Raw genomic sequence first — 56,115 nt, forward strand, 5'->3', positions numbered from 1 at the left:
GCCACCGCCGAAGGTGGCGAGGGAGAGCATCGATGGAAACGATCCGGGGCCGCATCACCGGCTCGACGAGCCTTGATGGAGCGGCACCCAGCGCCAACGGCGAAATGCTGTTGCTCTGGTCGCTGCCGGTAATCGGACTGATCTGGCTGCTGGCCTTCCTGACCTTTCCCGGCTTCGTCCAACCGATGTCCCCGGCATGGTCGGCGGAGAAAGTCGCCGCGTTCTATCGCGATCCGGCCAACCTTCCGCGGATTCGCTACAGCATGATCGTCTTCAACTGGTTCGGCGTGGCGCTGATCCCGTTCCTGGCGTTGATTGCCGTTCAGGTGCGCCGCATGGCCCATCGCACGCCGATCCTGAGCTATTGCTTCATCGGATGCATCGCCGGCGGACCGACGCTGTTCTGCATTGCCGACTTGTTCTGGCTGATCGCGGCCTTCCGCCCGGAACGCGATCCCGCGCTGATCCAGCTTTTCAACGATATGGCCTGGGTGACGTTCACCAGTCAGGTCGGCTTCCTGATCGCGCAAAGCGTGTTCCTGGCATTGGCCATCCATCTCGATCGACAGGAGCAACCGGTCTTTCCGCGTTGGGTCGGTCCCTTCAATCTGGCCGTCGCCGCAGCCATGGTGCCAGCGGCCTTTGCTCCGCTGGCCTTGCACGGCCCGATGGCCTGGGACGGACTGCTCTCGTTCTGGGTGAAGAACGGCGCCATCGCCGCGTGGATCGTGGTGATGGGCATGGTCGTTGCCCAAACGATCATCCGTCAGCGCGCGGAGGCTTCGGCATGAGCACGCTGACGGCGGAGGCGGTGTGCAAACCGGACTCGCTCCCCAAGAAAGTCGCACGAAACTGGCGCCATCACCCGAAGCTGGAGCTATGGCTGGCGTGGTACACCATCGTCGTCTTCTACAACGTCTTCGGCATCGTCTTCTTCGTGGTGACGCGCACCCAGCCGCCGCCGAAGGCATGGTGGAGCCTGCCGCAGATCGCCCAATGGTTCGCAGACAAGCACGATGGGCTGCTGGCGGGCTTTTGCGTGATCTTCATGATGGGCGCATTCGCCACCGCCTCCACGGCACTGATCACCTATTCGATCCGGCGGATGTCGGTGAGCCCGGCTTTCGCCTATGCCTATCTGCTGCTCTATTCGCTGGCGGCCGTTCCGGGAATGCTGCTGACCTGCATCGCGCTGGTCGTCGGCGCCATGCGGCCGGATCGTGATCCGCGATTGCTGGGCCTGCTCTACGACATGGGCTTCTTGTCATTCAGCGGGACGATGGGGATATTCCTTGTCGGTTCGGTTGTCTGGGCCGTCGCCATCCTGCTCGACCGCAATGGCGTGCTGCCCAAATGGTTCGGCTACTTCAACATCTGCAACGCGTTGACCGAGTTCGTGGTCGCCACCTGCTGCATCGTGAAGAGCGGCCCGTTCGCGTGGGACGGCACGATCGCCTTCTACATCAACATGGTGGTCTTCGGCATCTACACCGGCGTGTTCATCACATACCTGAAGAAGCTGATCGAGCAGGAAGACCCAGCCCGCGACTACCTGCCGAACCGTCCCTGATCCTTGCGAGACGTAACATGACGCAGCCTGCCCTTGCCGTCCGACCATCAGCATCCACCACACCCGCATCAACAACTCCGGGCCAGCCGGACATGTGGGTGCTGGTGATGATCGAAGCACTCACTTTTTCCGCCTATTTCGTGGTCTACACTTTCTTCTATCGCCGCAATGCGGAGGCGTTCCTGCAATCGCAGAGCCATCTCAACCTTTCGCTGGGCGTGCTGAACACCGTGGTGCTGCTCACCAGTTCGTGGTCGATCGCGCGCTGTGTGGAGCGATCGCGCGCCGGCGACTACCGCGCGGCCCTGCGCAATGCCTGGCTGACCGTTGCCGGCGGCATCGCGTTCACGGTGCTGAAGCTCTACGAATGGAGCGTGGAGATCGGCAAGGGCCTTACCTTCAGCACCGATGCCTTCTTCTCGTTCTACTATTTCCTGACCGCGATGCACCTGCTGCACGTCATGGTGGGCTTCATCGCGCTGGGGGTTGTGGTCCACCAGATCGCCAACCCGGCCCGCCGATCGCAGGAGATCATCGAGACCGGCGCCACCTTCTGGCACATGGTCGACTTCCTGTGGGTCATCATCTTCGCGCTGATCTATGTGATGAGGTGATCGCATGAACCTGTCCCCACCTGACAAACTCTCCGGACCGCTCCGATTGCTGCTGAGCTGGTTTGCGCTGACCGCGATCACGCTGCTGGCGTGGTGGATCGGCGCGCATCACGGCAACGGCCCGTTACGCCCAGATGCCGCAGTGGCCTTCGGTGTCATGGCGATCGCGCTGATCAAGGTGCGGGTGATCCTGCGCGAGTTCATGGACGTCCGCCACGCTGGCCCGCGTCTGCGTCGGATCACCGATACATGGCTGATCGGCTTTGCAGCAGCCATGGCGGCCGCATACCTGCTCTAAATCAGTCAGACTGCGCGATCAGCTGCGCGACGAAAAGGCGGTCCATGATCTCTCCCACCTGCTCCGCCGAAAGCTGTCGTGCGCTGGACAGCCACCAGGTCAGCACTTCCACGGTCAGGCCGATCACCAGCACGGTACCCACGCCTTCGGGAAGCCAGGTCCGCGCCGATGGCCAGTCCCGCGCGCGTTCCAGCGTATGGGCGGTCAGCGCCTCGCGCACGATCCCCGCCGCGCCGCTGGTCAGCAGCGCCGACCAGACGCGCCGCTTTTCCTCGACATGGCGACACAGGGCGACGCACGAGGCGCGGCTGTCTTCGGAAGCCAGCAGCGGGAAGCTGTAATCGATCAGTTCCGCCGCTTCGGTATCGGCCAGATCGGCCAAGGCGGCCTCCTTGGAGGCGAAATGGCGGAAGAACGTAGTGTAGCCGATGTCGGCTTCGGCGGCGATGTCCTTGATGGTGATCTGCTCGATCCCGCCGTTCTGCAGCAAAGTCTGCAGCGCATCGCGGATCGCGCGGCGCGTCTTGCGCATGCGCCGGTCCATCGTCGCTTCATTGGCTGGTGCGGCCATCGCTGCCATCCCTTCGATACAGAAAGCAGTGATTTAGCACATAAGGATCATTTCATCCATAAGTGATCCGGTGTATCATAACTGGACCGCTCACCCCTCCGCCGCCGTCCGCCGCACTTGATCGATCAGGTAGCGCAGACCGCTGTCGGTCGACCGTGTGCGGTGATACTGGGCCACTTCCCACATGCTCGGGAACTCGAACGGCACGGCAGTATAGGCGATGGGCAGCGCATGGCTGAGAACTTCGGCCAGCCGCTCATGCATCAGCGCCAGCCGCATCGTACCGCGCAGCATCCACGGCACCAGGGTGAAGGAAGATACCACCGCCTCGATCCGCCGCTCCCGCTCCAGCGATCGCATGTACTTGTCGGCAAAAGTGGTTTCGCGGTGGCTGCCGATGGCGACCGCCACATGGCCGGCGGCGAAGAAATCATCCTCGGTCATCCCGCGCGCGAAAATCGGGTTCTGGTCCCAGCCGGCGACGACGATGCGTTCCTCGTAGAGGTCCTCGGTGGGGTGCGTGCTCAGGAGGTAATCGCGAGGGCTGATCATCAGGTCGACCGTGCCGTGCTTCAGCCGTTCGAGCGAGCCTTCGTCGGGCGAGATGAATTCGAAGCGCAGCAGCGGCGCCTCCCGCGCCAGCCGTTCCGCCACGCGGACGAGCACGGCGGCCACCACATAGTCCGACGCGATCACGCGGAAGGTGCGCGGCGTTTCGGCGGGATCGAACGGCCGGGTTGAGGCCAGCAGCGAGTCCGTCGCGCTCAGATAGATGCGCAGCGGCTCCGTCATCTGCTCGGCAAACGGCGTTGCGTGCATGCGCCGGCCGTCGAGCACCAGCAGCTCGTCGCCGAAATACTGCCGCAGCCGCGCCAATGCCGCGCTGACCGCCGACTGGCTGAGACCCAGCCGATCGGCGGCGCGGCTGACATTGCGCAGTTCCAGCAGCACGTCCAGCGCATGCAGCAGGTTGAGATCGAGACCCTTGTAACGCACCCGTAAGCCTTCCGTCCGCGCGAAGGGGCGCCCCCTTCGCCGGGCGACGTTAGGCGGGCGTCATCTGTTTGGAAACGACCTGTTGGTCGATCGCCCCGAACGGCGCGCTGCCATCGGCCATGCGGCCTTCCATGCGGATGCGGTCTCCGAAGGCCATGAACGGCGTGCTCGGCTTGCCGTCGCGGATGATCTCGATCGCGCGGACTTCCGAGATGCAGCTGGAGCCGACTTCGGCATAGTTCGGGTTGGACACGGTGCCCGATCCGATCACGGTTCCGGCCACCAGATCGCGGGTGAGCGCGGCGTGGGCGATCAATTCGTGGAAGCCGAAGTCCATCGATGCCGCGCTCGCCGCGCCGAACCGCGCGCCGTTCCATTCGACGGCAAGGTCCATGCAAACGCGGCCATCGCGCCAGGCATCGCCCAGAGCATCGGGGGTGACGCCAAACGGCGCCATCGAACAGGGTGGCTTGGCCTGCACCCAGCCGAACCCGGTTTTCATCTCCACCGGCGCGATGGCGCGCAGCGACCAGTCGTTGATCTGGACCACCAGCTTGATGTGCTGCAGGGCCTCTTCCGCCCGCGTGCCCATCGGCACATGATCGACGATCACGCCGAACTCGCCCTCGAAATCGATGCCATGGGCGGGATCGGCGAAAGGCACCGGATCGTTGGGGCCGTAGAAGCGGTCCGACATCCCCTGATACATCAGCGGGCGATCGGTATCGACCGGAGGCAGATTGAAGGCGATCTGCATGAGTTCGCCGTGCGTGCCGAAAGCGGACCCGTCCAGCCACTGCCACGAACGCGGCAAGGGCGCGCGCAATCGGGCTGGGTCGAGATGACCGCCCCCGCCCGCCGCAAGCACTGCGGCCAGACGGCGCAAGTCCGCTTCCGCCGCCTCCCAGCGCTCCATCGCGGCCAGCAGGTTGAGCCCCGGCGCGGCGAGATAGCGCGCGCCGTCGCCCGACACGACGACCAGTTCGCCATCCGGGCGGCCGTTCTCCAGCGTTGCAAGGCGCATGGTCAGTCCTGAAAAATCGCGACCGCGCGGGTCCAGCCGGCTGAGGCGCCCTTGATCTTGTGCGGGAAGCACGAGACCGTGAAGCCGTGGCCGGGCAGCACTTCCAGATTGTGCAGCTTTTCAAGGTGACAGTAGCCGATGTCGCGGCCCGCCTTGTGCCCTTCCCAGATCAGCGAGGTATCGCCGGTTTCCTTCACCTTTTCGGCGGTGTAGCTGAACGGCGCATCCCAAGACCAGGCATCGGTGCCGGTAACGCGCACGCCGCGTTCGGTTAGGTACATCGTAGCTTCGTAGCCCATGCCGCAGCCGCGGTTGACGTAGTTGGGCTCGCCCAGCGCCTTGCCGGCGGCGGTGTTGACCAGCACGATGTCGAGCGGCTTCAGGTCATGCCCGATGCGGGCGAGTTCATCCTCCACATCCTTGGCGGTGACCACGTAGCCATCGGGGAAGTGCCGGAAATCCAGCTTCACGCCGGGCTGGAAGCACCATTCGAGCGGCACTTCATCGATCGTGATCGAGCGCTCCGGCTCCCCGTCTTTGCCGTTCATAGTCGGGTGAAAGTGATAGGGCGCATCAAGATGCGTGCCGCTGTGCGTGGTCAACTTCACCCATTCCGAGGCCGCGAAGCCGGCGCCGTCCGGCGTATCCTCGGCCGTCACGCCGGGGAAGAACATGTCCAGCTCGCCCGCCGTATCCATATGCGTCTGGTAGGTGATCTCGGGCTTCAGGAACGGCGGATCGCTGACCACATCGTTGCAGAGCGTAATCGAAAGATCGACAAGGCGTGTCATGCGGTTTCTCCTCCGAGGGTCTCGGCGAACCAGTCGGAAATCAGGTCGCGGCCATAGGCCATGTTGTCGGCGCCGACATGCTCCACGCCGCCTTCGCGGTCGGTGAAGATCACCTTCTCGCGGCGGGGCGAGTTGACCAGCTGGTCGTAGAGATCCTCGGCATAGTCCACGCTGATCTGGCGGTCGTTGGCGCCATGGGTGACGAGGAACGGCACGCGGATGGAATCCATGTGGCCGTTGAGGTTCATCGCCTCCGATTTGGCGAGGAAATCGTCCTGACCCTGCGCGCCAAAGGCCCAGTGAACGTGCGCCCAATAGTGCGGCACCGGGTTCTCGCCCTCACGCGCCATGCGCTTGTCCTGCACTTCGCGCCAGTTGTGGTTGGCACCCCAGACCGCGCCCGAGGCAAAGCGCGGCTCATAGGCGACCGCACGCGGTGCGAAGTGCCCGCCGAGCGAAATGCCGGTCATGCCGATGCGCGCGGGATCGACGTCGCCCTGCTGCTCCAGCCAGTCCACCGCCTTGCTCGCCCAGCTTTCGGAATGGGGATCGACCGGCAGGTCCTGCAGGCGCAGCGCCTCGCCCGATCCGGGCTGATCGACGCAGAGCGTGGAAATGCCCCGGCGCGCCAGTTCCTGCGGCAGACGGGTCCAGTAGAGCAGCTCCTTGCAGCTATCGAGGCCGTTGCAGAACACCACCACGGGCTTAGGGCCCTCCCCCGGCGCGCGCGTGAACAGCGCCGGCATCGTGCCGGTTTCCAGCGGGATTTCCACGCGCTCCCGGTTCAGGCGGCCCAGCACGGTCGAGCGGTCGAAGGCATCGCGCGCCTTTGCGTAAGTCTCCTTACGCCCGGGGTGGCCGTGCCCCTGCATCCGCTCCGCCGTGATCAGATAGAGCGAAGCGCGTTCCAGCTTGTTGGAAGCGGAGAACTGGCGCCCCTTCGCCTCGTCTTCGGCGGCGAGTTCCAGAAGCTTGTCGCCCATCGCCGCCCAGGCCTTCATGAACTGCGGCGTGCCCGCATCGGCGCCGTTCGCCGCCGCATCGCGAATCGGCTGGCACATGTCGATGATCTCACCGAGCTGCGCGCCCGATTCCATCGCGATCGATACCGAGAGGTTCCAGATGTAGTTCGGAAAGTATTCGAAGAGGGCCAAAGGGGGCTCCTGTAATCAGAAATAGGGGTGCGGATTGACGGTCTGCGTCTGAATCGGCTGGAGCACATCCCAGTGCTCGACGATCCGGCCGTCCTTCAGGCGATAGATGTCCGCGACCGCGCCGCCGGGATTGTCCGGCGAAGGGCGACCGTGGAGGTGGATCATCGCCATGTCGCCATCGACCAGGATGCGCTTCACGTCGAACGAGGCGCCAGGCACGGAGAACTTCGGCTCCAGCATGGCGATGGCCGCTTCCCGCCCGTCGAGGATGGCGGGATTGTGCTGGATGTAGTCCGCCGCAACGTAGCGTTCGAAGGCCGCGCGCACGTTACGCTCGGTGTAGAACAGGCGGGCAAAATCGGTCACGACCGCGCGGTTACGCTCGGTCAGACTGTCCGGCCCCCGCGCCGAAACCAGCGCAAGGGCACAGGCGGCAAGCGCCGCGATCCGAAGCCCGCGCCGCATCAGGCGTCAGCCGGCTGGAACAGCCGCGCGTCGGGCGCGGGATGCGGCATCGTCTGCGGGCCGCCGACGCCGATGCCCCACTGGTCCATGACCTGCGGCCCGGGAATGTGGACCTTGTGCTGGTGCGTCTCGAAATCGACCTCTTCCAGTTCCGACGTGTACTCGACCGCGAAACCGGCCGGCGTCGTGAAGTAGCTGAAGGTGTTGTTGCCCGCCGTGTGGCGCCCCGGCCCCCAGCGCAGATCGGTGCCGCGCTGCTTCAGGCGGTGGATGCCGCGCATCATGTCGTCCACCGAAAGCATGTCATAGGCCACGTGGTTGAGGCAGGGCGGCCCGGGCAGGATGGCGACGCGGTGATGCGCCTCGTTACAGCGGAGGAAGCACATGAAATCGCCCAGCCAATCGCTCACCTTGAACCCCAGCACATCGGTGAAGAAGCTGACCAGCGCCGGATGATCGGGCGAGTGCATGACGATATGGCTGATCTTCACCGGCACGCCTTCCCAGCGCGCCATGTCCCGCTTGCCGAGCCGCTCGACACCCGACGAGATCTCGAAAGGCAGCCCATCGGGACTGAAGAAGCGGAAGCCATAGCCGCCACCCGGGCCGTCCAGTTCGCGCGGAGCGAAGATAACCTTGCAGCCCGCCGCGACGACCTTGCCGTGCAGCGCCTCCACATCCTCGCGGCTGTCGGCGGCGAAGGCGATCACTTCGACATGATTGGCGGCGGACTTGTGAAGGCGGACGACGTGATGTTCGTCATGCCCCTGCGTCTTGAACCAGACGTAGTCGTCGGAAGCGGTGACTTCCTCCAATCCCCAATCCTGCGTGTAGAAGGCGCGTTCGGCGTCGAAATCCTCGACGCCATATCCGACGTAGCGGATTTCGGTCACTCGGCTCATGGCTGCAATTCCTTGAATCAAAATATCAAATGGGCTGGCTGACCACCGCGAACATCTCTGCGGTGGCCTTGTGATTATCGACCGGCGGGCCCTTGCCGATCTGGCCGTGGCAGATCGCCAGAGAAGCCTCGACGATGTAGCGGCAGCGTTCGTAGCGGCGGGCGCGATAGGCCTCGAAAGCCTCTTCCGGATCAGCATGAGCGGAAAGTTCCTCGGCCAGCACGATCGCATCCTCGATCGCCATGCCCGCACCTTGCCCCAGATGCGGCGTGGTGGCGTGGACGGCATCGCCCAGCAGCACGACGCGGCCCTTGTGCCAGGGTCCATGCACCATCATGCCTTCCAGCGGGCGATAGACCACGCCTTCGTCCTCGGTGATCGCCTGCGCCAGTTCGCGGATCGCAGGCGCGGTGCCGACCAGCTTCTCCCGCATCCGGTCAGCAAGGCCTTCCACCGCATAGCGCGGGTTTTCCGGCTCCGGCGTGGTGGCGTACATGTACATGGTGTCGGCCGACATCGGCACCAGACCCACCCCGGTCGGCCCGTTGTAGACATGCAGGGCGTCCAGCCCTTCGGCGCGGGGAAAGTTGTAGCGCCACACAGACTGGCCGGTGAATTCGGGGCTCTCGGCGTCGGGCAGGATCATCTGGCGGGTCTGCGAATAGACGCCGTCCGCACCGACGACCACGTCGTAATCGCCCTCGCCACCATCCGAAAAGCGAACGTGGACGCCGTTTTCTTCCTGATCGAGCGTCACCACGGTCAGGCCCAGCCGCACCTCGGCGCCCAGTTCGCGCGCGCTGTCACCCAGCACCTTTTGCAAGGCGCGGCGACCGATGCCGACGTTGGAAGGCTTGCCCTCCACCAGCGCGGGCGTGGGAATGCGGGCGACGCGGGTGCCATCCGGAATGTAGATCTCCACGGCATCGAACCCGCAAGCGGCGTCGAGAAACGCGTCGAGCACGCCAAGCTGGTCCATTGCCCGCACCACGTTGGACTGCTGGATGATGCCCACGCCGTAGACCGACCATGCCGGATCCTTTTCGATCACGGTCACCCTATGCCCGGCGCGAAGCAGCGCAATCGCGGCCGACAGACCACCGATCCCGCCGCCGATGACGAGGATGTTCAGGGATGCGGCTTCGGCCATTTTCGCACTCACTCCACGCACTTGCGGGCCCCTTGGCGGGGCTGCGGATCACACATGAGAAGTCGGGTATGGCAGTGCCCGCAGGCGCGCTTTCGCCGCGGGCCCGCGAAGTCCGTCATCGCCTTCAGCGCAATCCGGTGCCGGACTGCCATCGCCTCTCTCGTTTATGCGCCCCGGTCATGTTTGGGCCGCTAGCCTTGAAGTCGCACGGCCGGGCGCATTACGGAAGTGAATTGAAATGATAATTTTATATCAATTCCGTCGATAGGTCGGAAGCAGGTCCGCCAAGCTTTCTCGCGCCTCTCTCAGGCCTTTCCCGGTGCCTCTCTAGGGGCCTTCCCCATCAATCTTGTCTGGCTTGCCCATATGCGGGTATCGTCTCTGCCAGCGTTCACCTGCATGGGGGCGAATATGGCCGGTCGAGCAATCACCGCATCGGTCGGCATGATTGCCGCCATCCTGGTGCTGGTCGTTGCCCGGCAGGCAAGCAGCGTTCTGGCGCCGCTGGCATTCGCGCTTTTCATCATCGCCATCGTCTGGCCCTTGCAGCAATGGCTGCAGTCGCTGATGCCCAAACTGCTGGCGCTGGCCTTGACCATGATGGCCACGGTTTCGGTCGGCCTATGCTTTGCCGCCGCGATCGTCTGGGGGGTCGGCCACGTGTGGCGATCGCTGCTGACGGATGCGGCACACTATCAGGCGGCTTACGAGAATGCCCTCGGTTGGTTTGAGGGGCACGGAATTTCGGTGCAGGGCCTGTTGATCGAGCATTTCGACACGGCGCGGATGCTGCGGATCGCGCAGCAAGTGGGTGGGCATCTGCACACCACGCTGATCTTCTGGATCGTGACGCTGACTTACGTGATCCTGGGCCTGCTGGAGGTGGACGACATGCGCCGCCGTATCGGCGCGCTGGCCAACCGGGAAGCCGCGCGCATCCTGATCGACGCCAGCCGCAGCACGGCAATCCAGTTCCGCCGCTACATGCTCGTGCGCACGCTCATGAGCGTGCTGACAGGCCTGCTGGTATGGGCATTCGCCGGGATCGTCGGCCTGCCTTTCGCGGCCGAATGGGGCGTGATCGCTTTCGCGCTGAACTATATCCCCTTCATCGGCCCGTTCATCGCCACTCTGCTGCCCACGCTGCTGGCGATGTTGCAGTTCGACACCTGGCAGGCCGTGATCGTCGTGTTCCTCTGCCTCAATGTGATCCAGTTCATGGTCGGCAGCTATATCGAGCCGCAAGTCGCCGGCAACGTACTGTCGATGGCGCCGCCGCTGGTGCTTTTCGTGATCTTTCTATGGACGTTCCTCTGGGGCTTCCCGGGCACCTTCATTGGCGTGCCGATCACGATCGCGCTGCTGACCTTCTGCCGCGAACACCCGCGCAGCCGCTGGGTCAGCGATCTGTTGGGCAAAGGGGAAGGCCCCCTTTCGGGGAACCCGGGCGCCTGACCGGGGGAGTTTGGCCGCATGGAACGATCGCAATCGCATACCGTCGCTTTCGCTGGAGGAGGCCCCATTGCGCATTATCGGAAAAATGGCCCATCTATGGCTCGCCCTGACGGCCTTGACGGCCCTGACGGCGAGCTGCCGCGACGACCGGGCGCAAAAACCGCCCGAAAAGGCACCGTCCACCGAAGCCGTCCAGCGGGTCGATGCCACGGCAAGCTTTGCCGGACTGGTGGGCAAGACCGCGCCCGCCGTCGTCAATATCGCCGTGGCCCAACGATCCCCTTCCCAGGACAATCCCTTGTTCCGCGATCCCTTCTTTCGCCGCTACTTCGGCGAGCCGCCGCAACAGCAAACCCGCCTTTCCGCCGGATCCGGCGTGATCATAGACGGTCGGCAGGCGATCGTGCTGACCAACAATCACGTGGTGGAATCCGCGCAGGTCATCCAGGTCATGCTGACGGACAGACGGCGTTACATCGCCGAATTGGTGGGAACCGATCCGCCCACCGACCTTGCGGTGTTGAGACTGCGTGCCACCGGCCTTCCGCAGATCGCGCTGGGAGATTCGGACGCAGTGAAAGTCGGCGACCAGGTACTGGCGATCGGCAACCCGTTCGGGCTGGGGCAGACGGTGACTTCCGGTATCGTCAGCGCGCTTGGCAGGGGGCAGAGCAGAGACGGTTATGAAGGCTATATCCAGACCGACGCCGCGATCAATCCGGGCAACTCGGGCGGCGCCCTGATCGCGATGGACGGCACGATCATCGGCATCAACAGCGCGCTCTACGGGCCCGGGTCCAATGTCGGCATCGGGTTTGCCGTGCCGTCCGCCACGGCGCGTTTCGTCGTCACGGAAATCCTGTCGCATGGCACAGTGCGCCGGGGCGGCATCGGCGTTTCGATCACCGACACCGTGCCCGCGGCAACGGGCGAAGCGCCGGTTCCCGGCGCGCTGATCGCGGGGATAGCGTCCGGCAGCCCGGCAGCGCGCGCAGGGCTGAGAGTGGGGGATGTGATCACGGCCGTATCCGGGCATCCCACTGCCACCGCTTCCGCGCTGCGTGACATTCTGGGACGCACGCCGATCGGAACGATGCTCGACCTCACCGTCAGGCGCGGCACCGCAGACCAGCAAGTTCGCGTACAGCTAAGTGCGGGACGGGCTTCGTGAATTTTCAAACGCTCTCTTACAACAGGGCGCGTGCGCAAAGGACATCGGCAACGTAAGTCCTTCCCTGATCGGTTTCCGTGGTCTGGCTGCGCGAAACCAGCCATCCCAGCGAGCGGCAGAACTGGTTCGCTTCCTGCCGTGCGCAGTTGGAGCCGCCCTGGCATTCTATCCGCTGCCCGTTGCGCCGCGGCGCGGGAAAGAATTCCGATGCGGTTCCGCGCAAGGACTGTCCGACCCCGGTGCCCCACCCCCCTGTCGGCCGGATGGATGCGATGCTGCGAAATTGGGCATTGAGCGTGGGCTGATCGCGATCGATCGTCGTGCACCGGCCCGTGAAATTGCGCCCCGTGCAGATCTGCCACTCGCCGCTTCGCACCCGTATCGACCGCGCTTCCCAGCCGAGGTTGAGGTCCGTTCGCGATCCCGTGATCGACTGGAAGGGGCCGCTGAAACGCGCATCGCGATGGATGATCGCTTCCAGCCCGCCCTGGTTCTGCGCCGTTGGCAGCGCGCGCTCGCTCTGCTGGCTCATCGGCTGCGGATCGGTTTCCTGACTGGCGGCGACTCCCGCCGTCAGCAATCCCGCCAGAAGCGTGGTTCCGAGAAGTACCCGCATCGCCGTTCTCCCAAAGCCGACTTCCGCGTGAATGCGGATGCCGATGTCAGTGCGCCAGTGCCGTGGCCGGGACGGCAGGGCAGATGCTGCCCGTCGCCGGCGCATTCGCTGGCCAACTCAGTTCGTAGACCACGCGAAACCCCTCGTGGTCGGAAAGCACCGGGCCGCTCGGCCCGTCATCGAACATGCCCTCTGCCCGGATCGGCCGAATTTTCACCACCTCTCCCGGCGCAAAGAAGTGCTTGTCCTGCACGCGGCGCCATTGGTCGGGATGCTCCCAATCCTGCAGCACTTCGCAGCCGCTCTGTTTATCGGCACAATACCGATGGACATTGTCCAGAGCGATCTTTCGCTTGAACAAGTCCCAACGAATGTCGGAATTGCGCATGTTGAAATCGCCGGCAACTATCGTGGGATGCCGTTCATCTCCGTTTGAATCGACAAAGCTTGATAGTTCAACGGTTTGGCGATGGTGGGCAGGGGCGTGCCGTTCGGCCGATACGCCGGACGCGCGGCGGGCCTGCATATGCGTGTTGAAGATATCGATGGTGCCGGGCACGCCGGGAATCGCGATCTCCGCGTAAAGGACACCCTTGTTCGACAGGCAATCGAAGCCCGCGCAACTGCCGCGGGCAAATGGTCGATAGCGTGTCGAAACGATGGGCCAATCGGTTGCGGTGACCAAGCCGCTGGACAGGAAATTCGCCCGAATTTCCCCTCTGGCTATGCGGCGATTGCCCGGCAGCGGGCCTTCCGTATTGGGATCCTGCCGCGATCGGGCACGGGGACCCGCGGTTATGCTCTGGTAATCGGCGTCCACGACGGCGCGCGCGGCGGTATTGCTGAACACCTCCTGGAAAACGACGATCTGCGGCCCCGTTCCTTGCGCCCGAAAGGCCGCCAGCCGCTGCGCGATCTCCCGCAGGAATGGGCCGCGATTGCGGCGCGCGGGCCAGGGCAGGCCCTCTATATTGTAGGTCAGCACATCGATCCGGGCATAGGCCGTAGAGCCATCGGGCGAATAGGTTATGGCCGGCCCGGGCGCATAGCCGCATTCCGCGGTACGCACGGCCGGCAGGCTCATGCAGCCGCCCAACAGCAGCGCCGCGCCAATCGCTGGAAGAGTCTTCAGAGGCAGGCCGGTGCGGAACGGCAGTTTCAGAAGCCCCGGCCCGCCTGCAGTCACCATGTTTGCAACGACCATGCCTAGCAGCGCAGAGGCCGCGCCGCCGAACGAGGGGTGGCGATTGCGGAAACGAGGACGCGATCGCGCCGGGTTTGGCCACTTTTCCATCATGGATCAGTGTTCTGCAAGGGGAGGACCGGCAAATCATGGCAGACAACCGCGATCCTATCAAACCATTTGATCCCTGATGAAGGCAAAGGCCAAGTCGCTATGGCGGTTCACCCCGATAGCGGCCGCCAATCGGCATGGAACCTAAGGCCGGATCGAGGGTTTCCATAATTCATCAGGACATTGGAGTAATGTCATGCGCTCTGGACTTCTCTGGTTGATTGGCGTTCCGATCCCCATCATTCTTCTCGTTGCCTATTGCTCCGGGCATCTTTGAATATATCTGCCCATCAATTGCAGATACAATTCAAGCCTCATCTTATTTTGTCTCCGCATCTGTAACGCTGCGGAGCACAGGGCAATTACCGATGCGTAGCCTTGTCGACATCAATAGCGCCAGCGCCGAGGAACTGGATGCCGTGCCATGCCTGAAAGGCCACGGTTTCGAGATCGTCCGCTTTCGCGAGGAGCGCGGAAAGTTCACCGAACTGCGCCAACTTGACGAAGTGCCCGGGCTTTCCGGAAAGGTCGATCCGAATGCAGCGATAACGATCGGTTCCTGACCCTCAGCAGGCTCCCGGTTCGCCGATCCAGGTCGCGTGGGTGAAATCGGGTGCGGGATGGAAGGCGGCAATCGGAGATTCGGTTCCGAAATCTGCCGTCCCGGACACGCCGACATTGCGGGCATTGAAATCCTCTGCCAGCGCCTTGGATTGGCTCATGGGCAGGAGTTTGCATATGTTCGATCCGCAGGTGATGAAGGCGCTAATCGACGTCGCGATTTTCTTGGAATTTTCGGACGATCGGATCATCGACCCTGACGCCGCGGTGTCGGCGTTGGAGGATTTGGCAGCAAATTTGCAGATGGCCGCACCGGAAACTCGCGCCGCACTCACGCAGGGTATCCGATCCTTAGTTGGATCTTATCCTGACCGCGTCGGATTTGTATCGAACCTTCCAGAAACTCTCGGTATCGCTTAAGAATTCTAAGTCCTCTGCGACGGCAGCTTTCCCGACAAAGCGGTATGGCCGATTTTCAGAGTTTTAACCGGAAACCTGCCATTCCGGACACGCCAACAAAGCGGACGCTCGTCTGCTCAATAAAACAGAAAATAGTCTCCGGCATCGAAGTCGTTAGGGATTTTCCCATCCGCAAAATTGAAATCATCTGACGTCGTCGGAAAGCACATTCTTGGCCAGTTCAGCCAGCCATAGCTAGTTAGATCTTGGCTATCCATGTCATGCGGAAGCCAGTGATCTCTGAAATAAGCGATCACCTGCTCAGGTTCCCCAAGCCAAACCTCCGCTCGTTCGCCCGTTATGACGTTGGCTATAAACTTATCGGCAATTTCCACACTCTGATCGTGTGGCGGAGGCATAGCATATATCTCTCGTTGATCGAGCCGAGCCTTTAACTCCGCCAAAAAGAGCGCTGTGGCTTCGGGAAAGCTTAGCCCTGAATGGAATTTTCGGAAAGCTTCCCAGTCTACCTCGGGAAAATATCCAAATGGCCACTTTCGAAGAAATTCGACCGCAGCTTCAATCATAGTACAACCTACCGTCATATTCGGACTTAAGGCAAAGGGAGGCCCTGCCTGAACATAACTTCTGCGCGGTATTTACAAGTTTGCCAAGATGCGACTTTTGGATTTTATGCCACACGAACCTTCGAAAGCCACCGCCGAACTGCGGAAAATCTACGAAAACTCTAAGTAGCGTTTCCGACATCACCGAACGTCTGCAGGTCCGCTTCCCCCGACATTTCCGCCATCCGCGCACGCTGTGAGCCTTCCTAATAGCGGACGATCGTTCAGGCAGAATTTATCCACCCGGCCTAAGGCGTAATCGCTCACTCGGCCACGGTTCCGCATGCCGGGACCGCGCCGTCCGCCCTCCCCTTCGGCTCCGCCGCTTTCGCCACCAACCGCGCGACATAGTCCAGCTTGTGCACGATCGCGGCGGAAAGATGGAACGGGTAGAGATCCGGCTGCCCCATCGCCCGGTTCATGGCATTCATGCTGAACGACAGGGGCGCCATCATCTCCGCAAGCTGCGCGGCATCGGCCGTGTAAGGGTCGAAGCTCGGCGAAGGCGACTGGCCTGCCCATTCGTCGATAGAGGACAGCGAAAGCCCGAAACCGCCGGCCGTGGCCAAAACGTCCACAATGTGAAGATAGTGGGCGAACGTCTCCGCAAAGTCCTCCCAAGGGTGTGACGTCGCATAATAGCTGACGAAATCGTCGGTCCAGACTTTGCCGCCGCCTTCGGCATAGTGCGCCTGAAGGCTGGCCTGATAGTCGGCCCTCTCGTCACCGAACACCGCTCGGAAGGCGCCGACTTCGGCCGGATCGTTGCCGACGAGGCGGGACCAGAAATGGTGCCCCACTTCGTGCCGGAAATGCCCCAGCAGCGTGCGATAGGGTTCGCCCATGGCGTGCCGGATGCGCTCGCGCTCGGCATCGTCGGCTTCCACCAGGTTGAGCGTGATGACGCCGCCGTCATGCCCGGTGAGGACTTGCGGCGTTCCCGCTTCCTCGGCGGCGCGGTCGTAGAGAAAATCGAAGGCCAGCCCCTGCCCGCCGCACGGCGCCTGCGCCCGGGTCTCCAGCGGCAGTCGCAATTTCAGGAGCGTATGGAACAACCGGCGCTTGGCTTCCTCTATCCTGGCCCATCGCGCCGGCACCGAAGGCTCGGAAAGGTCGGGGATGGTGCGATTGTGGCGGCACGCGCGGCACAGCGTGGTCGGTTCGTCCTGCGGCACCAGCCAGTTGCAGATCTGGAAGTCGTCGTTGTTGGCGCAAACGACAACGTCGGCCGCGGCGCCGTGCCCGTCGCGCCAGCGCGTGGCGTTGTCGGCCAGAAACCGGAATGCGTCGGCCGCCGGATCATATCCCAGCGTGGCCGAACAATCCGGGCAAAGCCGCGCCTCGAAATGCAGCAGGCGGCTACAGTTCGGGCAAGGAAATGCACGCATCGGATCGTCCCCGTATCGAAGAGCTGTGCTCACGGCTCGCTCTTTCCTCGGAAGCGAAGCGAACCCGGCGCCCCGCGGTTCCCGGCATCGGTCCGCCGCATGCGCTCAACTGCCGTTCCGACGCGATTTTCAGCACGACAGATTTTCGGGGCCTCGCGGGCGATGATGGAACCGCAAGGATCGGTCCGCCGTTCTATGGCTAGTGGAAGGGCTTAAGGACCAGAATTCACCCATGAACGGGATTACCGAAGTCGACCGAGAAGCGGCAAGAGTACTACGCGAAACCCTCGCCGATATATGCGGGTTCTGGCATCGCACCGATGACGACGGGCCGTTGTGCCAGGCACTGGCCCGGCACCGCATCGAGGCAGAGCAGCGACTGTCCGTAAAGCTTGCTCCCTTTCTGATGCCGCCGGCGATCAGGCTTCCGGCGACTACGGCTTCGGAAAGGGTTCGCTCTTTGCCGCAGTTCGAAGGGGTTAGCATTGCTGTGGCCCACCATGGGTCGGAACCGTGAAAGTCAGCCGCTTTTACGGATCCTAATTGTACAGTGCCGATATCAGCGGCTGGAATGCGAAGGCGGCGCCGGTTTCGCTCAGATGCTCGGCGTTGAAATAGAGCGCACCGGTCTTGCGATCATAGGCCCGGCAAACGCCGCCGCCGCACAGCATTTTCGCGGGATCGACAGTCGACAGATCGCGGCGGTGTTCCCTGGCAAGTCCATCGACGAAACTGTTCCAGCGGGCGTTTTCGACCCGATATTCGGATTCCCTGATCCCGATCGTATCGACGGGTTGCCCTCTGGCGCTCGCAAAGCCCAGTTTCGTGGGCGGATCGGCTTTCATCACGGGTGTTTGCTTCGCCACCACAACGCGCTTGCCGGCGCGCAACAGGGCATCGATCGATTTGTCCATGCCTGCGATCACCTTCTCGCTATCGTCATGATACCGTTCCGAGTTGGCGATCAGGATCACCGTGGCGATCCGATCGTCGCCCACCAGGCCTGCCAGTGACTCTGCGTTACGCTCCGCGCAATGCGGCCGTTCGGTCGGCGAATACTGCAGGGCCGGGGGGCAGGCCGACGTGGTGATCTCCATCACCGATCGGCCGTACTTCGCCGCACGCTCGCCAAGCGCAACGGCCAGTTCCGCGCCGTGACTGTCCCCCCAAACCGCCACGTCGGGACGGGTGGACGGCGCGCCGTAAGCGCAGTTTTCGGCATATCGCATGATCACCGATCCCCCGTCGTCATGACATTTCGCGCGCTGGGTGTTGAAGTCCGAAGCCGCCGAGAAGTAGGCGTTTGCAGTGGGCGAAAATCTCTCGGGCAATCCTTTGCCGATCAGCAATCCGGTGCCGAGCAGGGCAACCGATGCAAGCGCCGCCGCGCTGACCTTCAGATACGGGACATTCTGCCTGCCCGGCGCAAGAAACGGCGTCTCTACGAAGCGATAGGACAGACAGGCGAGAACGAAGGAAAGGGCAACGGCCAGGACGACATGCAGGGAGGTTATCTCGTCAAGAAAGTAGTTCCGGGTAATGGACAGCACCGGCCAGTGCCAAAGATACCAGGAATAGGAAATGTTGCCGATGAACACCATCGGCCCGCCGGATATCAGCCTGCCGCCGGGTGAGTGGCCATCGCGGCCGCCGGCCAGGATCACCATGGCGGTCCCGATGCAGGGGACGAGGGCAGCGATACCCGGAAAGCGCGTCTGGCTGGTGAAACCGAATATCGCGATGGCCACCATCGCCAGTCCGGCAAGCGAAACCGCCGCGCGCACGCGTTTCTCACTGGGCACCGGAATGAAGTTCAGCGCCAGAAGCGAACCGGTCAGCAATTCGAACGCACGCGAAGGCAGAAGATAGTAGGCCGCTCCGGGCGCGGCGCGGGCAAGCATTTCGGATCTTGCCAGAGACAGTCCGAAGACAACGACCGTAGCCCAGAAAAACCCCTTTGGCCCCGCCAGGCGAAAGGTCACCAAGGCGAAAATCGGGAAGAAGATGTAGTATTGTTCTTCAACCGAAAGCGACCACATGTGCAACAACGGCTGCAGATCGGCCGATGTGCCGAAATAGTTGGTGGACATTCGGAAATCGAAATTGGAAACGAACGTCATCGTCGTGATGATGTTGCGCCCCAGATCGCGATAACTTTGCGGAGATAGAACGAAATAGCTCGCCGCGGCGGTGCACAGCACCATCACGATCATTGCCGGAACGATCCGCCTTGCCCGGCGCACGTAGAAATCGCGGATGGAAAAGCGATGCTCCGTGACACCGCGCATGATAATCCCGGTGATCAAGTAGCCTGAAATGACGAAGAATACATCGACGCCCACATAACCGCCGGTAATCACGGCCGGGAAAGCGTGCGTGGCAACCACGCTCAGCACTGCGATCGCGCGCAGTCCCTGAATATCCGGACGAAAGGATTTCTTGACGCCGGCACCCACGCCGACTTTCGCGGCGCCGCTCGCGCCCCTGTCGCCCAGCGTTATCACATTCATGACTTGCCCCCGTCCGTCAGGTCTTCGCGTTATACCACGAAGTTACGGGACGACGAACGCGCAGGGTGCGCCTCCGCAAACCTACGGACTGATACGGAACACGCATGGCCGAGGATATTGGCACCGCCGGGCGATGTGCCTACATTGCGATCATGCTTCGCACCGTGCCCGCCAAGACCCAGCGTGTCGTACTCGTCTGCAGCAAATGCTCGAAAAAGATCGGCGGCGGATTTGGCAAGCAGGGCAAAAAGACCCTGGCAAAGGAACTGCGAAAACTGGCGGACGGCAGGAAAGGCCGCAAGTCGCCCCTGCTTGTGGTCGAATCCCCCTGCCTGAAGCTCTGCCCGAAAGGCGCGGTCGTTGCCGTGAATGCCACCGAACCCGAAAAATGGTTCGTCATCCCTGCCCATACCGATGTCGAAGTCGTCGCGGAGAGAATGGACCTGGGCCGTGCCCCGGCGAAATTGCCCTGCACGTCGTGAAAATCGGGCCCCTGTCGGCAAAGTCGGCAAAGCCGGCTTCACGGGCCCAAAGAATTGGTTTTGGCATCCTGCGCCATCGGCGCTTCGGTCCGCTTGACGGCCATATCTCAATTAAATAAGTTGAGAATGTGGCCGAGAGGAATCCGGCGAGCACAAACATCGGTCCGCGGCATTGAGCCAGGAAGCAATTGCTCCGCGCTGCAAATGGCCGAAACGAGCGGCGCCAAGGCGACAACGCCAGGCATCATGTTCTTCCAATTCGAAGTGATGCGATGATGTTTCCCGCAGCGGGCGGCATTCAGGCGTAATCCGTAACAGAGGTCCCGGGATGGCACTCGAAATCCGCAAGCATGGCCGCGTCGGCGCCGAAGTCCTTGGCATCGACCTTTCGCACACCCTGTCGGACGAGGACTTCGCCCGGGTTCGCGAAGCCTTTGCCGAACATGGCGTGGTGTTCTTCCGCGACCAGTCGATCACCGAAGACCAGCACATCGCCTTTGCGCGGCGCTGGGGGCCGATCAACATCAACCGGTTCTTCGCCGCCCACCCCGGCTATCCGGAAATCGCGCTGGTGGTGAAGGAGCCCGACCAGCAGCACAATATCGGCGGCGGCTGGCATACCGACCATTCCTATGACTTCGAACCGGCGCTGGGTTCGATCCTTGCCGCGCGCGAATTGCCGCCGGAGGGCGGCGCCACGGCCTTCGCATCGATGTATGCCGCCTATGACGGCCTGCCGGAAAAGCTGCGCGAACGCATCGAAGGCCGCCGCGCCGTGCATTCCGCGCGCCACGTCTTCGGCAGCAAGGCGGCGGTCTACGAAGCCGTGCAGGATACCCGCAGCGACGGCCGCATCGGCAATTCCGCCGCTGCAGACGTGCTGGACGATCCGGTCCACCCGGTGGTGATCGTCCATCCGCTCAGCGGCAAGCGCGCGGTCTATGTAAACCCCAGCTTCACGCTGCGCATCCTTGGCCTGGCCGAAGAGGAATCCGCCGATCTGCTGGCCGAAGTGTACGAACACGCCAAAAAGCCGGAATTCCAGGAAGACTTCCACTGGCGCGACGGTTCGATCGCCTTCTGGGACAATCGCGCCACCTGGCACTACGCCTACAACGACTATCACGGCCACCGGCGCGAAATGCACCGCATCACCATCGAAGGCGTTGCGCTGGAAGATCAAGTGTCGGGATAGTGCCATGACGATGGAACACGAAACGCAGGCGCCGGTGGTCGAAGACGATTTCTGGCACGTCGGCCAGATCGTCGCAGAACTCGCCGAAATCCGGCAGCACTGGCGCACCACCAACAGCCAGCATGCCGAGCACGGCGTGGAGGGTTTCCCCTCCCGCGTGCGGCTGGCGAAAGTGGCGGACGAACTGTGCGGCGCGCTGTTCCCGCTCCGCCTCGGCCCCGACTTCGTGCGCCGCCATAACGAGGACACCTTCGTCACCCAGTCGCTTCAGATCGCGCTGAGCCGCCTGCAGGCCCAGTTGCGGCTGGAATTCGCCTATTCGGGCGAAGCGCAGCGGCAGGCGGGAGAGCAACGCGCGGACGAGATCGTGCTGGCCTTCTCCCGCCAGCTGCCCGCGATCCGGCGGCTGCTCGACCTTGATCTGGAGGCCGCCTACGAAGGCGATCCCTCGGCCCGCAGCCTGGACGAGGTGCTGATCTGCTATCCGGGGCTGCTGGCGATCATCCATTACCGGCTGGCCCATGCCCTGCACGGCCTTGGCGCGCCGCTGGTCGCCCGCATCCTGACCGAGATCGCCCATGGCACGACCGGGATAGACATCCACCCCGCCGCGCAGATCGGCCGGGGCTTCTTCATCGATCACGGTACCGGCGTGGTCATCGGCGAGACCACCGTGGTGGGCGACAATGTGCGCATCTATCAGGGCGTCACTCTCGGCGCCAAGGCCTACGCGCCGGACGGGTCGGTCGCCGCCGCCAAGGCAAGCCCGCGCCATCCCATCGTGGAGGACGATGTGGTGATCTACGCCGGGGCAACGATCCTGGGCCGCGTCACCATCGGCAAAGGCTCCGAAATCGGCGGCAACGTCTGGCTGACGCACGGCGTACCGCCTTACAGCATGGTCTATCAGGCGCGCGAAAACCTCGTTTCCGGCAAGCCGCCTGCGCCGGCACACTCAATCACAGGGGGTGATCCGCTAAACTAACAGCGGCCCCCCACCCAACCGACGCCCCCCACAACACGCCCACCTCTGGCCGGCGCGCTTCGTCGCGCGTGTCGGTTCGATTCAACGCGACCACAACAGGGATGTCCGATGCGTATATTGACCAGGGCGGCACTCTTGCTCGCCGCCAGTGCCCTATCGTCCGCCGCCTTCGCGCAGGATACCGCGCCCGCCAGTGGTGGTGTGATCGGCGGCGTTATCGGGGGCCCGCAGAGCTTCACCGGCAAGATCGGCCTGACCCGCGCCGAGTCCCAGCCCGCATTCCCCGCCCAGCCGCAAGCGCCGAAGGGCGCGCCCAACGTGCTGCTGGTGCTGCTGGACGATGCCGGCTTTGCCGCGACATCGACCTTCGGCGGCGTGCCGCGCACCCCCGCGCTGGACAAGCTGGCGGCGCAAGGCCTGCGCTATAACCGCTTCAACACCACCGCGATCTGCTCCCCCACGCGCGCCGCGCTGCTGACCGGGCGCAACCATCACGAAGTGGGCTTCGGCAACCTTGCCGATGTCGCCGCAGGCTTCCCCGCCTATAACTCGATCTGGAATCCGGACACCGCCTCGATCGCGCGGATCCTTCAGGGCAACGGCTATTCCACCGCCGCTTTCGGCAAATGGCACAATACGCCCAAGTGGGAGATTTCCGCCGCAGGGCCGTTCAACCACTGGCCTACCGGGCTAGGTTTCGATCACTTCTACGGCTTCATGTCGGGTGAGGACAACCAGTGGGAACCGCACCTGTTCAACGATACCACCGCGATCCCCGCGCCTGCCGCGCCGGAGCAGGGCTATCACCTGACCACCGATCTGGTGAACAAGGCGGTCGGCTGGGTGGACGATCATGAGGCGGCGGCTCCGCAGAAGCCATATTTCCTCTATTTCGCCACCGGCGCGGTGCACACCCCGCACCATGTCCCGCAGGAATGGATAGACCGCAACAAGGGCCGCTTCGACGCGGGCTGGGACAAGTACCGGGAGGAGACCTTCGCCCGCCAGAAGAAGCTGGGCATCATCCCCGCCGACGCCAAGCTGACCCCGCGCCCCGAAGGCATTCCCGCATGGTCCAGCCTGAGCGCAGACCAGAAGAAGGTCTATGCGCGCCAGATGGAGGTCTACTCCGCCTTCATGGAGCAGACCGACTACGAAGTGGGGCGCCTGATCGATACGCTGCGCGCGCGGCCCGGCGGCGACAACCTGATGGTGATCTACGTCGTGGGCGACAATGGCGGCAGCGCTGAAGGCGGGCTGGACGGCAGCCTCGGCAACGAGTCCACCGCGACCGGCAACATCCCCAGGGGCATCGATCCGCAGCTGGCGCAACTGGCCAAGTTCGGCGGGCCGGATCTGGCCAACCACTACTCCGCCGGCTGGGCCTGGGCCACGACCACGCCGTTCCAGTGGATGAAGCAGGTCGCCTCCCACTTTGGCGGCACGCGCAACCCGCTGGTGATCTCGTGGCCGGGCCACACCAATGATCCGGGCCAGATCCGCAGCCAGTTCGGCCATGTGAACGACATCGCGCCGACCATCCTGGACGCCGCGCATATCGCCCTGCCCGGTGAAGTCGACGGCGTGAAGCAGATCCCGTTCGAAGGCCACAGCCTGCTGGCGACCTTCACCAATGCCAAGGCCCCGGAATCGCATCCCGAACAGTATTTCGAGATCTTCGGCAACCGGGCGATCTACAAGGACGGCTGGGTGGCGGCGGCCAAGCGCAATTACCAGCCGTGGAACCTGCTGCACGACCTGCCCAAGATCTATAACGACGATACCGCGAGCGACCGCTGGGAACTCTACGACGTTGCCCATGACTTCAGCGAAGCGACCGACCTTGCGACCAAAAACCCGGAAAAGCTAGCCGAACTGAAGGCGGAATTCGTGAAGGAAGGTCAGCGCAACGGCGTCTTCCCGCTGGTACCCCTGCCCGTCGGCGCGCCCGCTCTGCTCGATCCGAAGCGCAAGAGCTTCGTGTTCCGACCGGACATTTCGGGCCTGCCGCTCAATGCCCTGCCCGATCTGGGCAACAAAGCGCATAGCCTGACCGTGCAGATCGACGGCGATGCCGGCGCCGCTTCGGGCGTGCTGGTGGCAGAGGGCGGGCGGCTTGGCGGCTTCGTGCTCTACGTGAAGGACGGGCACCTCGTCTTCGAGAACAACGCCTATGGCCAGCGGCGCGATACCGTGGTTTCCACCGGCACTCTGCCGCAAGGGGCGGTAACGGTCGGCTACGACTATGCGCCCACGCCGAAACCAGGCGCGCCAGGCCTGCTCCCCGCGCCGGGTGCGGGTACGATCCGGCTGCTGGTGAACGGTCAGCCGGCGGGTGAGGGGCAAATCACGGACTTCCCGACCTCCGCCGCCGCCTTCAACGAGACGTTCGACATCGGGCAGGACCGCAATTCGCAAGTCGGCAAGGACGCCGATGCCCGCAAGCCGTTCACGGCGAAGCTGGGCGAAACGCGCATCGAACTGAAGTAAGCGAGGCCCCGCGCGGTTGAAAGGCCAGCCGCGCGGGGCTCAGTTTTCAGTCGAGCGGCTTTTGAGCCCCCTCTCGCCATTCCCAAACCACGTCGCCCTCGCGAAGGCGGGGGCCCCGCTTTTCTTGCGCCGCAGCGCTGTGGATCGAAGAACAAGCGGGATCCCCGCCTTCGCGGGGATGACGAGTGGGTTGTGTGGCTTCCTCAACCCTAGTCCGTGAGGCGCGGCCCGCGCTCCCGTCGCAAGCCGCCCCCCACCTTTCTTCCCCACCCCACTCTCGTCATTGCGAGCCCGCGAAGCGGGAGAAGCAATCCAGGGCCGCGTAAACCGTCGCTGGATTGGCGTCCGCCCTCGTCAGGCCGCGCTCATCGCCACGTCGAAATCGGCGCAGTAGCCGGCGAAGCGTTCGCGGATTTCGCCGGCGGTCAGACCATAATCGGCCAGATCGTAGCTGTGCTTGCCGAAACGGTCCTTCGGCTTGGCGTCCAGATAGTGCTGCATGTTCGCGGCGGCGACGTCGCTCAGTTCCTCGCCGAAATGCGCGTAGAGCCGGCGCATCGCGCCCAGCGGATCGCGAAGTTGCTCTGTGTAAAGCACATCGTGGATCGCGTCGCGACCATGGCGCTGGCGGAAATCATCCTGCCGGGCGATCATCACCTCGAACGTCTCCACCATGTCGCGGCCGATGGCCGCGCGGTCGACATCGTTGCTGAACATGCGGCGCACGTTCCAGACAAGGCTGCAGGCGGAGCCCACCACTTCCACCGGATCGCGGTGCGTCATCACCAGCCGGGCATCGGGATAGACCTCGGTCAGCGCGTCCAGATAGAGCGGATGCCACGGGTTCTTCAGCGTCCAGCGGCCCGGCGCCTGCGACTGGAGCAGTTGCAGCAGGCGCTTCTGGTAGCGGAACGCCGGCAGGTAATCGGCCTTATCCAGGAACCAGCGGTGATAGCTGGGAATGGCGTACTGGGAATCGAAAACTTGCGATACGAAGCTGGGCGCCATCGAGAATTGGCACTCGCACGGGCTGTCGCCATCCTCGTGATGGATCGCGGAAATGTGCGGCATCACCTTCAGCGAATGGTCGATCTGCGCCTGCGCCGCCTCGTATCGCGGGCCGGCGTGGAACTCCTCGGGCGTGGGCGGCGGGGTCGAGGCGAAAGCCTCCCACCGCAGGAAGCAGCGGCGCGCCGGGTCTTCGTTGAGCAGGTTGATCGTCAGCGTCGTGCCGGTGCGCGGCAGGCCGAAGACGAAAGTGGGCTTCTCCACCGGTGCGTCGAGGATCTCCGGATGACGTGCCAGCCAGTCCTCCACCCGCATGCGGTTGGCAAGGTATTCGGTGGCATTGCGGGCAAACACCGCATGGCCCATCTCGGTCAGGTTCGCCTCAACCTCGATCGCCTCGGTCAGAATCCGCAGCGGCTCGCGGATTTCCGCGTCGTCCCAAGTGGTGTTTCCCGACCGCTCACGCGCGCCGGAAACGATCGTTTCAGCCAGTGTCATCGATGCTCTCCCATTCAGGCGCCGGCCGTCGCCGGTTGGCATCGACCATGCGCCCGTTCTTGCCCGCAAGTCTGTTGCCCGCCGCCGCCGCCCGCAACCGCCCCAAGCATCCCAATCCAGACGCGATTTGGAGATCGGGCCATTTTTCGGCGCCGGATCGCTATTGCCGCGTGGCGGTGACGCCGGTGCGATAGTCAGGCTGCGCGGGGTCACCGAAGGCGGCGATGATCTTCTCGTGCCGCGCGCGCAGCGCATCGCGATATTCGGGGTGGGTGACGATGTAGGGCTCGTCGTTCTCCACCGCGCGCACGACGGCGCGGCCCAGCCATAGCGGGTCCATCATGTTCGCCTCGATCGCGGCGGCGCGTGCCGGGTCGCCGGCGCTGATCCGCGAGAGATCGCCTTCCGACATGCGGCTGCGCGTCAGCCCCGGAAACAGCGTGGAGACGCCGACACCGGCAGGCGCCAGTTCGTCGCGCAGCGAATCCGACAGGCCCAGCACCGCGAACTTGCTGGCCGAATAGGCCGCAAAGCTGGCGAAGGGGCTGAGGCCGTTCATCGACGAGGTATTGACGATATGCCCGCTGCCCGCCGCCACCATCTGCGGCGCGAACGTGAGCACGCCATTGTAGACCCCGGTCACATTGATCGCCATCACCCGCTCGAACTCCTCGGGCGCGATGGTCAGCAGCGGCTTGAAGCCGGTGGAAATGCCCGCGTTGTTGCACAACACGTCCACCGTGCCGAAACGCGCCTCTGCCTCCACCCGCGCGGCCCGCCAGCTTTCCAGCGAGCGGACGTCGAGCGGCAGGGTGAGCACCTGCACGTCGGCGGGAAGCCGCGCGGCTTCCTCCTGCGCGAAGCCCTGATCGATGTCCGCCAGCACGATCCGCGCGCCGCGTTCCGCAAAGGCGCGGGCCATGCCGCCGCCGATGCCGCCACCGCCGCCGGTGATGAAAACGGTCTTGTCCTGAAGGGTCTTCATGCGGCGTCTCCTGTTGGTTCGGAAATATCGGTTGCGGACCGGGTGATCCGCAGGCGGTCGCGCCAAGGGGCGCTTCTGGTCTCGTCCGGCCCTTGAATCTCCACCGCCAGCGCGACGTGGGCGAGCGAGAGCATCAGGTCCATCAACCGGCGCTCATCCGGCGCAAGCTCCGCCAGCGGCTTGCCATCCAGCAGGGCGAGCGCGGCATCGAGCAAGGGCGAAGCCGCCGCGAAAAACGCCTGCCGATCCTCCGGCGAAGACTCGGAACGCCGCGCCGCGCGCTCTGCCGTGGTGGCCAGCGCCCAAACCGCGACAAATGGCTCCAGCGCCTCGAAGCCGGAGGGAAGCTGCCCGCTCATATCGCTTCTCCCACTTCGCGCGCATAGTCCCGCACGCGGACGTCCACTTCGTTGAACAAGTGGCGGCACAGCGCCTCCATCTGCTGGAAATGGATGTGACGCAGCGCCCCGCTCTCCAGCCCGCGCTGGCCGCGTTCGATCATGTCGATATCCTCGGCATGGATGTCGCGGATCTGGCCCAGCGAATATTCGCGCGCGAACGTCTCGCTGGCGTCGGCATCCTCGCCCGACCAGTAGACCCGCACCACCCCGCGCGAACGACCGGCGGCGATCGGGTAGACGGTGTGAGAGAACGGCTGCGTAGGCGTGCCGATCACGAAAAGGTTGGGAAAGAACGCCAGATAGTCGCGGCCAGGCGGCAGATCCAGCAGCCCCCGCCGCATCAGCGCGGGAATGCCCTTCATCGCCGCCTGCCGCTGGAACGGCTTCAGCGCAGGCGCGGGGTTGGACCAGATGCGCTGGGTGCGGTGCGGGCCGCAAAAGCCCACGCTGGCGGGATAGCCATACTGGTTGTCGGCGCCGATCGCCGCCTCGCCCGATCGCGGGTGAATGAAGCGCAGATGGTAGTTTTCCTGGAAATTGTCGTAAGTCAGCTTCCAGTTCGCGTCGATCTCGTATGTGTATTCGCTGAACGTGGTGGCACGGGCGACGGGCATCCCCTCCAGCCGCTGCGCATAGTCGCCCAGCCATTCGCGCAAGGGCGCGGCGTCAGGATCGAAGTTCACGAACAGCATGCCGCCGCATTCGGCAATCGCCACCTGCGGCAGCGTGCAATCGGCCTTGGGCACGTGGAACGCCTCGAAATCCGGGGCGGACAGCAAGGCTCCGTCGGTGCCGTAAGTCCACATGTGATAGGGGCAGCTGAACTTCGTGCGCCGCCCCGCCGCTTCGGAAACCAGCTGGGTGCCGCGATGGGTGCAGACATTGTGGAAGGCGCGGATCGCCCCGTCCCGTCCGCGCACGATCAGCAGCGAGGCCTTGGCGAATTCCAGTTCGCGCCGCACGAAACTGCCGGGTTCGGGCAATTCGCAGACATGGCCGACATGGATCCAGCTGCGCAGGAACACCGCCTTGCGCTCCAGCTCGAAATAGTGGGGATCGTAATAGGGCGCGGCGGGAACGGGCTGCGTCCCCAGCCAGGCCACATCGTCAGCCGGGATGGGCTGATAGGCCAGTGCTGCCTCCGGCGCTGCTGCCACGGTCATGGGCAAGTCCTCTCGGTTCTCGTTTTTTATCCTTCTACCCCGAGAGCGAGATGATTCTCAACACTGTTGCCTAAACTTTATCCCTGCAGTAGTCCGTCGCGGCGCAGCATCCACTGGTGCTCCTTGCGGAAGCGTTCGATCACCGCCTCATCGTCCAGTTCGGGCCGCACGCTTCCGCGGAAAACGCGGGGGCCGATGATCGCCGCCACCAGCATCATCGTGCAGTGGACTTCGACGTCCACGCCCTCTTCGCCGACCCGATCACCGAAAGTCATCGCCGTGGCGGAGACGAATTCGTCCCACTTCGGATAGTGATCGCGAATGTCGCCGGGCGAGATGAAATTCTCGATCCACAGCTTGATCAGGTCGGGGTTCTCCAGCACGAACCGGCCGATGAAATCGATCCGCTCCGGCTGCGGGCGCGCGGCGGTGAAGCCCGTCACCAGCTGAGCGGACGACCAGGCGCTGACGGCTTCCAGCAGCGCCTCGCGATCAGCGAAGTGGTAGTAGACGGTCGCCCGGTTCAGCCCCACGGCCCGCGCCAGCGCGGTGATCGACAGCGCCTCCACCCCTTTTTCCGAAATCAGCCGGACGGCCGCCTCGATCATCGTCTGGTGGGTGGTCTCGAAGCTCTTGTTGCGACGGGTGCGGCCGGGTGCGCCTGATGCGCCGGTTGCGGAAGGCTGGGACATGCCCGCTGCATGCACCAGCTTCACGCCACGGGGAAGGGTCGAACGCGCGGCGGTTTCATCCGGGATACTTCCCGAAATCTCGGTGTTTACCCCGATGGCACCCCGCGCATTGCGGCGTACCGTAGATGACATGTCATTCCCCTTTGCTTGGAAAGGTCGTGCAATGAAGATCGATCATCAGCCCATTACCCGCCGCCTGGCAGTAGGCGGCATTGCCGCCGCCCTGCTGACGCTCGCCATGCCCACGCAAGTCTACGCCGCATCGTCGAAGGCGGATATCGAGGCGAAGTCCCGCGCCGCGCTGAAGACTCTGCTTGCCGCCAATCCCAAGGCCGCCGCCGTCGCCAAGCAGGCCAAGGGCGTGATGGTCTTCCCCAACATCATCAAGGGCGGGCTGGTGATCGCCGGTTCCTCGGGTGACGGCGCGCTGCTGGTCAGCGGCAAGCCGACGCGGTTCTTCAACACCTCCAGTGCATCGATCGGGCTGCAGGCGGGCGCGCAGGGCTATGGCTATGCGCTGTTCTTCATGACCGACGCGAAGATGGCCGAAACCACCAGCGGCACGACCTGGGATGCCGGCTCCGACGGCAGCGTGGTGCTGGTGGACAAGGGCGCGGAAGCTTCGCTGGACACGGCCAACCTGCACAAGGCCGTCTACGCCTTCGTCTTCGACCAGAAGGGTTTGATGGCCGGGATCAGCCTGAAGGGCAGCCGGATCAAGGAAATCCATCCCAAGCAGTGAACAGGCGGCGTGGACACATTCGACGTCGTTCGGGCTGAGAGGGGTGGTGACTGCCGTCACCCCACCCGCTCCGCTCATGTTGAGCTTGTCGAAGGATGGGGAGCCGAAGCGCCCAGCCTAGGGGCTTCGACAAGCTCAGCCTGAGCGGGTTGGAAGCATGCCTTTGGGTGGGAAGTTGCCAGTCCAACGTTTCTCCCATGTCTCGTCGCCCCCGCGAAGGCGGGGGCCCCGCTACTTGGTGCCACGACTTCACGCCTGAAGGAACAAGCGGGGTCCCCGCCTGCGCGGGGACGACGGCTTTGGGTGATGAATTGCCGTCCGAAGGCGAAGCGTCAGCGCCAGATTCGCCTTGCGATCCATCCGCCCAAGATCGAAAGCGTGAGGGCTACGATACCAAGAAGCAACCACATTAAGTTGAATGGTAGATACGCTGCTTCTCGCGCGTCCTCTGGCTTATCTGGCATGTAAAATAGCTTAGCAGTGCCACCTACCTCGTAGACGCCATTCCCTTGGATAGATGTGAGGTGAAAGCGGTTGCCGCGTACCGAATATGACAACACGCCCCTGTCATTCCTATCCCCGAGTACCCCCGTATGGCTGTCGAATACACCGACTGTCTCAACACCATCACGTCGGAAGCGATAGTCATCAGGCAGGCCAGAAAGCGCTGCTGTGAGAGCGCCCGTGCCCCAGACCGCCATAAACAAACGGGAGAAGATGAGCCTGAAACTGCGTCGCGGCTTGAGCGGAGCCGTAATGGCTCTCCCAACCCCAACTTGTGCTTGACGGCCCAGACTATCTAAAAAGCGACGCTCATCGTGTAGTTTCAACTCAATCGGTGCCAGAGCGGCGGATTCGAATGAAACTCGCAACATGCGGCTCCATAATCGCCGCACGGGTTCAACACTGGCAATGGAGGCAGTGGAGACCCGAATGTCCAGTCCGAAGAGTTCAGGCAGGAACAAGAGTGTGAACGGAAAGCGTGGCGTTACAACAAGCTGCCCGTCCGATACGTATACCAGTAGGCAATTGCGAGCGCCGCCAACGCGAGTAAGGTAATTCCGGAGTGACCGACCGGAGCACCAATCCTCCAGAAAATCCGCATTCGTCGGCCTCTGTGGAATGATGTACCGGCCATTGGCGCGTCGGAACCAAACAGACGCTGCGACCCAGCCACCGATCCAGACAAATGGAAACAGAATTTCTGACAAGTTCAACAGCCCCCCGAATTCCACAGACAAAACAATACGATTGCTTCCCGTACCCGCCAAGAGTGTTCCCAACTTGGGATATGCCGATGTCCGACAAGGGGCGCTTGCTGACTGTCCGAATTTGTCCGCCCGCCCTACAGATACCGGGCGATCTCCGATAGCCGGACCAGCGTTTCGCGCGTCTCCGGCGTCAGTTCGCCCACGGCCTCTTCAAGGTGATGCTCGATATGGTGGGCCACCAGCGCGCCGCGCGCCTTGGTCAGCGCGGCGATCACGGCCTGCAATTGCTGGGCGATCTCCAGCGCGCTGCGGTTTTCCTCGACCATGGAGGCGATCTTGGCGAGGTGCCCGTTGGCGCGCTTCAACCGATTGACCATGGCCTTGTCGCTGGCGTGACTCATCGATCGCCCTTCTATTCGCGTGCTACCTCACGGCAGGTGCTGCCATGCCGACAGCGCCACATAGAGCCCGACGCCCAGGATAACGAGGCCTGAAATGTAAGGCGCCTTGCGAATGGCCTCACCAAAGCCGGTCCAGCGCTTTTCGACATGGCGCAGGCTGAGCGCGGCCAGCACGCCGGAGGCGACCATGGTGAGGGCAAGCCCCACGGAGAACGCCACCACCAGCGTCGCCCCCAGCGCCAATCGCTTGAGCTGAAGGCACAGCATCAGCACGGTGATCGCGCCGGGGCACGGGATCAGCCCGCCGGTCAGGCCGAACAGCACGATCTGCCCGGTCGTCACCCGCGCATTGGCGAAGCGGCGGCGGATATCCTCGGCATGGGCCGCCTCGTGCGCATCGACATAGCCGCCGGTGGCCAGTTCCAGCTCGTGGATTTCCGCTTCGGTGGGCTCGTGGTGGTGATGGTGGTGGCCGTGATCGCCGTGATGGTGGTGGTGATGCCCATGGTCATGTCCATGATGGTGATCGTGCGCGTGCCCCGCATGATAGCGTTCGGCCGCGATCTGCTCCCGCCGCGCGCGCCACAGCATCCAGATCGCCATGCCGACGATGATCACGCCGGAAGCAAGCTGGAACCACGGTTCGGTATCCTCGGCGCGCGGGCCGCCGAACAGCCACATCCCCCCAAGCGCCACCGCCCAGACGACCATCGTGTGCGAAAGCGTGGCGGCAAGGCCCAGCAGCACCGCCTGCCGCACGGTGCCTTTCACCGCGATGATGAAGGCCGCCATCATCGTCTTGGAATGGCCGGGCTCAAGCCCGTGAAGTGCGCCGAGCAGAATGGCGCTGGGGATGAACAGCCAGGCGCCCGAACCGATGGGGTCGCCCACTTGCGTGATGAGTTGGGGGAGATCGAACATGCCGCTCCATTATCCCCCCTGGGGGGATATGAGAAGCGCAAATTCGCGGCAACATTCGATGTCGCCGAAGCAGACGCAAAAACGCGCCGGGAAATGAACCTTCCCGGCGCGTTTCAGACTGATCTCTGTGCCGTTTTGCCCGACCTGAAGGCGTTTCAGCCGCCGAGCAGTTCCGCCATCTCGACCACGCGCTTCTCACGCGCGCTGAGTTCGGCAGCGGCACCGATGGCAACGGCCATCAACCCGTCTCGCGCGGTAACCTGCACTTCGCCCTCACCGCGCACGGCGCGGGCAAAGGCTTCGTGCTGGTAGAACGTCGCGCCGTGGTGCGAACCGGCATCCATCGCCGCCTCGTCCACGGCGACATGCCAACGCTCGACCGCCTTCGGACCGGGCCATGGCACGCGTGGAGACCAGACCAGATCGCCCGGCGGGATCAGCACGTCCAGACGGCCCTTGTCGCCGGTCGCGCTCATTTCCTCCTGATGCTCGGCGCCCTCGGCGAACATGCAAAGGTCCAGCAGCGCGCGGGTGCCGTCCGCGAAATCGACGGTGGTGAAGCTGTTGTCGATGATGTCGGGCTGGCGGCCGTCATAGCGCTCATCGATGTGATTCACGTCCATCGCGCCCGAGCAGTAGACGCGCACCGGCTCGGACCGGGTGATCAGCCGCATCAGGTCGAAGAAGTGGCAGCACTTCTCCACCATGGTGCCGCCGGTATTGGCGGAGAAGCGGTTCCAGTCGCGAACCTTGACGAGGAACGGAAAGCGATGCTCACGAATGGAGAGCATGTGCAGGCGGCCGACTTTGCCGCCGTGGATCTCGTCGATGAAGGCCTTGGCGGGCGGCATGAAGCGATACTCCATGCCGGTCCAGAACGGCGCCTTGCGGGCTTCGGTGCGCTCCACCACCCAGCGCGCGTCTTCCATCGTGGTGCAGAGCGGCTTTTCGCAAAGGATCGCCACATCGCTGTCCAGCAACGGCTCCAGCACCGCGCGGTGCGTGAAGTTGGGCGAGACGACGACGACGGCGTCGAGCCCGGCATTGGCGATCATGCTGGCGCTGTCGGCATATTCAGCCACGCCTTCCGCTGCCGCCCCCAGCGCGTCCTTGGCCCAGCTGAGCGAAGTCGGCTCAGGATCCGCTATGGCTACAACTTCAGCGCCCTCAAGGATTTTGATGTTGTGGATGTGCTCCACACCCATCATGCCGGTACCGACGATCCCGTACCGCAAAGCGTCTATCATTTCGGCAATCTCTATTATATTGGTTGAGAATATGACCCTCCCCCTATCGACCCAATCCGTCCCGCTCGGCAAGAGTGGAATTTCCGTTTTTCCGATTGCCTGGGGCATGTGGCGGCTCGCCCGTGAAGATGGCAACGACGATATCGGCGCAATCGTTGCGCGTATCGAGGCGGCGCTGGAAGCCGGCATCACGCTGTTCGACACCGCCGACATCTACGGCTGCGACGCGGCGCTGGGCTTCGGCGGGGCGGAGCTGCTGCTGGGCAAGGCCCTCGCCGCCCGTCCGGACCTGCGCGAGCGGATGGTGATCGCCACCAAGGGCGGCATCGTGCTGGGCGTGCCCTACGATTCGAGCCCGGCCTATCTGAACAAGGCCCTCGATGCCTCGCTCGAACGCCTTGGCCTGCCCTCGGTCGAACTCTACCAGATTCACCGCCGCGACTTCCTGGCCCACCCGCGTGACGTGGCCGAAACCCTGGCCGCCATGGTCGAGAGCGGCAAGGTGAAGTCCATCGGCGTCTCCAACTACAGCCCCGCCGAATTCGACGCGCTGCAGGCGTTCCTGCCCTTCCCCATCGTCTCCACCCAGCCCGAATTCTCGGCCGCGCGCTATGCGCCGCTCTATGACGGCACGCTGGATCAGGCGATGGCGCATGACGTGGCCGTGCTGGCGTGGTCGCCGCTGGGCGGTGGCCGTCTGGCCTCGGGCTCGGAAGAGCCGGTCGCCAAGCTGCTGGCCGCGCAGGGTGAGCGTTTCGGCACCGATGCCGCCGCCGCCGCGCTCTCCTGGGTGATGGCGCATCCTTCGCGCGCGATCCCCATCGTCGGCTCGCAGAATCCGGAGCGCATCCTGGCCTCGCGCGACGCGCTGAAGGTCGAGTGGACGGCTTCCGAATGGTACGCCGTGCTGGAAGCTTCGATGGGAGCACGCCTGCCGTGACGGCGCTCAACCCCTGCGAAGTCAGCTGGTTTTCGGCGCTCTGCGACGATGACTACGAGTTCCTCGGCCAGCCGGACCCGATGCTGCGCTCCAGCTGGGAGCATTGCCGCAATATCGTCACGGCTGCCGAGGAAGGCGGTTTCGACAATGTGCTGCTGCCTTCCGGCTATGCGCTGGGCATCGATACGACCGCCTTCGCCGCCGCCATCGCCACGCAGGTCCGCCGTATCAAGCTGCTGATGGCGGTGCGCATCGGCGAGATGTGGCCCGCGCAGCTTGCCCGCCAGATCGCGACGATCAATCAGATTTTAGGCGGTCAAAAAGGCGGGGGGCGCCTGAACATCAACATCATCTCCAGCGAGATGCCGGGCGAAACCCTCGACGGCGGCGCCCGGTACGAGCGTACGACCGAAGCCATCGAGATCCTGCGCACCTTGCTGTCGGGCCAGTCGCTCGACCATCAGGGCCGTTTCTGGAACCTGAAGCTGGACGCGCCGCGCATGATCGCGCCGGGTTCGAAGTGCCCGCCGCTCTACTTCGGCGGCCTTTCGGAACCCGCCCGCGAAGTCGCCGCCAAGGGCTGCGACGTCTACCTGATGTGGCCGGACCGGATGGAGGCGGTGAAGGAAACCATCGCCGACATGCGCGCCCGCGCCGCGAAGTACGGCCGCACGCTGCGCTTCGGCTACCGCGTGCACGTGATCGTGCGTGAGACCGAAGCAGATGCACGGCTTGCCGCTGACCGCCTGCTCTCCCGCCTCGACGCGGCAGAAGGCGCGGCGATCCGCGCGCGTTCGCTCGATTCCCAGTCGGTCGGCGTGCAGGCGCAGGCGGCACTGCGCGAAACCGCCAGCGACGACGGCTATGCCGAGGACAACCTGTGGACCGGCATCGGCCGTGCCCGATCGGGCTGCGGCGCGGCGATCGTCGGCGATCCGGATCAGGTGCTGGCCAAGCTTCAGGCCTATCGCGAGGCCGGGATCGATGCCTTCATCCTCTCCGGCTATCCCCACGCTGCCGAGGCCGATCTCTTCGCACGGCATGTGCTGCCCCGGATCGATCACGGCCCGCTGGTTCTGTGATTTGAGCGATTGGGATCGGGAACTTCGATACCGATACCGATCGCCCACCACACAAAACCTCGTCGCCCCCGCGAAGGCGGGGGCCCCGCTTTCTTGCGCCGCAGCGCTGTGGATCGAAGAACAAGCGGGATCCCCGCCTTCGCGGGGATGACGAAGTAGGTAAAGCGATCTCGCGTCCTGCCTGACTCCGACTGCAAGAAACCGGCTCCGAACAGAAGGTCCATGATGCCCCACTCCTCCCAGACCGAAACGAGCCGCGCATGAACCTCTCTCCCCGTCGCCGCTGGCTACTCTTCACGCTCGCGCTGACCGCCGGCGTGCTCAATCTGGTCGACCGCCAGATCATCTCGGTGCTGAAGCCGACGATCGCCGCCGACCTCGGCTGGACCGATGACGATTACGGCACACTGGCCGCATGGTTTCAGGCCGGCGCCGCCTTCGGGTTTCTGGCGGCGGGCTGGCTGGTGGACCGGCTGGGCGCGAAGTGGGCCAATGCGGCAGGCGTGGCGGCATGGTCGCTGGCAGCGATGACGCATGGCTGGGCCAGCAGTTTCAGCCAGTTCGTTCTCTGCCGCATCGGGCTGGGCGCCACGGAATCGATGGGCACGCCGGCCGGCGTGAAGACCATCGCCACGATCTTCCCCCCGAACTTGCGCTCGCTGGGCTTCGGCCTGACCAACATGATGAACTCCATCGGCGCCATCCTTGCGCCACTGGCGATCCCGGTCGTCGCCGCCGTCTGGGGTTGGCGCGCGGCTTTCGTGCTGGCCGGTGTGGTCGGGCTGGTCTGGGTGCTGGCATGGCTTGCCGCCTCGCGCGGGGTGGACTTCGACGACCGCCAACCGGCCGTTCCCGGCAACGTGCTGTCGGGCGACACGCTGTTCCTGAAGGAGGGCCGCACCTGGACCATCGCGCTGGCCAAAGTCCTGTCGGACGCGACCTGGTGGCTGATGCTGTTCTGGATGCCGGACTATTTCCACCGGCAATTCGGCCTTTCGGGCACCGAACTCGGCCCGCCCCTGGCGCTGGCCTATTGCGGATCGGCGGCGGGATCGCTGCTGTCCGGCTATGCCGCCAATCGCCTGCTGGCGAAGGGATGGAGCGCCAACCGCACGCGCAAGACGCTGATGCTGATTTCCGCGCTCTGCGTGGTGCCGGTGCCGCTGGCGCTCCATGCGCAGGAGTACGGGATGGCGGTCGCGCTGATGGCGCTGACCTTGGCCGGACATCAGGGCTTTTCCACCAACCTGTTCGGCCTGATCGCCGACGTCACCCCGCGCCACAAGGTCGGCCGGGTGACCGGGTTCGGTGCGTTCTGCGGCAATCTGGGCGGCACCGCGATCAGCAAGATCGCGGGCCTCGTGCTCGCCGCCGGGCTGGGTTACGGCCCGCTCTTCGCCTTCGCCTCCGTCTCGTACCTGCTGGCGCTGGGGTGGATCCAGCTCACCATGCCCAAAATCATTGTTGCCGAACCGCTCACTTCGGCTTCCGCATAGGGCGACTAAAGGAAAACTATCTTTCTCAACCAAAACGGTTGAGTATGGTCCGCCCCGTTCAAGGGAGACCACAATGACCATGCCCCCTCTCCGCGCCGCTCGTGCCCTTCTGCTCGCGTCCGCGGTCCTTTTCCCGGCGGCGGCTTTTGCCGACGAGGCTGCCGCCGATGGCGGCGCCATCACTCCGCAGCCGGGTGAGATCGTCGTCACCGCGCGCTACCGCGACGAATCGCTGCAGCAGGTGCCGATCGCGATCACCGCGGTCAGCGGCCAGTCGCTCAACGACCGCGCGATCCACACGCTGCAGGACCTTTCCAACACCGTCCCCTCGATCGATTTCCGCAATGGCGCGTCGAACAAGGACCGCACCGTGTTCATCCGCGGCGTCGGCACGATCAGCACCTCTCCCGGCGTCGAATCCTCGGTCTCCACCGTGCTCGACGGCGTGGTGCTCACCCGCCCGGGTCAGGCCACGCTGGACGTGGGCGAAGTGGAACGCATCGAAGTGCTGCGCGGCCCGCAGGGCACGCTGTTCGGCAAGAACGCCTCTGCCGGTGTGATCAGCATCGTCACCGCCGCGCCGTCCGAACAGTTCCACGCCTATGCCGAAGGCACCGCGACGACGGACGAGGAATACCGCATCAAGGCGGGTGTCACCGGCGGCATCGCGCCGGGCATCTCGGCCCGGATCGACGGCCTCTACGCCAACTATGACGGCAACGTGCACAACGTCTACACCGGCAACGAAGTGAACGGCTACGAGCGCTACGGCGTGCGCGGCAAGATCCAGGCGCAGCCTACCGACACGCTGAAGCTGACGCTTTCCGGCGACTATCTGCACTCGCACGACACCACGCCCAGCGGCGTCTATGCCCGCACCAGCCAGATCGCATATCCCACCGGCGTGGTCACCCCGTCACCGGCGCTCGCCGCGTTCCTGACGAGCCAGGGCATTACCGCCGGGCCGGAAAATCGCCAGGTCAGCACCAATTTCGATACTGACGTGCGGGACAAGAACTACGGCGGATCGCTCACCGCCGAATGGGGCATCGGTGACTACACCGTCACCTCGATCACCGCCTACCGCGAGTGGAAGAACGCCCAGCATCAGGACTACGATGCCCTGTCGCAGCTTTCGGCCACTTTCCCACAGGGCGACGACTACGGCACCGTCGACAACCACCAGTTCTCGCAGGAACTGCGCCTCACCTCGCCCAAGGGCAAGTTCATCGACTATGTGGTGGGCGCCTACTACCTCCACGCCAAGACGGACGAGGTCTATACCCGCACGCTTACCCGCCTGATCTCTGGCGCGCAGAACGTGGTGACGGGCGTGGCGAACTACGGCGTCACCAGCGACAACTATGCCGTGTTCGGTGAAGCCAACATCAATTTCACCTCGTGGCTGCGCGCCATCGCCGGTTATCGCTCCACCTGGGACGATCTCAGCTACTACCACGTGCGCACGTCGACCAACGACCCGACGAATTCGGGTTCGACCGCCCTCGATGTCGCGGGCATCCGCGCCTATCACAATTCGGCCGGTTCCACCTCGACGCGCGGCGATTCCTATCGCGGCGGTATCCAGGCGGACTTCCTGACCAACAATCAGGCCTATTTCACCTACTCGCGCGGCTACAAGGGCCCGGCCTACAACGCCTATTTCAACATGCGTTCGCTGAATGCCACGACGCCGCTGGATGAAATTGCGCTGAAGCCGGAAACCTCGGACTCATTCGAAGGCGGCATCAAGGGATCGGCGCTCGATCGCAAGATCACTTACGCGCTGGCCCTCTATACGACCAAATTCCACAACTATCAGGCCAATTACAACGACGTGGTCGGCGGTGCGCAAGTCACCCGCCTGATCAATGCGGGCACCGTGCAGACCAAGGGCGTGGAGTTCGACTTCGGCCTGCGTCCGATCCCCGGCCTCTCGCTCGATACCTCGGTCGCCTACACCGATGCCAAGGTGATCAACTTCATCTGCCCGGCAGGCGCGCCGTCAAGCTGCAACATCAACGGCGAAGTGCTGCCCTTCGCACCGAAGTGGAAGCTCTACAGCAACGCCGCCTATCGCTTCGCGCTGTCGAACGCGCTCGATCTGGAAGTGCAGTCGGACATCACGCTGAAGAGCCGCACGCAGTACCAGCTGACCGAGACGCCGGGCACCATCCAGCCGGGTTATTACATCTGGAACGCGAGCGTGGCGCTGATCGGCACCACGGGTGACTGGCAGCTGCGCGGGTTCGTGAAGAACATCACGAACCAGAGCTATTCGAACTACCTCGCCAACGGCACGCTGGCCGGGATCGTCCGCTACGTTCCGCGTGACGACAAGCGGTACGCCGGCATTCTGCTGCGCAAGGACTTCTGATCGGACGTGCAGGGGGCGGCGAAAGCGGCCCCCTGCACAGCCCATCAATCGTCAGAGCCCTTCGCCGCCGACCCAGTGCATGTCCGCAAGATAGCGCGCGAGATTCCAGACCTGCCGCCGAATGTCGGGCACCGCCACGATCTCCCACGCTTCGCCCTTGGTGACCGGGCCCACCGCGAACAGCGTATCCTGCGGCCGCCCTTCCGCATCCCGCACACGGCCGAGATGATCGACATCCAGCCCCAGTCGGTGCGCGTCGGGCCGGACGCGGCGCTGGGCCAGCAGATCCTTCACCAAAGGCAGCCCGCTGCGCAGCAAATCGCCCTCCGGCCCCGTGCAATTGATGATCCGGCAGACTTCCAGCCGAACCAGCCGCTCTTCGCCGCGCGGGCGATAGTCCGCCGTGACGCCGTGCCCGCCTGCTTCCGTGCGCACCAGCTTGCCGGCGGCGAATTCCAGCCGCCCTTCGGCCTCCAGCTCGGCCAGCCGTTTCGCCACGTCGGGCGCCAGTCGGTGCCGGTGAACATCCCAATAGGGCCGCAGATGCCGCAGGAAACGGCGCTGGGCGGCGGTATCATGGCGGCGCCAGAGGTTCTGCGTATGCGGCCGCTGCTCGTCCACCGCCGCGCGCCAGCCGATCGCCTTGGCGCGCGCGCGGATCTGCCGCACCAGCGCTGAACCGCGCGCATCCGGTGCCGGCACGTTCTCCACCGCCGGCCCCGTCTCCGCATGGGCGTGCGGCTTCAACCCGCGCCGCGAGAGCGCGGTGATGCGGCCCTTGAACCCTGCCTTGTCGAGCGAAAGGATCATGTCCGCCGCCGTCAGCCCCGTGCCGATCAGCAGGACGTGGTCCAGCGCGCCGGCATCGCTGACCGCGCGCGGATTCCACGGATCGGTAAAGCACCGGTCATCCGGCAAGGCGGCCAGCACCGGATGCGGCGTCGGCGGGAAATTGCCCAGCGCCAGAACCAGCGAACGGGCCACGATCTCGCTGCCGTCATCAAGTTCGACAGTAACCTGCCCCGCCCCGAACCGGGCCGAGAGTGCTTCGGCGCTGACGATCTGCGCTTTCGGCCCGGCATCGGCCAGCGCCTTGATCAGCAGTTCGCGCAAGTAGAGGCCATAACTCAGGCGCGGCACGAAGCGATTGGCTTGCTCTTCGCCGCTCTGGCCGATCCAGCGCAGGAAATTGGCCTGATCGTCTGGAAAGGCGCTCATATTGGCGGCACGCACGTTGAGCAGGTGCTCCGGCCCCTTGGTGCCGAAGGCGAGGCCCTTGGCCAGCTGCGTGTGGTTGCGCTCTATCAGCACCACCCGCACGCCCTGACGAATCAGGTTGATGGTCAGCAGCGTTCCGCTGAACCCCGCGCCGACCACGGCGACGGGCAAGTCTTCGGGCGGCTGTTCTTCGGGTTCGATCCTGGGGGGTAATTGATTCATGGGTTGAAACCTATCCGCATCGCCCGCCTTTTATCAACTATTCTGGTTGAGAATAGCGCCACCACCATGGCAAAACGCAGGAAAACGCCGCTTCGCCGCGTTGCGTGGGCGCCATCGACGAGCGGTGCATCAGATACGACGATGCCGCAGCCTCGCCCAAGCCGGTCGCAGGATTTCCGTTGACAGCACATTGTCCACCGTTATGGTTGAGAATGTGGAGCGCGTGATCCCGTCCGCCTCCCCCGGTTTTGCCGCTGGTGCGAAACCCCGTCGTGCAGGTCGTCAACGACAGCACTCCCATCCCGTGATTTGCGATGCCGCGGACACTGCCGTGCCGTGGCACGATGAGGAGATTGTGCGATGAATGCCACCACCCTTGCAGCGCGTCCTGCCGACAAGAACGCCGACAAGAACGCCATCGGTTCTTTCGAGGTCCACCGCGTGGAAGCCAATCTGGGCGCCGAGATCCGCGGGCTGGACCTGACCGGCCCGATTACCACGGAACTGGCCGATCTGTTGCGCGGCCTTTTGTGGGAACATCAGGTGCTGTTCTTCCGCGATACCGGGATCGATGATGCCAAACAGGCGGAAATCGGCCGTGTGTTCGGTCCGCCGGTGGCAGACAGCATCGCCCGCCGGCGCGGCGTGAAGGATGAGGATATCGTCCCCTTCAACACCGGCCCTTATGCCAACGGCTATTACGGAACGCCCTGGCACGCGGATGCCACCTATCTGGAAACGCCCTATCAGGTTTCCATCCTGCGCAGCGTGATCGCGCCCGAACTGGGCGGCGACACGGCCTTTTCCAGCGGCATTTCCGCCTATGAAGCCCTGCCGCAAGAGGTGAAGGACAAGATCGCCGGACTGGATGCGATCCACCGCCCCAACGGCAAGGCCTACCAGCTTATCGATGATGAGAAGGAACTGGCCGATTACCTGGCGGAATATAGCGGCGTTGCCCATCCGGTGGTGATCACCCATCCCTTCAATGGCCGCAAGGTCCTCTACGTCAACGAGGGTTTCACCAAGGAAGTGGTCGGCTTGCCGGAGGATGAGAGCAAGGAACTGCTGCGCTATCTGACGCACCAGTTCTATCGCCCCGAAAACATCGTGCGGTTCAAATGGCAGCCCGGATCGCTGGCGATCTGGGACAACCGATCCGTCCAGCACTACGGCGTCGCGGATTACGGCCAGGCCCAGCGCCAATTGGTGCGCATCGTCGCCAAGGGCGATCGCCCGCAGCGCGCTCAGCCGGGGCGTGACGGGCCGCAGGGCTGATCCTTCCCACCGCCTTTATCCCCTAGACAAGAGAGGCGCCGCTTTCGTGACCAGCCCAAGTCGTATCCTTCCGGCTCTTGCTTCCGCCGCCCTGCTGGCCGCCTGCCAGCCATCGGCCAAGCAGGACGCAGAGCCCGTCCTGCGCGTCGCGGACCAGCTTCATACGCTGCAATCGGCGGTGAACGCCGCCGGCGAAGGCCAGCCCGGGAACTATCGCATCCAGTGGTCCAACTTCCTTGGCGGCCCTTCCGTCATCGCGGCGGAGACCGGGGGATCGGTGGATCTGGGCTGGATGGCGGAAACGCCGATGGTCTTCGCGCAGGCGGCGGGCAGCCCGGTCAGGGTGGTCGCCGTCAGCAAGGGGCTGAAGCCCGGCACATCCAACATCGCGCTGGTGGTGAAGCCGGATGCGCCGATCCATTCGGTGGCGGACCTCAAGGGCAAGCGGATCGGCTATGCCCCCGGCACGATATCGCAATACCTTGTCGCGCGGTTGCTGGATCAGGCAGGGCTGACGTTCAAGGACATCACGCCGGTCCGCCTTTCCGGGATCAGCACGGCGGTGCTGGACAGCGGCACCGTCGATGCCTTCACCGCCGCCGAACCGATGCTCACGCAGGGGATCGACGCCGGAAAGCTGCGCGTGCTGGCCTATGGCGGCGAACCGGTGACGCCGGGCTACGGCTATCTCGTCGCGTCGGAGGCGGCGCTGGCCGATCCCAAACGCGCCGCCCTGATCGCCGATTTCGTGCAGCGCGCCGCGCGCTCGACCAAATGGCAGCGGGAGAACGTGGACAAGGCGGCGCAGTTCTCCGCCAAGGCCTACAACGTCACGCCCCAGCTGGCCGGGCAAATCCTGCGCCGGATGCCGGCCGGCTACACCGAAATCGATGCATCGATTATCGCCGGCCACCAGCGCGAGGCGGACCTCTTTCACAAGTTCGGCCTGATCCGCCAACGCGTGGATGCATCGAAACTGTTCGACCACCGCTTCGACAAGCTGGTGGCCGCCGTGGAGAATGGCCGATGAACGTCCCCTTCTTCGATCCCGGCCCGCTGGTCCGCCCCGTCGTCCGCAAGGCCGAGGACAAGCCGGGGCGCCTGTCGCTGGCGCGCCGGGCGATCGGGCCGCTGCTGGTTCTGGCCGCATGGGCGGGAGCGACCGGCGCAGGGCTGGTCGATGCCTCCGTCCTGCCATCCCCCCGCCTGCTGGTCGCCACGGTCGGGCATTTGTGGCACGAGCAGGAACTGGCGCACCAGATCGCCGTCTCGCTCGCCCGCGCGCTGGCCGGGGCGGCGCTGGGCATCTCGCTGGGTCTGCTGCTGGGCGTGATCGCCGGGCTGACGCGGCTGGGCGAGGAACTGTTCGACGCGACGCTGCAGATGATGCGCACTGCCCCGCCGCTGGCGCTGGTGCCGCTGTTCATCGTCTGGTTCGGGGTGGACGAAACGCCAAAGCTGTTGCTGATCGGCCTGGCCACGATGTTCCCCATGTACCTCAACACCTATTCGGGCGTGCGCAATGTCGATCGCAAGGTGGTGGAGGCCGCCGGCACGTTCGGTCTGAAAGGCCCGCGCCTGATCCGCGAGGTTATCCTGCCGCTGGCCTTGCCCTCGATCCTCACCGGCCTGCGTTTTGCGCTCGGCGTCTCGCTGCTGATGCTGATCGCGGCCGAGCAGATCAATGCACAGGCCGGGCTCGGATATCTGCTCAACACGGCGCAAGTCTACCAGCAGGTCGACGTGATCCTGGTCTGCATCTTCATCTACGCCGTGCTCGGCCTGTTGGCCGACCTGTTCGTTCGCCTGCTGGAAAGACTGCTGATGCCCTGGCGCGCCAATCTGGCCGCGCGATAGGAGACGACGATGCCGCATTCCTCGCCATATATCCCTACCCGCCCCTCCGCCTCGGTTCATCCGATCTTCGCGCCGACCATGGCCGAAGAAACACTCCGCATCGGTGACGCCGATCCGTTCGAAAACCGGCCGCAGGCCGTCGCCGTGCAAGGCGTCACCCGCGTGTTCCACGGTCGCCCGGTGTTGGACGGGGTGGACCTGTCGATCCGGCCCGGCGAATTCGTCGCCCTGCTCGGCGCATCGGGCAGCGGCAAGACGACGCTGCTGCGCATCCTTGCCGGACTGGACGCGCCGGACGAGGGCGAGGCCTGGGTGCCGGAAGCGCGCACCGTGGTGTTTCAGGAGCCGCGCCTGATCCAGACGCGGAAGGTCTGGAAGAACGTCGTTGCCGGCCTGTCCGGCCGCGCCGCCGCGCGGCATGTGGCGGCGGCGGCGCTGGCCGAAGTGGGGCTGGACCATCGCGCCGACGCATGGCCCGCCACGCTCTCCGGCGGCGAAGCGCAACGCGCGGCACTGGCCCGCGCGCTGGTGCGCAAACCGCGCCTGCTGCTGCTGGACGAACCTTTCGCCGCGCTCGACGCGCTGACCCGGCTGCGGATGCAGCGGCTGATCGGCGCGCTGTGCCAGACGCACTCCCCCGCGACGCTGCTGGTGACGCACGATGTGGAGGAAGCGATCTTGCTGGCCGACCGGGTGCTGGTGCTGCGCAATGGCCGCATCGCCTTTGACCGCCGGATCACGCTGGACCGCCCACGCACCGCCGGCGGCACGGCCTTCGACACGCTGCGCGGCCAATTGCTGGCCGAACTGGGCGTGCGAGAGGATAATCCGGCACCGGTTTCGTGAACTGCCGGCGCAGAACTTATTTGACAAAATGATAATGCGATTGACTCGCATTATAGCCTTGGACATAGGAACGCCCTGAAATTCCAGGGGGCTCCATGATCCGTTTTTCCGTTTGGCTGTCCGGTGTTACCACGGCCGCGCTTACCGTTTCCGCATTTGCCGTTCCTGCCATGGCGCAGGACGTCGAACCTTCTGCCGAGCAAACGCCGGCCCCCGGTGACATCATCGTCACCGGCGAGAAGGCCACCCGCACCCTGCAGGAAACGCCCACCAGCATTGCCGTCACCACGTCCGACCGGATCCGGCGGGAGACGCTGATCTCGATCCAGGACGTCTACAACCGCACCGCGAACCTTTCGGAGACGTACGGTGCATCGGGCTTTACCATTCGCGGCGTGAGCAACACCGGCGTCGGCGCCGGCGGGCAGGCCGATGCGGCCAGCGTCTATGTCGACGGCGCGCCGATCCCCAAGTGGGCGCTCTATGGCGGCCCCACCGACATGTGGGACGTGCAGCAGGTGGAAGTGCTGCGCGGTCCCCAGTCCACGATCCAGGGCCTGAACGCGCTGGCGGGCGGCATCGTCATCACCACCAAGGACCCGTCGCTCACCCGCTGGACCGGCGATGCCCGCGTGCTCTGGACCGAGCATGACGACCGCACGTTCTCGGCAGCAGTGGGCGGCCCGATCATCGCGGACGAACTGGGCGTGCGCCTCTCGGCAGAGCGCCGGAACGACCGGGGCATCATCAAGAACGTCACGCGCGGCGGTTATGACGACGCGCTGAAGTCGCTGAACTTGCGCGGCAAGGTCATGTGGACGCCCTCCGCGCTTCCCGGCCTTGAGGCAGTGGCCAGCTACAACCGCGTGCGGCGCGATGGCGGCTATCTCTACGAATATTCGCGCACCGACGTGCCCGACTACTACGATCACCGCATTTCCACCGGCGACCAGCCCAGCCGCGGCAAGATCGACAGCGACATCGCGGTGTTCAACCTGAGCTACCCGGTGGCGGACAATCTGAAGCTGTCCAGTGTCACCTCGTGGAACCGCTCCAAGGTCCATTCGGAAGTCGATACCGACGGTACGCCGCAGGATGTCCAGGCGATCGACAACCGCTATCTCTACAAGACGCTGACGCAGGAACTGCGCCTCAATTACGATGGGCCCAAGCTGAGCGGTCTTCTCGGGGCGTGGTATTACCGCCGCACCGGGGCGATCAACCAGAACAGCCGCGTCAACATCGCCACCCCAACATCGACCATCAGCGCCCTGCTGCGCGCCAATGGCGCCACGGCGGCGCAAGCGCAGGCGATCAGCACTGCCTATGCCGCGCAATTGCCGGTGATTCCGGTGCTCTACCACGCGGAGCAGCCGGAAAAGGTGGAGACCATGGCCCTGTTCGGCGATGCCCGTCTGAAAGTGACCGACCGGCTGACCCTGATCGGCGGCTTCCGCTTCGATCACGAGCGCAACCGCTACGCGGCAGAGACCGTGGCGACCTTCAACGGCACATTGCCGAACCCGAACTTCATGGGCGCGGCCTATGCCGGCATCATCAACCTGATCAATCAGGGCGTGCTCGGGCTGGTGGACGATGCCTCCTCCCCGCTCGCCACCAACAGCCGCACTTTCAACGCCTTCCTGCCGAAGATGGGCGTGAGCATGGACTGGACGCCGGATCTGACCACCGCCTTCACCGTGCAGCGTGCCTATCGCTCGGGCGGGTCCAGCCAGAACCCGGCGCGCGCCGAACTGGTGCCTTACGATCCGGAATTCAGCTGGAACTACGAAGGATCGCTGCGGTCCAAATGGCTGGACGGCAAGCTGGTGATCAATGCCAACGTCTTCTACATGAAGTGGCGCGACCAGCAGGTCACTGCCTACTTCGGGCTCAATGCTTATGACTACAACACGGTGAACGCCGCCGGATCGCACCTCTATGGCTTCGAGCTGGAGGCCAATGCCGCCGTTACCCGGGGCATCAGCCTCTATGCCTCGGTCGGCCATGTGCGCACCAAGTTCGACGATTTCGACCTGCCCAGCGGCGCCACCAGCACCGTGGACCTGACCGGCACGCAGTTCCCCTATGCCCCGCGCTGGACGCTGGCGGGCGGCGTGAATGCCGATTTCGGCAGCGGCTTCACCGGCAACCTCAACGCCAATTACCGCAGCTCCGTCTTCACCGGCGTCGGGCAGGATCAGGCGCAGTACAAGGTTTCTGCGCGCACCGTGGTCAACGGGCAGGTCGGCTATGACAGCGGCACCTGGTCGGTCTTCGTCTTCGCGCGCAACCTCTTCAACGAGAAGTACAAGCAGTACGAATATGCCGCGATCCACCAGGCGATCCTGGGCGATCCGCAGACCTTCGGCATCGGCGCCGGAGTGCATTGGTGAGCCTGCTGACGAGCCCTATGGCCAATTGGCTGGCCGGCGCGCTGCTGCTGGGCGGCGGCGCGCTGGGCGCCTTCCTGCTGCGCCGGTCATGGCTGCAGCGCGCGGGCGCCGCGCCGGGCTATCTGGCGGGCGGCTGGGCCGTGCTGGTGGGCATGGCGGTGCTCTCCGCCTGGCTGATCGGCCCGGTAAAGGGCCTTGCCCTCGCACTGGTGATGGAGGGAATCGGCGCGCTGGGGGTGATCTGGCAGGGCCGCGTACGCCGCAATGGCGGCCGTCAGCGCGAAGTCGATGCCGCGCCGGAACCACTGGATGAGCCCGGCCGCGTCTGGCGCGGCGTGCTGCGCACGCTGCTGGCGGGCCCGCTGGGGATGACCGCCGCCATGGCGGTCGCGTTTTGCGTAACCGTCTACATGCCGGGCGACCCGCGCACGCGCATCGTCGTTGGCGGCTTGCTGATGCCAGTGCTCTGGGGGCTGGCGATGACATGGACACTGGCCGACCGCCGCCTGCTGCGCGCCACCGCCGTTCTGGTGGGCACCAGCGTGGTCGGCTTCGGCCTCGCCTTTCTGGGCGGCGCGGTTCTGGGAGGCGCAGCATGAACGAGACGGCATCCGCCAATACGCGCAAGAAACAGTGGCGCTGGCCGATCCCGCCGGAAACCGTGCGCGCGGTGCTCAGCAGCCACTCCGTCCTGGGGCTGGCCTTCGCGGCAGTGATCTACCTTGTCTGCCTGACCGGCACGATCGCCGTTTTCGCACCCGATCTGCAACGGCTTGAGGTTCCCGCCACGCCTGTCGCCCGGCACCTTTCCGATGCCGCCGCCGCGCGCCATCGCCGAAGGCGCGCGGCAGGTTCCGGCCGATGCCTCGCTCTACCTGACGATGCCCGGCACCGCCAAGGAAGGCGCCACGCTGATTGCCTACAAGCCCGATTTCGAACGGACCTGGGCGATTGCCGAAGACGGCGCCCTGGCCCCGCTGGAAGCAGCCTGGACCGAATTCCTGATCGACTTGCACGTCCGCCTGCACCTGCCGCGCAGCTGGGGCGCCTTCATCGTCGGGCTGACCGGCGTGGCGCTGCTATCCTCGCTGGTGTCAGGCATTCTCGCCCATCCGCGCGTGGTGCGCGATGCCTTCCACTTGCGGCTGGGCGGATCGCGCCGACTGCAGGAGGCGGACCTGCACAACCGGCTGGGCGTCTGGGCCCTGCCCTTTCACTTCACGCTGGCGCTGACCGGCGCCTTGCTGGGGCTCAGCACGCTGATCGTCGCGGTGCTATCCCTGCTGCTCTACCGGGGGGACATGGACAAGGTCTACGCCCTGTTCCTCGAACCGCCGCCGCCGGTCGATGCCCGGGCGGTGCCGATGCCCGACATGGCCGCGCTGATCGCGCAGGCCCGCGCCCGGTCGCCGGGTGCGGAGCCGCAAAGCCTGGTTGTGGAACGCCCCGGCCGCGCCGACATGCGCATTTCGATCCACGCCGGCCGCCCGAAACTGCTGGTGCAGCAGGACGAACTGCAGTTCGACGCGCAGGGCAAGCCGATCCATGAGGAACACCCGCAGGACATGGTGGTCGGCACCCGGATGCTGACCGGCATCGGCCAACTGCACTTCGGCTGGTACGGCGGCCTCCCCGTGCGCATCGCCTATGGCCTGCTGGGCCTTGCGCTTTGCGTCGTGACGTCGAGCGGGGTGACGATCTGGCTCGCCCGCCGCCGCGACCGGGGCCGCCCGGCGCCGCAGTGGGAACGGATCTGGGCCGGCGTCTGCTGGGGCCAGCCGGTGGTGCTGACGCTGACGGCGGTGCTGGCCCTGCTGGCGCCGCATGTCGCGGAAACCGGGCCGATGGCGACGATCTGGCTGGCACTGACGGTCGCCGCGATCGCGGCGTCGGCCATGGCCCGCCACCTGTCCGGACAGCGCGTGGCCCGGCTATGGCGCTGGGCGCTGCTGGGATCGCTGGTCGCCACGGTCGTGATCTGCGCGGCGAAGCATCTGGCCTGAAATCTGCCCTGAAATCCGGCCGGTTGCGCTAAAGCATTTTCTAATCAGGTGGAATCACCTGATGACTCGGAAAATGCGCCAAACCAAAACCTTAGAGCAGTCGACCCGACGCAGTCGGGTTGAAACTGCTCTAAGCCCGCTTCACGCGGCCTGGCGCAGCCGGTTTCTCCCATCCTGCTTGGCGCGATAGAGCGCCCCGTCCGCGCGGGCGAGAAGCTGGTCCCGGTCCAGCCCCGGCCGGTGGCTGGCTAGGCCGATGCTGGCGGTGATGCGGTCGATCTCCAGCGGTGTCCAATCCTCGTTCTCGATCGCCCGGCGCAGGCGCTCCGCCATGGCGAGGGCCATGTCCGGGCCCACGCCCGACAGCACGATCACGAACTCTTCCCCGCCGATCCGGCCGACGAAATCGGTATTGCGGATCATCATCGCGCAAATCTGCCCGATACGGCGGATCACCTGATCGCCGGCGGCATGGCCGAACCGGTCGTTCACCTGCTTGAACCGGTCGATGTCCAGCACCGCCAGCGCCAGATCCGTGCCCTGCGCCTCTGCCCGTTCCACTTCCGCTTCCAGCACCGAGAAGACCTTGCGGCGATTGGCGATGCCGGTCAGCGGATCGGTTTCCGCCAAGGCAATCGCCTCGTTCGCGCGGGCTTCGGCATCGGCGCGGGCGCTGCTCAGTTCCATCGCCGCCAGCACGCGCGCGGTCACATCCTGGAAGATGCCGAAGATCGCGACCGGGGTGCCATCGTCCAGCCATTCCACCTCGCTGCAGCTGTAGATGTAGCGGCATTCGCCATCCGCGCGGACGATCCGCGCCTCGAAACTCATCGGCTCCTTGCGCTCCAGGCAGTCATTCAGCGAATTGCGCACCACCACGCGGTCATCGGGATGATAGAACTCGATGGCGGTTTCCACTTGCGGCGCGTCACCCGGAACAAGGCCGTGGATGCGGAATATCTCGCTGGACCAGAACAGCCGCATCGACGGCAGTTCCAGCCGCCAGTGGCCGACCTTGGAAATGCTTTCGGACATTTCCAGCCAGCGCTTGCCGCGCTCCACCTCTGCAAAGCTGCGGTCGCGCGTGGCGATCAGCGCCGCCAGCGGCAAGGACGATGCCAGCATGACGAAAAGGTAGAACTGGAAGAACAGCACGGTGCCGGTGGGATCGGCCGGGCCCGAAGTGATCGCGCCGCTGTTGCGCCATGCGGCGTAGGATCCGATCACCGCGATGATCAATGTGCTGCACGTCGCCCCGGTGGGGCCGAGGAAATAGGTGGCCACCAGCACGCCCAGCAGCGGCAGGAACAGCAGCGGATAAGTCGTCTGCGAGAAGACTGCCGCCGCGATTCCCGCGATCAGTGCCAGCACGATGACCGTGCGCATCAGTTCGCGCAGGCTCATCCCCTTGTGCTCGCGCCGGGCGCTGGCCTGCATGAAGTTCATGATCAGCGGCACCACGATCATGATTCCCAGCGCCACCGTGAACAGCCAGGACAGGAACATCAGCGCGAAACCGCGGCCCGAAAGCAGGCAGGCGATCGTCGCGCTGACCGTGGCCGCCACCACCACCGCCAGGCAGAACCGGGCGATGGCAGTGATGGTGAAGAGGTTTTCGCCCCGCTGGCCTGCACTGTATTGGCCTGAACCGTACTGGCCCCCGCTCCGGCCGGGCTGCCCGATCCCGGCCATCAGGCGGTAGGCGACCAGCGCCTCCACCACATTGGCGCAGGTGAAGGCCAGCGCGATCCGCAGGTCTCCGCCCCACAGCATATTGGCCACGAAGCTGGCCAGCGCGATCGCCAGCACCACGCCGATGCGCTCCGCCCCAGGCCGCGCCAGCAGCAGCCCGGCCACCGCGACTCCGCTGCAAGGCCAGATCGTCGCCAATCCGTCCGCACCCTGGGTCAGTTCCAGAGCAGCCCCCGCCAGACCGAAATAGAGAATGCCGACCACAACGGCCACGACAGCCGATCGACCTGTACCGTTGCTACCCACGCTGCGACGTTACCCGGATAGCGCCAGGATTTCGACTGCTATTCACCTCCATCCCAGCGATAATTGCCGGTCTGTAGCAATCATGTTGCGCAGACATGCGCCCTATCGCTCAATATCGATCGAGCAACCGGCCGACACTGGCGTGCGCGGCGGAGTGACCATCCTCCTCCTGCCCGGTTTCCTTTTCCAGCGCGGCGCGCAGGCGGTCGATCTCCTCGGCGCTGCGGTGCTCGATGCCGATGAAGCTGTCCCGCGCGTTCTCCACCGCGCGCAGCAGTTCGTCCAGCTTGGCCTGAAACGCGGCGGCATCGCGGTTCTGGCTGTTCTGGATCAGGAACACCATCAGGAAGGTGACGATCGTCGTCCCGGTATTGATGACCAGCTGCCACGTGTCCGACCATTTGAAGAGGGGACCGGAAACCGCCCAGACCACCACCACGGCCAGCGCGATGATGAAGGTCTGCGCCTTGCCCGCCGCGCCGGCGACGAAATTGGCGAATTTCGTGAAAGTCTTGCGCATGGCGTCTCACTCCCGTGCTGACACATCGTGGGCGTGAAACGACCCGGACGGCAGCTCGTTCCGCCCTCCTCCGCAAGCGCATCAGGAAGCATCGTGTGCCAACCTCGGGGATTCACCCGATGGGCAAAACGCGCCCCAACAACCAGACCTCTACCTTGAGGATTGGCGCGGGAAGGACCCGGAACATGGAAGAAATTCTACACGAATTTGCCGAGTACGTCGCGCTGGCCGTGAACCTGCTGGCCATACTGGCCATCGCGATGGGGTCGTTCCAAGGCGCCATAGGCCTCACTCGCCTGCTGCTGTTTCACGCCAGTGAGGATCAGTTGCGCCCGGTGTGGCTCTCGCTGGCGCGTTGGCTGGTGGCGGGCCTGTCTTTCCAGCTGGCTGCGGACATCGTGGAAACCACGATCGCGCCGACTTGGGACGATATCGGCAAGCTGGCGACCATCGCCGTGCTGCGTACCTTTCTCAACTATTTTCTGGATAAGGATCTCGACGGGCTTCGTGAGCGCGAGGAGCGCGAGAGGGAGGCAGCGCTGGCTGCCAAGGAGGCTGCCGTGCAGGCCAGTTCGCCGTCTGCTCCTCCGGTCTGATCCCCGAAAATCCGACCCGAGCCGCGCCAGGGAGTTCCCCGATGACCGCAAGCGACAATAGCTCCGCCCACACCCCCGAATTGCCCGCCGATCTTGGCGCCATACGCACCGTGCTGGCTGCCGACCGGACCTTGATGGCGTGGATCCGCACCTCGCTCTCGATGCTGAGTTTCGGTTTCACGATCTACAAGTTCCTGCAGGGCCTGGCGGACAACAACCAGATCGCGGCAACGAACAGCCCGCAGCATGTCGGCATGTTCCTGGCCGGAACCGGAACCGCGGCGATGGTTCTGGGCACGGTCAGCTATTGGGCCACCTTGCGCGATGTTGCGCGGGCCGGGAAATTCCGGCTTGGCCGATCGGTGCTTTATATTGCCCTGCTGATGTCCCTAGCCGGTGTCATGCTGTTCTGGGCCATCGCGACGCGGCTGGTCTAGGTAAGGCACGGCGATGCCGGACGGGCGGACATTCCCGCCGCGCACTCGGGGCTAGCCCCGATATCCATTCTTCCAAGGCGCGCGGAACATGCATTTCGCCGGGGACTGCCCGCCTAAGACAACGTCAAGGAAACACGCCGATGATGGACCTGCCCAAACCGCTGTTCGGACTTCCCATTCTGCCGCTGGGCATCGTCCTGCTGCTGGTCGTGATCGGGCTGACCTGGCTGGGCGCGCATCTGGGGCGCCGGGTGGAAAAGCAGAAGGCCGCCAACAATGCCGACACGTCCAGCGACGACGATGTGAACGGCGCCATCGTGCCGGCGATCCTGGGCCTGCTGGCGCTGTTGCTGGGCTTCACCTTCGCGCTGGCGGTGGACCGGTTCGAGACGCGGCGCGGGCTGGTGCTGGAAGAGGCCAACGCGATCGGCACCGCCTATCTGCAGACCCAGGTGCTGCCGCCGCCCAATCGCGAACGACTGAGCCTGCTGCTGATCGACTATACCGACAACCGCATCAAGCTGGCTGCAACCCCCTCTCCTTCCGAAATGAAAACGGAACTGGCGAAGAACGATGCCCTGATCAACGACATCTGGGCCGCATCGCTGGCCGGGTTCGACAGCATCAAGCACCTCGACATGTCGAGCACGTTCCTGTCGTCCATCAATTCGGTGATCGACATGGATACCTCGCGCAAGACCGGGCGGTCGGCGCATGTGCCGGATGAGGTGTTCTGGGTGCTGATCCTCTACGTGATGGTGGCGGCGGTGATCATCGGCTACATCATCCGCAACCGCGCCAGCTTCTATCTCGCCTGCGTGATGAACCTGCTGGTCGTCCTGTCGCTGATGCTGATCATGGACATCGATCGCCCGACCGGCGGCGGCATCCGCGAATCCCAGTTCCCGATGCAGTTGCTCAGCCAGTCGCTCCACGGCGAACCCCGTGCGAACTACGACCGCTGGCGCACCCCGCAAGGCGTTGCCGGGACCGAGTGAGCGCCGCCCCTGCCCCTTCAGGGTCATCCCGCAGTTTCGCCATCGGGAAGCGGAGTAGGGGTTTCCCCGATGGAATCCATGGGAATGCCCTGATACGCGGGTAAGCCCCGCCGGCTTATCCTTCGATAATCCCATGACTTAGGTAGACTTCCCGGTGCGCAATCTGGCTCTGGAACAATGCGGTGAAACGGCGGATCCCGGTTCGGAGACCGCAAGAGCCGTGTTCCTTAAGATTGTGGGCGCGCGCCCGTCCATGGGCTGGCTGACAAGCGATGTGGCGGTTCGTTCCGTGCCGGGGCTGCGGCGTTCGCCACTCGCATATTGCAACGCGGCCTGCCGCCGCATCGGACAGACCGTATCAAACAGGAGGTGACCCATGGAATCGAGAGCTTCACGCGTGAATTCGATTTTCCGTCCCGGGCAGGAAGGCCTGGCGGAACGTCGGCGCCTGCCGGTTGCGCGAGCGCTCCCGCTGGTCCTGACCGCCGCGACGATCGTGGGCGGCACGGCCCATGCCCAGACGCTGGACAACAAGTACTGGATCAACGCCGCCGCCTATTTCCCGAAGATCGACACCAACGTGCGCGTCGCCACCAAGACGCAGACCGAAGTGGCAACGGACATCGACTTCGAGAAGGATCTGGGGCTGGACAACGACAAGATCCTGCCCTCCGTCTCGGCCGGCGCGCGCTTCGGCCGGGTGATCGTAGGCGCTGACTATTTCAAACTTAACCGCACCGGCAACGTCAACCTGGGACGGGAAATCAATTTCGACGGCGAAACCTACCCGCTGAACGCGGCGGTCCGCAGCACGTTCGACAGCGACATCTATCGACTCACGATAGGATACGCGATCGTTCAGAAGCCGAACCTGGAACTGGGCGCAGCGATCGGCCTTCACGCCACCAAGTTCGACATGGGCATAGCGGCGCAGGGCGGCAATCAAGGCATCCAGATCTCATCCAAGCGCAGGGACGTGCTGGCGCCGTTGCCAACGCTTGGCCTGTTCGGCACCTACAAGATCGCCCCGCGCGTCCAGTTGAACGCCCGTGCCGACTATCTTTCGCTGAAGATCGACCAGTACGACGGCCGGCTGCTCAACGCCCAGGCCGGCGTGAACTATTCGATCGTGAAGAACATCGCGCTGGGCGTGATCTACCGCTACGTCGACTATCGGCTGGGCGTGGACAAGGACCGCTGGGACGGCCGCGTCCGCTACAAGCTGCACGGCCCGGCGATCCTGGTGCAGGCTTCGTTCTGACGGCCAAAGTTGGGAAATGCCCGGCAGGGCATTTCCCTAGAGCGGTTTCCGATCCGATTGCATCGGATCAACCGCTCTAAGTTTTTGGTTTGTCGCATTTTCCGAGTCATCAGGTGATTCCACCTGATTAGAAAATGCTCTAATAAGTCAGACGCTTGCGGAAGGCTTGTCCTTCATCATTCGCATGAACGGCACCGAGATCACCAGCGAGATCAGCAGCGACAGCACGATCGCGGCCGGCGCCAACTGGGCATCCGGGAAATTCTGCAGCAGAATGGCCAGCGCGACGCCGGGGTGCCGGGTGGCGGATGCCAGCGCCAGCGTCATCTTGTCTCCCCGGTCGCTGCCGGCCAGCAGATAACCCGAAGCCAGCCCCGCGATGCTCATCGCCAGCAGCGCCACCAGCGTGCCCTGCCCGATCACATCGAACATCGCCGGCGCCAGCCTGACCAGCAGCACCAGCGCGACGGCGACCAGCAGCACAGTTCCGAGCTTGCTGATCACCCGGCTGGCGGCCTCTACGGAAGATCCCAGGAACGCGGCGGCGCCGAACCCGGCCAGCAGCGGCAACAGGATCGTCATGCCCAGGGTGGTGACGACCTGCTTGGTGGAAA

Annotated in this window: 53 protein-coding genes and 1 pseudogene (1 of these 54 cut by a window edge); 28 read left to right on the forward strand and 26 right to left on the reverse strand. The window is 64.4% G+C overall.

The window, feature by feature from the left end; all coding sequences use genetic code 11:
* The first annotated feature begins 32 nt into the window (after positions 1 to 32).
* Genes ACZ1JV_RS01185 through ACZ1JV_RS01200 form a run of 4 tightly spaced genes read left to right on the forward strand, consistent with a single transcriptional unit; the run spans position 33 to position 2,482 of the window.
* Positions 33 to 791: a hypothetical protein gene (locus ACZ1JV_RS01185; protein WP_465149254.1), complete on the forward strand. Its 759-nt coding sequence runs from the start codon at positions 33 to 35 to the stop codon at positions 789 to 791.
* Positions 788 to 1,570: a hypothetical protein gene (locus ACZ1JV_RS01190; protein WP_465149255.1), complete on the forward strand. Its 783-nt coding sequence runs from the start codon at positions 788 to 790 to the stop codon at positions 1,568 to 1,570. The genes ACZ1JV_RS01185 and ACZ1JV_RS01190 overlap by 4 nt, the downstream gene beginning before the upstream one ends.
* A 17-nt stretch (positions 1,571 to 1,587) precedes the next feature.
* Positions 1,588 to 2,184 carry a cytochrome c oxidase subunit 3 gene (locus ACZ1JV_RS01195; RefSeq protein ID WP_465149256.1) on the forward strand — a complete coding sequence of 199 codons (597 nt, stop codon included), beginning with the start codon at positions 1,588 to 1,590 and terminating at the stop codon, positions 2,182 to 2,184.
* A 4-nt stretch (positions 2,185 to 2,188) separates the two neighbouring features.
* Entirely contained in the window at positions 2,189 to 2,482 is a 294-nt protein-coding gene (locus ACZ1JV_RS01200) for a cytochrome C oxidase subunit IV family protein (RefSeq protein ID WP_465149257.1), read from the forward strand.
* A gap of 1 nt (position 2,483) precedes the next feature.
* Here the strand turns inward: ACZ1JV_RS01200 and ACZ1JV_RS01205 are convergent, their stop codons facing one another.
* From ACZ1JV_RS01205 to ACZ1JV_RS01240, 8 genes are all read right to left on the reverse strand, one after another.
* Complete coding sequence (locus ACZ1JV_RS01205; protein ID WP_465149258.1) at positions 2,484 to 3,053, reverse strand: TetR/AcrR family transcriptional regulator; 570 nt, start codon at positions 3,051 to 3,053, stop codon at positions 2,484 to 2,486.
* 90 nt (positions 3,054 to 3,143) lie between these two features.
* Entirely contained in the window at positions 3,144 to 4,049 is a 906-nt protein-coding gene (locus tag ACZ1JV_RS01210) for a LysR family transcriptional regulator (RefSeq protein ID WP_465149259.1), read from the reverse strand.
* Positions 4,050 to 4,098: 49 nt separating this feature from the next.
* Positions 4,099 to 5,073, reverse strand: a complete 975-nt coding sequence (locus tag ACZ1JV_RS01215) for a fumarylacetoacetate hydrolase family protein (protein ID WP_465149260.1) — start codon at positions 5,071 to 5,073, stop codon at positions 4,099 to 4,101.
* Between the two features lie 2 nt (positions 5,074 to 5,075).
* Positions 5,076 to 5,864 carry a cyclase family protein gene (locus ACZ1JV_RS01220; RefSeq protein ID WP_465149261.1) on the reverse strand — a complete coding sequence of 263 codons (789 nt, stop codon included), beginning with the start codon at positions 5,862 to 5,864 and terminating at the stop codon, positions 5,076 to 5,078.
* Complete coding sequence (locus tag ACZ1JV_RS01225; protein WP_465149262.1) at positions 5,861 to 7,018, reverse strand: alpha/beta hydrolase family protein; 1,158 nt, start codon at positions 7,016 to 7,018, stop codon at positions 5,861 to 5,863. Before ACZ1JV_RS01225 ends, ACZ1JV_RS01220 begins: the two co-directional genes overlap by 4 nt.
* 15 nt (positions 7,019 to 7,033) lie before the next feature.
* Complete coding sequence (locus ACZ1JV_RS01230) at positions 7,034 to 7,483, reverse strand: nuclear transport factor 2 family protein (RefSeq protein WP_465149263.1); 450 nt, start codon at positions 7,481 to 7,483, stop codon at positions 7,034 to 7,036.
* Positions 7,483 to 8,385: a VOC family protein gene (locus ACZ1JV_RS01235; protein ID WP_465149264.1), complete on the reverse strand. Its 903-nt coding sequence runs from the start codon at positions 8,383 to 8,385 to the stop codon at positions 7,483 to 7,485. The genes ACZ1JV_RS01230 and ACZ1JV_RS01235 overlap by 1 nt, the downstream gene beginning before the upstream one ends.
* Positions 8,386 to 8,410: 25 nt before the next feature.
* Positions 8,411 to 9,535 (reverse strand): FAD-dependent oxidoreductase, encoded by a 1,125-nt coding sequence (locus ACZ1JV_RS01240; protein ID WP_465149265.1) that lies wholly within the window; start codon positions 9,533 to 9,535, stop codon positions 8,411 to 8,413.
* A 411-nt stretch (positions 9,536 to 9,946) separates the two neighbouring features.
* Here ACZ1JV_RS01240 and ACZ1JV_RS01245 point away from each other — a divergent pair, with 411 nt between their 5' ends.
* Positions 9,947 to 10,990: an AI-2E family transporter gene (locus ACZ1JV_RS01245; protein ID WP_465149266.1), complete on the forward strand. Its 1,044-nt coding sequence runs from the start codon at positions 9,947 to 9,949 to the stop codon at positions 10,988 to 10,990.
* A gap of 67 nt (positions 10,991 to 11,057) precedes the next feature.
* Positions 11,058 to 12,161, forward strand: a complete 1,104-nt coding sequence (locus ACZ1JV_RS01250) for a trypsin-like peptidase domain-containing protein (RefSeq protein ID WP_465149267.1) — start codon at positions 11,058 to 11,060, stop codon at positions 12,159 to 12,161.
* 16 nt (positions 12,162 to 12,177) lie between these two features.
* Here the strand turns inward: ACZ1JV_RS01250 and ACZ1JV_RS01255 are convergent, their stop codons facing one another.
* Both ACZ1JV_RS01255 and ACZ1JV_RS01260 read right to left on the reverse strand, forming a co-directional pair.
* Entirely contained in the window at positions 12,178 to 12,777 is a 600-nt protein-coding gene (locus ACZ1JV_RS01255; protein ID WP_465149268.1) for a beta/gamma crystallin-related protein, read from the reverse strand.
* 46 nt (positions 12,778 to 12,823) lie between these two features.
* The gene (locus ACZ1JV_RS01260; RefSeq protein WP_465149269.1) at positions 12,824 to 14,074 is read right to left on the reverse strand and encodes an endonuclease/exonuclease/phosphatase family protein; all 1,251 of its coding nucleotides are present in this window, start codon (positions 14,072 to 14,074) and stop codon (positions 12,824 to 12,826) included.
* 365 nt (positions 14,075 to 14,439) lie between these two features.
* On the opposite strand from ACZ1JV_RS01260, the gene ACZ1JV_RS01265 reads away from it, so the two are divergent.
* On the forward strand, positions 14,440 to 14,634 hold the full coding sequence (locus ACZ1JV_RS01265) for a ComEA family DNA-binding protein (protein WP_465149270.1): 195 nt from the start codon (positions 14,440 to 14,442) through the stop codon (positions 14,632 to 14,634).
* A 3-nt stretch (positions 14,635 to 14,637) separates the two neighbouring features.
* Here ACZ1JV_RS01265 and ACZ1JV_RS01270 read toward each other — a convergent pair whose 3' ends face one another.
* The gene (locus ACZ1JV_RS01270) at positions 14,638 to 14,793 is read right to left on the reverse strand and encodes a hypothetical protein (RefSeq protein WP_465149271.1); all 156 of its coding nucleotides are present in this window, start codon (positions 14,791 to 14,793) and stop codon (positions 14,638 to 14,640) included.
* A gap of 16 nt (positions 14,794 to 14,809) precedes the next feature.
* On the opposite strand from ACZ1JV_RS01270, the gene ACZ1JV_RS01275 reads away from it, so the two are divergent.
* Positions 14,810 to 15,052: a hypothetical protein gene (locus ACZ1JV_RS01275; protein WP_465138921.1), complete on the forward strand. Its 243-nt coding sequence runs from the start codon at positions 14,810 to 14,812 to the stop codon at positions 15,050 to 15,052.
* Between the two features lie 116 nt (positions 15,053 to 15,168).
* Here ACZ1JV_RS01275 and ACZ1JV_RS01280 read toward each other — a convergent pair whose 3' ends face one another.
* The 3 genes from ACZ1JV_RS01280 to ACZ1JV_RS01290 all read right to left on the reverse strand — a co-directional run bounded on the left by ACZ1JV_RS01280 (position 15,169) and on the right by ACZ1JV_RS01290 (position 19,555).
* Positions 15,169 to 15,618 (reverse strand): hypothetical protein, encoded by a 450-nt coding sequence (locus ACZ1JV_RS01280; protein ID WP_465149272.1) that lies wholly within the window; start codon positions 15,616 to 15,618, stop codon positions 15,169 to 15,171.
* Between the two features lie 302 nt (positions 15,619 to 15,920).
* The gene (locus ACZ1JV_RS01285) at positions 15,921 to 17,045 is read right to left on the reverse strand and encodes a zinc-binding metallopeptidase family protein (RefSeq protein ID WP_465149273.1); all 1,125 of its coding nucleotides are present in this window, start codon (positions 17,043 to 17,045) and stop codon (positions 15,921 to 15,923) included.
* A 539-nt stretch (positions 17,046 to 17,584) separates the two neighbouring features.
* On the reverse strand, positions 17,585 to 19,555 hold the full coding sequence (locus ACZ1JV_RS01290) for an acyltransferase family protein (protein WP_465149274.1): 1,971 nt from the start codon (positions 19,553 to 19,555) through the stop codon (positions 17,585 to 17,587).
* 104 nt (positions 19,556 to 19,659) lie between these two features.
* On the opposite strand from ACZ1JV_RS01290, the gene ACZ1JV_RS01295 reads away from it, so the two are divergent.
* The 4 genes from ACZ1JV_RS01295 (at position 19,660) to ACZ1JV_RS01310 (ending at position 24,707) form a co-directional block, all read left to right on the forward strand.
* Positions 19,660 to 20,037, forward strand: a complete 378-nt coding sequence (locus ACZ1JV_RS01295) for a (2Fe-2S) ferredoxin domain-containing protein (RefSeq protein ID WP_465149275.1) — start codon at positions 19,660 to 19,662, stop codon at positions 20,035 to 20,037.
* 328 nt (positions 20,038 to 20,365) lie between these two features.
* Positions 20,366 to 21,232, forward strand: a complete 867-nt coding sequence (locus ACZ1JV_RS01300; protein ID WP_465149276.1) for a TauD/TfdA dioxygenase family protein — start codon at positions 20,366 to 20,368, stop codon at positions 21,230 to 21,232.
* Between the two features lie 4 nt (positions 21,233 to 21,236).
* Complete coding sequence (gene epsC, locus ACZ1JV_RS01305; RefSeq protein WP_465149277.1) at positions 21,237 to 22,217, forward strand: serine O-acetyltransferase EpsC; 981 nt, start codon at positions 21,237 to 21,239, stop codon at positions 22,215 to 22,217.
* A gap of 108 nt (positions 22,218 to 22,325) precedes the next feature.
* Positions 22,326 to 24,707, forward strand: a complete 2,382-nt coding sequence (locus ACZ1JV_RS01310) for an arylsulfatase (RefSeq protein WP_465149278.1) — start codon at positions 22,326 to 22,328, stop codon at positions 24,705 to 24,707.
* 354 nt (positions 24,708 to 25,061) lie between these two features.
* Here ACZ1JV_RS01310 and ACZ1JV_RS01315 read toward each other — a convergent pair whose 3' ends face one another.
* The 5 genes from ACZ1JV_RS01315 to ACZ1JV_RS01335 all read right to left on the reverse strand — a co-directional run bounded on the left by ACZ1JV_RS01315 (position 25,062) and on the right by ACZ1JV_RS01335 (position 29,586).
* Positions 25,062 to 26,213 carry a sulfotransferase family protein gene (locus ACZ1JV_RS01315; protein WP_465149279.1) on the reverse strand — a complete coding sequence of 384 codons (1,152 nt, stop codon included), beginning with the start codon at positions 26,211 to 26,213 and terminating at the stop codon, positions 25,062 to 25,064.
* 160 nt (positions 26,214 to 26,373) lie between these two features.
* Positions 26,374 to 27,198 (reverse strand): SDR family oxidoreductase, encoded by an 825-nt coding sequence (locus ACZ1JV_RS01320; RefSeq protein WP_465149280.1) that lies wholly within the window; start codon positions 27,196 to 27,198, stop codon positions 26,374 to 26,376.
* Positions 27,195 to 27,557 (reverse strand): hypothetical protein, encoded by a 363-nt coding sequence (locus ACZ1JV_RS01325; protein ID WP_465149281.1) that lies wholly within the window; start codon positions 27,555 to 27,557, stop codon positions 27,195 to 27,197. The genes ACZ1JV_RS01320 and ACZ1JV_RS01325 overlap by 4 nt, the downstream gene beginning before the upstream one ends.
* The gene (locus ACZ1JV_RS01330; RefSeq protein ID WP_465149282.1) at positions 27,554 to 28,762 is read right to left on the reverse strand and encodes an aromatic ring-hydroxylating oxygenase subunit alpha; all 1,209 of its coding nucleotides are present in this window, start codon (positions 28,760 to 28,762) and stop codon (positions 27,554 to 27,556) included. The genes ACZ1JV_RS01325 and ACZ1JV_RS01330 overlap by 4 nt, the downstream gene beginning before the upstream one ends.
* 77 nt (positions 28,763 to 28,839) lie before the next feature.
* On the reverse strand, positions 28,840 to 29,586 hold the full coding sequence (locus tag ACZ1JV_RS01335; protein ID WP_465149283.1) for a TetR/AcrR family transcriptional regulator: 747 nt from the start codon (positions 29,584 to 29,586) through the stop codon (positions 28,840 to 28,842).
* A 31-nt stretch (positions 29,587 to 29,617) separates the two neighbouring features.
* Here ACZ1JV_RS01335 and ACZ1JV_RS01340 point away from each other — a divergent pair, with 31 nt between their 5' ends.
* Positions 29,618 to 30,196, forward strand: a complete 579-nt coding sequence (locus ACZ1JV_RS01340) for a lipid-binding SYLF domain-containing protein (protein WP_465149284.1) — start codon at positions 29,618 to 29,620, stop codon at positions 30,194 to 30,196.
* A 1,345-nt stretch (positions 30,197 to 31,541) separates the two neighbouring features.
* Here ACZ1JV_RS01340 and ACZ1JV_RS01345 read toward each other — a convergent pair.
* The 3 genes from ACZ1JV_RS01345 to ACZ1JV_RS01355 all read right to left on the reverse strand — a co-directional run bounded on the left by ACZ1JV_RS01345 (position 31,542) and on the right by ACZ1JV_RS01355 (position 33,976).
* Positions 31,542 to 31,808, reverse strand: coding sequence for a metal-sensing transcriptional repressor (locus ACZ1JV_RS01345; protein WP_465149285.1), 267 nt, complete (start codon positions 31,806 to 31,808; stop codon positions 31,542 to 31,544).
* Between the two features lie 27 nt (positions 31,809 to 31,835).
* Positions 31,836 to 32,729, reverse strand: a complete 894-nt coding sequence (locus ACZ1JV_RS01350; protein WP_465149286.1) for a nickel/cobalt efflux transporter — start codon at positions 32,727 to 32,729, stop codon at positions 31,836 to 31,838.
* Between the two features lie 155 nt (positions 32,730 to 32,884).
* Positions 32,885 to 33,976: a Gfo/Idh/MocA family protein gene (locus tag ACZ1JV_RS01355; RefSeq protein WP_465149287.1), complete on the reverse strand. Its 1,092-nt coding sequence runs from the start codon at positions 33,974 to 33,976 to the stop codon at positions 32,885 to 32,887.
* Between the two features lie 31 nt (positions 33,977 to 34,007).
* Between ACZ1JV_RS01355 and ACZ1JV_RS01360 the strand changes: the two genes are divergently transcribed.
* From ACZ1JV_RS01360 to ACZ1JV_RS01375, 4 genes are all read left to right on the forward strand, one after another.
* Positions 34,008 to 34,916 (forward strand): aldo/keto reductase, encoded by a 909-nt coding sequence (locus ACZ1JV_RS01360; protein ID WP_465149288.1) that lies wholly within the window; start codon positions 34,008 to 34,010, stop codon positions 34,914 to 34,916.
* Positions 34,913 to 35,998: an LLM class flavin-dependent oxidoreductase gene (locus ACZ1JV_RS01365; RefSeq protein WP_465149289.1), complete on the forward strand. Its 1,086-nt coding sequence runs from the start codon at positions 34,913 to 34,915 to the stop codon at positions 35,996 to 35,998. Before ACZ1JV_RS01360 ends, ACZ1JV_RS01365 begins: the two co-directional genes overlap by 4 nt.
* 260 nt (positions 35,999 to 36,258) lie before the next feature.
* Positions 36,259 to 37,494 carry an MFS transporter gene (locus ACZ1JV_RS01370; protein ID WP_465149290.1) on the forward strand — a complete coding sequence of 412 codons (1,236 nt, stop codon included), beginning with the start codon at positions 36,259 to 36,261 and terminating at the stop codon, positions 37,492 to 37,494.
* Between the two features lie 73 nt (positions 37,495 to 37,567).
* Positions 37,568 to 39,871, forward strand: coding sequence for a TonB-dependent receptor (locus tag ACZ1JV_RS01375; RefSeq protein WP_465149291.1), 2,304 nt, complete (start codon positions 37,568 to 37,570; stop codon positions 39,869 to 39,871).
* Positions 39,872 to 39,922: 51 nt separating this feature from the next.
* On the opposite strand, the gene ACZ1JV_RS01380 is transcribed toward ACZ1JV_RS01375, so the two are convergent.
* Positions 39,923 to 41,311: an FAD/NAD(P)-binding protein gene (locus ACZ1JV_RS01380; protein ID WP_465149292.1), complete on the reverse strand. Its 1,389-nt coding sequence runs from the start codon at positions 41,309 to 41,311 to the stop codon at positions 39,923 to 39,925.
* Positions 41,312 to 41,671: 360 nt separating this feature from the next.
* On the opposite strand from ACZ1JV_RS01380, the gene ACZ1JV_RS01385 reads away from it, so the two are divergent.
* The 7 genes and pseudogenes from ACZ1JV_RS01385 (at position 41,672) to ACZ1JV_RS01415 (ending at position 49,691) form a co-directional block, all read left to right on the forward strand.
* Positions 41,672 to 42,589, forward strand: coding sequence for a TauD/TfdA dioxygenase family protein (locus tag ACZ1JV_RS01385; RefSeq protein WP_465149293.1), 918 nt, complete (start codon positions 41,672 to 41,674; stop codon positions 42,587 to 42,589).
* 46 nt (positions 42,590 to 42,635) lie between these two features.
* Positions 42,636 to 43,619 carry an ABC transporter substrate-binding protein gene (locus tag ACZ1JV_RS01390; protein WP_465149294.1) on the forward strand — a complete coding sequence of 328 codons (984 nt, stop codon included), beginning with the start codon at positions 42,636 to 42,638 and terminating at the stop codon, positions 43,617 to 43,619.
* On the forward strand, positions 43,616 to 44,446 hold the full coding sequence (locus tag ACZ1JV_RS01395; protein WP_465149295.1) for an ABC transporter permease subunit: 831 nt from the start codon (positions 43,616 to 43,618) through the stop codon (positions 44,444 to 44,446). The genes ACZ1JV_RS01390 and ACZ1JV_RS01395 overlap by 4 nt, the downstream gene beginning before the upstream one ends.
* Positions 44,447 to 44,524: 78 nt before the next feature.
* Positions 44,525 to 45,292: an ABC transporter ATP-binding protein gene (locus ACZ1JV_RS01400; RefSeq protein WP_465140286.1), complete on the forward strand. Its 768-nt coding sequence runs from the start codon at positions 44,525 to 44,527 to the stop codon at positions 45,290 to 45,292.
* Between the two features lie 95 nt (positions 45,293 to 45,387).
* Positions 45,388 to 47,688, forward strand: coding sequence for a TonB-dependent receptor (locus ACZ1JV_RS01405; RefSeq protein ID WP_465149296.1), 2,301 nt, complete (start codon positions 45,388 to 45,390; stop codon positions 47,686 to 47,688).
* Positions 47,685 to 48,287 carry a hypothetical protein gene (locus tag ACZ1JV_RS01410; protein ID WP_465149297.1) on the forward strand — a complete coding sequence of 201 codons (603 nt, stop codon included), beginning with the start codon at positions 47,685 to 47,687 and terminating at the stop codon, positions 48,285 to 48,287. The genes ACZ1JV_RS01405 and ACZ1JV_RS01410 overlap by 4 nt, the downstream gene beginning before the upstream one ends.
* Positions 48,284 to 49,691: pseudogene (locus ACZ1JV_RS01415) on the forward strand (PepSY-associated TM helix domain-containing protein). The gene ACZ1JV_RS01410 and the pseudogene ACZ1JV_RS01415 overlap by 4 nt, the downstream one beginning before the upstream one ends.
* A gap of 141 nt (positions 49,692 to 49,832) precedes the next feature.
* Here the strand turns inward: ACZ1JV_RS01415 and ACZ1JV_RS01420 are convergent.
* Positions 49,833 to 51,656, reverse strand: coding sequence for a sensor domain-containing diguanylate cyclase (locus ACZ1JV_RS01420; protein WP_465149298.1), 1,824 nt, complete (start codon positions 51,654 to 51,656; stop codon positions 49,833 to 49,835).
* A gap of 142 nt (positions 51,657 to 51,798) precedes the next feature.
* A complete protein-coding gene (locus ACZ1JV_RS01425; protein ID WP_465149299.1) occupies positions 51,799 to 52,209 on the reverse strand; it encodes a low affinity iron permease family protein in 411 nt (136 codons plus the stop codon).
* 185 nt (positions 52,210 to 52,394) lie between these two features.
* Between ACZ1JV_RS01425 and ACZ1JV_RS01430 the strand changes: the two genes are divergently transcribed.
* From ACZ1JV_RS01430 to ACZ1JV_RS01445, 4 genes are all read left to right on the forward strand, one after another.
* Positions 52,395 to 52,805, forward strand: a complete 411-nt coding sequence (locus ACZ1JV_RS01430) for a DUF1622 domain-containing protein (protein WP_465138890.1) — start codon at positions 52,395 to 52,397, stop codon at positions 52,803 to 52,805.
* A gap of 41 nt (positions 52,806 to 52,846) precedes the next feature.
* A complete protein-coding gene (locus ACZ1JV_RS01435) occupies positions 52,847 to 53,242 on the forward strand; it encodes a YidH family protein (protein ID WP_465138889.1) in 396 nt (131 codons plus the stop codon).
* Between the two features lie 140 nt (positions 53,243 to 53,382).
* Positions 53,383 to 54,240 (forward strand): bestrophin-like domain, encoded by an 858-nt coding sequence (locus tag ACZ1JV_RS01440; protein WP_465149300.1) that lies wholly within the window; start codon positions 53,383 to 53,385, stop codon positions 54,238 to 54,240.
* A gap of 397 nt (positions 54,241 to 54,637) precedes the next feature.
* Positions 54,638 to 55,501, forward strand: a complete 864-nt coding sequence (locus tag ACZ1JV_RS01445; protein WP_465149301.1) for a YfaZ family protein — start codon at positions 54,638 to 54,640, stop codon at positions 55,499 to 55,501.
* A 147-nt stretch (positions 55,502 to 55,648) separates the two neighbouring features.
* Here ACZ1JV_RS01445 and ACZ1JV_RS01450 read toward each other — a convergent pair whose 3' ends face one another.
* On the reverse strand, positions 55,649 to 56,115 hold the 3' portion of the coding sequence (locus ACZ1JV_RS01450) for a hypothetical protein (protein WP_465149302.1). Its footprint extends 391 nt past the window's final position; the window shows 467 of its 858 coding nt (coding positions 392-858); its start codon lies beyond the right edge, outside the window — the gene reads right to left on this strand; the stop codon is at positions 55,649 to 55,651.

This window comes from Novosphingobium sp. BL-S-19, assembly GCF_055521675.1.

Coding starts and splice junctions, on each gene's coding strand:
- ACZ1JV_RS01355 (WP_465149287.1), bottom strand. CDS start 33,976: ATGATAGACGCTTTGCGGTACGGGATCGTCGGTACCGGCATGATGGGT.
- ACZ1JV_RS01260 (WP_465149269.1), bottom strand. CDS start 14,074: ATGATGGAAAAGTGGCCAAACCCGGCGCGATCGCGTCCTCGTTTCCGC.
- ACZ1JV_RS01245 (WP_465149266.1), top strand. CDS start 9,947: ATGGCCGGTCGAGCAATCACCGCATCGGTCGGCATGATTGCCGCCATC.
- ACZ1JV_RS01435 (WP_465138889.1), top strand. CDS start 52,847: ATGACCGCAAGCGACAATAGCTCCGCCCACACCCCCGAATTGCCCGCC.
- ACZ1JV_RS01320 (WP_465149280.1), bottom strand. CDS start 27,198: ATGAAGACCCTTCAGGACAAGACCGTTTTCATCACCGGCGGCGGTGGC.
- ACZ1JV_RS01380 (WP_465149292.1), bottom strand. CDS start 41,311: ATGAATCAATTACCCCCCAGGATCGAACCCGAAGAACAGCCGCCCGAA.
- ACZ1JV_RS01345 (WP_465149285.1), bottom strand. CDS start 31,808: ATGAGTCACGCCAGCGACAAGGCCATGGTCAATCGGTTGAAGCGCGCC.
- ACZ1JV_RS01215 (WP_465149260.1), bottom strand. CDS start 5,073: ATGCGCCTTGCAACGCTGGAGAACGGCCGCCCGGATGGCGAACTGGTC.
- ACZ1JV_RS01285 (WP_465149273.1), bottom strand. CDS start 17,045: ATGCGTGCATTTCCTTGCCCGAACTGTAGCCGCCTGCTGCATTTCGAG.
- ACZ1JV_RS01255 (WP_465149268.1), bottom strand. CDS start 12,777: ATGCGGGTACTTCTCGGAACCACGCTTCTGGCGGGATTGCTGACGGCG.
- ACZ1JV_RS01375 (WP_465149291.1), top strand. CDS start 37,568: ATGACCATGCCCCCTCTCCGCGCCGCTCGTGCCCTTCTGCTCGCGTCC.
- ACZ1JV_RS01360 (WP_465149288.1), top strand. CDS start 34,008: ATGACCCTCCCCCTATCGACCCAATCCGTCCCGCTCGGCAAGAGTGGA.
- ACZ1JV_RS01395 (WP_465149295.1), top strand. CDS start 43,616: ATGAACGTCCCCTTCTTCGATCCCGGCCCGCTGGTCCGCCCCGTCGTC.
- ACZ1JV_RS01280 (WP_465149272.1), bottom strand. CDS start 15,618: ATGATTGAAGCTGCGGTCGAATTTCTTCGAAAGTGGCCATTTGGATAT.
- ACZ1JV_RS01290 (WP_465149274.1), bottom strand. CDS start 19,555: ATGAATGTGATAACGCTGGGCGACAGGGGCGCGAGCGGCGCCGCGAAA.
- ACZ1JV_RS01315 (WP_465149279.1), bottom strand. CDS start 26,213: ATGACACTGGCTGAAACGATCGTTTCCGGCGCGCGTGAGCGGTCGGGA.
- ACZ1JV_RS01295 (WP_465149275.1), top strand. CDS start 19,660: ATGGCCGAGGATATTGGCACCGCCGGGCGATGTGCCTACATTGCGATC.
- ACZ1JV_RS01265 (WP_465149270.1), top strand. CDS start 14,440: ATGCGTAGCCTTGTCGACATCAATAGCGCCAGCGCCGAGGAACTGGAT.
- ACZ1JV_RS01220 (WP_465149261.1), bottom strand. CDS start 5,864: ATGACACGCCTTGTCGATCTTTCGATTACGCTCTGCAACGATGTGGTC.
- ACZ1JV_RS01340 (WP_465149284.1), top strand. CDS start 29,618: ATGAAGATCGATCATCAGCCCATTACCCGCCGCCTGGCAGTAGGCGGC.
- ACZ1JV_RS01190 (WP_465149255.1), top strand. CDS start 788: ATGAGCACGCTGACGGCGGAGGCGGTGTGCAAACCGGACTCGCTCCCC.
- ACZ1JV_RS01230 (WP_465149263.1), bottom strand. CDS start 7,483: ATGCGGCGCGGGCTTCGGATCGCGGCGCTTGCCGCCTGTGCCCTTGCG.
- epsC (WP_465149277.1), top strand. CDS start 21,237: ATGACGATGGAACACGAAACGCAGGCGCCGGTGGTCGAAGACGATTTC.
- ACZ1JV_RS01310 (WP_465149278.1), top strand. CDS start 22,326: ATGCGTATATTGACCAGGGCGGCACTCTTGCTCGCCGCCAGTGCCCTA.
- ACZ1JV_RS01270 (WP_465149271.1), bottom strand. CDS start 14,793: ATGAGCCAATCCAAGGCGCTGGCAGAGGATTTCAATGCCCGCAATGTC.
- ACZ1JV_RS01385 (WP_465149293.1), top strand. CDS start 41,672: ATGAATGCCACCACCCTTGCAGCGCGTCCTGCCGACAAGAACGCCGAC.
- ACZ1JV_RS01200 (WP_465149257.1), top strand. CDS start 2,189: ATGAACCTGTCCCCACCTGACAAACTCTCCGGACCGCTCCGATTGCTG.
- ACZ1JV_RS01440 (WP_465149300.1), top strand. CDS start 53,383: ATGATGGACCTGCCCAAACCGCTGTTCGGACTTCCCATTCTGCCGCTG.
- ACZ1JV_RS01425 (WP_465149299.1), bottom strand. CDS start 52,209: ATGCGCAAGACTTTCACGAAATTCGCCAATTTCGTCGCCGGCGCGGCG.
- ACZ1JV_RS01195 (WP_465149256.1), top strand. CDS start 1,588: ATGACGCAGCCTGCCCTTGCCGTCCGACCATCAGCATCCACCACACCC.
- ACZ1JV_RS01300 (WP_465149276.1), top strand. CDS start 20,366: ATGGCACTCGAAATCCGCAAGCATGGCCGCGTCGGCGCCGAAGTCCTT.
- ACZ1JV_RS01325 (WP_465149281.1), bottom strand. CDS start 27,557: ATGAGCGGGCAGCTTCCCTCCGGCTTCGAGGCGCTGGAGCCATTTGTC.
- ACZ1JV_RS01185 (WP_465149254.1), top strand. CDS start 33: ATGGAAACGATCCGGGGCCGCATCACCGGCTCGACGAGCCTTGATGGA.
- ACZ1JV_RS01235 (WP_465149264.1), bottom strand. CDS start 8,385: ATGAGCCGAGTGACCGAAATCCGCTACGTCGGATATGGCGTCGAGGAT.
- ACZ1JV_RS01275 (WP_465138921.1), top strand. CDS start 14,810: ATGTTCGATCCGCAGGTGATGAAGGCGCTAATCGACGTCGCGATTTTC.
- ACZ1JV_RS01430 (WP_465138890.1), top strand. CDS start 52,395: ATGGAAGAAATTCTACACGAATTTGCCGAGTACGTCGCGCTGGCCGTG.
- ACZ1JV_RS01370 (WP_465149290.1), top strand. CDS start 36,259: ATGAACCTCTCTCCCCGTCGCCGCTGGCTACTCTTCACGCTCGCGCTG.
- ACZ1JV_RS01400 (WP_465140286.1), top strand. CDS start 44,525: ATGGCCGAAGAAACACTCCGCATCGGTGACGCCGATCCGTTCGAAAAC.
- ACZ1JV_RS01405 (WP_465149296.1), top strand. CDS start 45,388: ATGATCCGTTTTTCCGTTTGGCTGTCCGGTGTTACCACGGCCGCGCTT.
- ACZ1JV_RS01335 (WP_465149283.1), bottom strand. CDS start 29,586: ATGTCATCTACGGTACGCCGCAATGCGCGGGGTGCCATCGGGGTAAAC.
- ACZ1JV_RS01205 (WP_465149258.1), bottom strand. CDS start 3,053: ATGGCCGCACCAGCCAATGAAGCGACGATGGACCGGCGCATGCGCAAG.
- ACZ1JV_RS01350 (WP_465149286.1), bottom strand. CDS start 32,729: ATGTTCGATCTCCCCCAACTCATCACGCAAGTGGGCGACCCCATCGGT.
- ACZ1JV_RS01240 (WP_465149265.1), bottom strand. CDS start 9,535: ATGGCCGAAGCCGCATCCCTGAACATCCTCGTCATCGGCGGCGGGATC.
- ACZ1JV_RS01330 (WP_465149282.1), bottom strand. CDS start 28,762: ATGACCGTGGCAGCAGCGCCGGAGGCAGCACTGGCCTATCAGCCCATC.